The organism is Aquipseudomonas alcaligenes, from assembly GCF_003205495.1.
In the GTDB taxonomy this organism is placed as follows: Bacteria; Pseudomonadota; Gammaproteobacteria; order Pseudomonadales; family Pseudomonadaceae; genus Aquipseudomonas; species Aquipseudomonas alcaligenes_B.
The window spans coordinates 335215-389461 of sequence record NZ_QJRX01000001.1; the positions used below are offsets into that span (position 1 = coordinate 335215).

Below are 54247 nucleotides of genomic sequence, written 5' to 3' on the forward strand. Positions count from 1 at the left end.
TGCCGGACGTGCTCGACGCCGCCCATGCGGTGGCCCGCGAGGCCGGCATCGAAGCCCGGGTGAAGCCGGTGCTGAAGCTGGCCGAACAGTTCTTCCTCAGCCCGCCGAGCATCCTGGAGGGCCACCAGGGCCTGGATGCCCTGCTCGACGAGGCCTACCTGGCCCACCGCCTGGTCGAGGAAGTCAACGATCGCTATATCGCCCATCTGGGCCAGCCACTGATCCCGCTGGATACCACGGTGGCCAACGTGATCGCCCACCAGCTGATCGGCGAGCCCTTCGCCAACCAGCTGGACGAGGCCGTACACCATGCGGTGGAAGGGCTGCTCGACGAGCAGGTGTTCCAGCAGGATTCGGTGCAGGAGTACCGCGCCCGCCTGAGCAGCCCGCAGACGGTGGCGGCCTGGCAGAACTGGCCGTGCCTGTCGCGCCAGCTGGGTGTCGAGCTGGGCCTGCCGATCAGCGCCTGAACGCAACGAGGCCCGCATCTGCGGGCCTCGGCGTGTCACGGCTGCGGGTAGCGCGCCCTGGGTGTGGCCATCGGCACCACCTCGCCATCCAGGGGCAGGAAGGTGCCGCGCTCGGCGTCGTAGGCGCGGATCGCGCTGGTCTCGATGTCGTACACCCAGCCATGGATGAACAGCTGGCCGCTGGCCAGCTTGGCCGCCACCGAGGGGTGGGTCGACAGGTGGTTGAGCTGGGCCACCACGTTCTCCTCGGTGAGGATGCCCAGGGTGTCGTGGCCGTCGCAGCCGCAGTTCTCCTCGACCACGCGCAGCGCCACCTCACTGTGGCGCAACCAGGTCTTCACCGTGGGCATGCGTTCCAGGCCCTGCGGGTTGAGCACCGCCTTCATCGCGCCGCAGTCGGAGTGGCCGCAGACGATGATGTGCTGCACGCCCAGGGCCAGCACCGCGTACTCGATGGCGGTGGACACGCCACCCATCATCTGCCCGTAGGGCGGCACCACGTTGCCGACGTTGCGGGTGACGAACAGGTCGCCCGGTGCGCTCTGGGTGATCAGCTCGGGGACGATGCGCGAGTCGGCGCAGGTGATGAACATGGCCCGCGGGTTCTGCGCGCTGGCCAGCGCCTTGAACAGTTCCTCCTGCTGCGGAAACACCTCGGTACGGAAGCGCTTGAAGCCGCCGACGATGGCATTCAGCGCCTCGTCGGCGCTTTCCGGCGCGGTGCGCGCCTGCAGGGGAATGGCGTTGTGCTTGTAGGGCATTGCGTCTACCTCGTGCTGAACCGTTGCGCTGGCGCGGATTATCGACCTGGCATGCGGACAGCCGCCAGCAGCATCGAGTCACAATTCGCTCACAACAGGGCCAACTGACGACCGGGCGGGGCGAACTGGCTGCAATCCAGTTCGAAGTCGCGGCACTCCAGGCCCAGGCGCTTGCGCGCCAGGGCGAAACGCTGCGCCAGCAGGTCGGCGAAGGCGCCCTCGCCACGCATGCGGGTGCCGAAGCGGCTGTCGTAGTGCTTGCCGCCGCGCGACTGGCGGATCAGGCTCATGACGTGTTCGGCGCGCTCGGGAAAGTGCGCGCGCAGCCATTCCTCGAACAGCCCGGCGATCTCCAGCGGCAGACGCAACAGCACATAGCCGGCCGAACTGGCGCCCGCGTCGCGGGCCGCCTCGAGAATCCGCTCCAGTTCCATGTCATTGATCATCGGGATGATCGGCGCCACCAGCGCCGCGACCGGCACGCCGGCCTGGCGCAGCTCGCGCAGGGTGCGCAGGCGCGCGCCGGGCGAGGCGGTTCGCGGCTCCATGATGCGCTTCAGCTCGTCGTCCAGGGTGGTCAGACTCAGCGCCACGCTGACCAGGTTGCGCGCGGCCAGGTCCTGCAGCAGGTCGAGGTCGCGCAGGATCAGCGAACTCTTGGTGATCAGGTGCAGCGGGTGGCGGTAGCGCAGCAGGATCTCCAGGGCCTGGCGGGTCAGGCGCTGCTCGCGCTCGATCGGCTGGTAGGCGTCGGTGTTGATGCCCAGGGCGATGGGCTGCGGCACGTAGCCGGGCTTGCTCAGCTCCTGTTCCAGGCGTTCGGCCAGGTTGGTCTTGGCGATCAGCCGGGTCTCGAAGTCGATGCCCGGCGACAGGTCCCAGTAGGCATGGGTCGGCCGGGCGAAGCAGTAGATGCAGCCATGCTCGCAACCGCGATAGGGATTCACCGAACGGTCGAAGCCGACGTCCGGCGACTGGTTGCGGGTGATCACCGTCTTCGCCCGCTCGGCACGCACCTCGGTGGCGCGGCAGGGCGGGGTCTCGGCCTGGAACCAGCCATCGTCCTCGGCCTGGCTGCGGGTCGGGGCAAAACGATTATGCGGATTGCTGGCGGTGCCGCGGCCGCGCGGCGGGATAGGGACGGACATGGCGAGGACTCAAGAATACTGTATACATACACAGTATTATTTTTACCAAGGCCTCGCCAGCCTATTCCGTCGGACGCTTTACCTCGCCTGATTCGGCGAGCGCCGCGTCACTTCTTCAGCTTGGGATTAGGGAAGAACTGCACCGGCTGGCCCTTGCTGGCCGACGGTTTGGGCTCGGCCCGGTTGACCCGGGTGCCGAGCTCCTTGGGCACCGACTGGCCCTGGGCGTTGAGGGTGTCGGCGTAGCCGCAGGTCACGCACTCGCGGTGCGGGGTGCCGTCCTCGTCCCACATCTTGATGGTGTCCTGGGCGCTGCACGCCGGGCACACGGCGCCGGCGATAAAGCGCTTCTTCGGCTCGCTCATCACGCCGCCTCCTGGCTCAGGCCGAGGTGACGCAGCAGGGCGTCGATGCTCGGCTCGCGGCCGCGGAAGTCGACGAACAGCACCATCGGCTCCTGCGAGCCGCCACGGGCCAGGATCGCCTCGCGGAAGGCGCGGCCGGTAGCCGGGTTGAGCACGCCCTCTTCCTCGAACTTGGAGAAGGCATCGGCGGACAGCACTTCAGCCCACTTGTAGCTGTAGTAACCGGCCGCGTAACCGCCGGCGAAGATATGCGCGAAGCTGTTGGCGAAGCGGTTGAAGGCCGGCGGACGCACCACCGCCACCTCGTCGCGGATGCCTTCGAGCACCTGCAGCACGCTGCGGCCGTCGCCGTGGCTGGCGTGCAGCTCGAAGTCGAACAGCGAGAACTCCAGCTGGCGCACCATCATCAGGCCGGACTGGAAGTTCTTCGCCGCCAGCATCTTGTCCAGCAACGCCTGCGGCAGCGCCTCGCCGGTCTCGTAGTGGCCGGAGATCAGCGCCAGGCCCTCGGGCTCCCAGCACCAGTTCTCCATGAACTGGCTGGGCAGCTCCACCGCATCCCAGGCCACGCCGTTGATGCCGGAGGCACCGGCATGCTCGACGCGGGTCAGCAGATGGTGCAGGCCGTGACCGAACTCGTGGAACAGGGTGGTGACCTCGTCGTGGGTCAGCAGCGCCGGCTTGCCGCCAACCGCAGGGGTGAAGTTGCACACCAGGTTGGCCACCGGGCTGACCAGGCTGCCATCGGCGGCGCGGCGCTTGTCGCGGGCGCCGTCCATCCAGGCGCCGCCACGCTTGTTGGCGCGGGCGTAGAGGTCGAAGAAGAAGCGGCCGACGTGCTGACCGTTCTCGCGAATCTCGAACAGGCGCACGTCCGGGTGCCAGGTATCGAAGTCCTTGAGCTCGTTGATTTCGATGCCGTAGAGCTTCTGCACGATGGCGAACAGGCCGGTCAGCACCTTGTCGATCGGGAACCAGGCGCGCACTTCCTCCTGGGAGATGCTGTAGCGCTGCTGGCGCAGCTTCTCGCTGAAGTAGCCGACGTCCCAGCTCGCAAGGTCAGCCACGCCCTGCTCGGCGGCGAAGACCTTGAGCTCAGCCAGGTCCTGCTCGGCGAACGGCTTGCTGCGCACCGCCAGGTCACGCAGAAAGTGCAGAACTTGGTCCGTACTCTCGGCCATCTTGCTGGCCAGGGAGAGCTCGCTGTAGTGGGCGAAGCCGAGCAGGCGCGCCAGTTCCTGGCGCAGGTCGAGGATCTCGGCCATCACCGGGCCGTTGTCGTGCTGGCCGGCGTTCGGCCCCTGGTCGGAGGCGCGGGTGCAGTAGGCGGTGTACACCTCTTCGCGCAGGGCGCGGTCGTCGGCGTAGGTCATCACCGCGTAGTAGCTGGGGAATTCCAGGGTGATCAGCCAGCCGTCCAGTTCCTTGGCCTGCGCGGCCTGGGCCATCTGCGCCTTGGCCGAGTCGGTAAGGCCGGCCAGGGCCGCTTCATCGGTGATGTGCTTGGTCCAGGCCTGGGTGGCGTCGAGCAGCTGGTTGGAGAAGCGGCTGGCCAGCTCGGACAACTTCATCTGGATCTCGCCATAGCGCTTCTGCTGCTCGGCCGGCAGGTCGATGCCGCTCAGACGGAAGTCGCGCAGGGCGTGGTCGAGGATGGTCTTCTGCGCGACGTCGAAACCGGCGGCCGCCGGGCTCTTGGCCAGGGCGTCGTAGGCCTCGAACAGCGGCTTGTTCTGACCCATCTCGGTCCAGTATTCGGACAGCTTGGGCAGGCAGGCCTCGTAGGCGGCGCGCAGCTCGGCGTTGTTGCACACCGCGTTGAGGTGGCTGACCGGGCCCCAGGCGCGGCCCAGGCGCGCGTTCAGCTCGTCCAGCGCCAGCACCAGGCCGTCCCAGCTCGGGCTGGCCTGCTGGGTCTTGAGCAGCTCGGCGATGGCCACGCGGCTGTCGGCCAGGATGCTGTCGATAGCCGGCTCGACATGCTCGGGCTTGATCTGGGAGTAGGGCGGCAGGTCGAAGTCTTGCAGCAGGGGATTGGCAGCGGTCACGGCGAGGCACCTTTGGATACGCGAATGCAGAACAGGTTTATGGGGCCGCCAGCGGCCTTTCACAACCTTGATGGCCGGCATGTTAATTACAATCTGCGACAACCGCAGCCTGAAGGAGACTATCGTGGCGATTCGAACTTACCGGGGTACCACTCCACAGCTGGGCCCGCGCGCCTTCGTCGACGCCTCGGCCGTGGTACTCGGCGACGTGGTGCTGGGCGAGGACGCCTCGGTCTGGCCGATGGCCGTGGTGCGCGGCGACATGCACCGGATCAGGATCGGCAAGCGCACCAGCGTGCAGGACGGCAGCGTGCTGCACATCACCCACGCCGGGCCCTTCAACCCCGACGGCTACCCGCTGCTGATCGGCGACGAGGTGACCATCGGCCACAACGTCACCCTGCACGGCTGTACCCTGGGCAACCGCATCCTGGTCGGCATGGGCAGCATCGTGATGGACGGCGCGGTGGTCGAGGACGAGGTGGTGATCGGCGCAGGCTCCCTGGTGCCGCCGGGCAAGGTGCTGCAGAGCGGCTACCTGTACGTCGGCAGCCCGGTGAAGCAGGCCCGCGCCCTGACCGACCAGGAGCGCGCGTTCTTCGCCTACAGCGCGGCCAACTACGTGAAGCTCAAAGACCTGCACCTGGCCGAGGGCTACGACCAGGGCTAGCGCCTGACGGTGTGGCCAAGCTGCTGCAGCGCCCGCTCGCGCTGGCCAGGCTCCAGCTCGCCGAGCGCTTCGGCCCGCCGGTAGAACTCCGCCCAGTCGCCGCCGGCCTGCTCGAACAGCGCGGCGAAGGCCGGCACCCACTGGTCATAGAGACCGAAGGGCAGCAGCCGGGCGTTGTTCAGCGGGGCATTGATCCAGGCGTCGTAGCGCGCGTCGCCGCCCCACTGGGCGTCGCGCAGGGTGCGGTACTCCGCGCGCAGGCGCTCGAATTCGGCGGCCTTGGCGGCGCGCTTGCCGGCATCGTCCAGCGGCCCATCGTACAGCGCCTGCAGGCGCTCGCGGCTGGCCAGGATCAGCGCGGTGAACTGGCGGCGCATGCGCGCTTCCTGCGCATCGTCGTTGGCCAGACCACGGGCGGCGCGCCACTGGCGCAGACCCTGCTGCTCGACGAAGCTGGCGAAGGATTCGTTGAACGCCGTGTCGTCCTGCACGTAAAGCTGCTGGTGGGCCAGCTCGTGGAAGATCACCGCGGCCAGGCGCTGGTCGTCCCAGCGCAGCATGGTGTTGAGGATGGGGTCGGCGAACCAGCCCAGGGTCGAGTAGGCCTCGATGCCGGCCACATAGGTGTCGAGGCCTTCGGCCTGCAGCAGGGCGGCGGCGCCCCGCGCGCGGCCCTGCTGGTAGTAGCCGCGGTAGGCCACGCAGCCGGCAATCGGGAAGCAGTGGGTCAGCGGCTGCAGCGACAGCTCCGGGGTGGCGAACACATTCCACACCACATAGGGCCGCTGCAGGTCGGCATACAGGCGGTAGCTGCGGTTGTCCGGCAGGCCCAGCTCGGCGCTGGCGAAGGTCCGTGCCTGCTGGGCCAGGGCCAGGCGCCGCTTGAGTTCGGGGTCGGTGTGCGGCGCGGCGAGCAGCGCGGCCACCGGCTGGCGCGCGGCCAGCAGGTCGAGCTGGCCACGGCTGACCTGGGCGTAGTAGTCGAGGCTGGCACAACCGTTCAGCAGGACGCCGCACAGCACGGGAACCAGCCACCGCAAAGGGCGGTCGAGAAGGGCAATAGGCATTGCGCGAGCCTAGTGCATTGCCGCGCCCCCAAGGAAGCCCGCAATGCGCCTACTGCTGCTCAGCCCCCTGTCCCTGGTCCTCGGCGGCTGCGCCCTGTTGCCAGCCTGGCACGACCCCGCTCAGGCCTGGATCGACCTGGCGCCGGGCCTACAGGCGGTGCGGGTGGATGAGCGGATGCTGGAAGATTCGCGCTACTTCCAGGTGCCCCCGGGGCGTCATACATTGCAGATGCGCCTGCGCTTCGAGGTAGCGCCCGCCGACACCGGCGGAGCGCAGGCGCTGCCGCGCACCTGCCTGCTCGAACTGGACTACGCCGAGTTCAGCGCCGGCCAGCGCTACCGACTGGATGCTGGCCACCGCGGCTTTCGCCCCTGGGCGCAACTGCGCGACGCGCAGGACCGTCCGTTGGCGCGGGCACGCGAGGGGCGCTGCGGCGAGGTCTGAACGGCGTTATGCTCAACCATCACCCCGAGGATTGCACCATGCGTACTCCCCTGCTGCTGTCCCTGCTCACCCTCGGCGCCTGCGCCAGCCCGCTGCCACAGCCCGATGCGGGCAAGGCCTGGGTCGATCTCTACGCCACGGCGGGCTACACCCTGATGGCGCATCGCCTGGACGACCAGCGCTGGCCCGACGGCCGCTACTTCCAGGTCGCCCCCGGTGCGCATCAGCTGGATGTGCGCTTCCAGTTCGAGGTGGCCGGCGGTGGCGGCGGCGACGAGTTCAACGGCGAACCGCTGCAGATGACCTGCCACCTGCGCTTCGCTTACGACGGCTTCGCCGCCGGCCAGCGCTACCGCATCGAGGCGCGGCCGCTGCAGTACAAGGCCCAGGGCTGGCTGTACGGCGCGGACCGCCAGGTGCTGGCGCGGGCCAAGGTGCTACGCTGCAACACCTTCGGCTGACGGCATGCTTCCCCCTCTCCCCCCGGGAGAGGGCCAAGGGCCTCTCACCGCCTGATTCTTACCCCAGCCGCTGCTCGCCTAGCGCAGCCCGGCGGCTATCTCGAAGCTACGCAGGCGGTGCTCGGGCTGGTACAGGTCGCAGGTGAAGATCAGCTCGTCGGCGCCGGTCTGCTCCAGCAGCACCTCCAGGCGCGCACGCACCTTCTGCGGCCCCCCGATCACCGCCAGGCCGAGGAAATCGCCCACCGCCGCCTGCTCGTGCGGCTGCCAGCGGCCGGCCATGCTTTCCACCGGCGGGCGCAGCACCAGGCTCTCGCCACGCATCAGCGCCAGTACGCGCTGGTAGGCGCTGGTGGCGAGGAACTCGGCTTCCTCGTCGCTGGGCGCGGCGATCAGCGGTACGCCGATCATGGCGTAGGGCTTGTCGAGCACGGCCGAAGGCCGGAAGTTCTCCCGGTAGATGCGCAGCGCCTGGTGCAGGTAGCGCGGCGCGAAGTGCGAAGCGAAGGCGTAGGGCAGGCCACGCTCGGCGGCGAGCTGGGCACTGAACAGGCTGGAGCCGAGCAGCCAGATAGGGATGCCGCTGTCCATGCCGGGCAGGGCGATCACTCGCTGCCCGGGCTGACGCGGGCCGAGCAGGGCCTGCAGTTCGGCGACGTCCTCGGGAAAGTCGTCCGGGCTGCCCAGGCGGTCACGGCGCAGGGCGCGGGCGGTGGCCTGGTCGGCACCCGGCGCGCGCCCCAGACCCAACTCGATGCGCCCGGGGTAGAGCGCGGCAAGGGTGCCGAACTGCTCGGCCACCACCAGCGGCGCATGGTTGGGCAGCATCACCCCGCCGGAACCCAGGCGCAGGGTGGAGGTATTGGCCGCCAGGTAGCCAAGCAACACGGCGGTCGCGGAGCTGGCGATACCCTCCATGTTGTGGTGCTCGGCCACCCACAGGCGCGAGAAGCCGAGCCGCTCCACATGCCGCGCCAGGTCCAGCGAGCGGCGCAGGGCAGGGCCCGGGCCAACGTCGTCGTCGCGCATGGGCGCCAGGTCGAGTACGGCGAAGGGAGTGTGGGACAGCTGGCTCATGGGCGCCTCCTCGGGTCGAACCTCGTATATGGGGGCACGACCGGCGAAGGCAAGCCGCCGCTCAGCAGTCGCCGCTGCCGTCGACCGCGCAGAACGCCTGGGCAGTCGCCGACTGCGCCTCGACCAGGCCACGCAGCAGGAACTCGCGCCAGGCCTCGGGGCGCCCCAGGTAGGCACCGATATCGAGCACCTGCAGCTGCCCATCGCGCTCCAGCGCCAGGGTCGGGAAGCCGCCACCGCCCAGCTGCGCCAGCGCGCGGCGGCTGGCGACCAGGTGTTCGGCCAGCACCGGGCCGCTGTGGCGCTGCAATTCGACGCGGAACGCCTGCGCCGCCAGGCCCAACTCCTGTGCCAGCTCGGCCAGCACGGCCGGCTCGGCAATGCGCCGCCCCTGCTGGTAATGCGCCCGCTGCAGGGCATGCAGCATGGCCAGGCCCTGGCCGGCCAGAGCCTCGGCGGCCAGCACGGCGGCGGTTGGTGGGTCGGAATCCAGCCAGGTCTCGGCATCCTGCAGCAGACCGTCGCGGTAGGCGCCGCCGAACGGCTGGCCGCTCAGCGCGGCGATGCGCTGGTCATGCGCCAGGATGTGCTGGCGCAGCGGTGCGTTCAGACGCTGGCGCTGCGCGCCGCTGAACAGCCCGCCACCATGCAGGGCAATGCGCAGGCCGGGGATCGCGCCGGCCACCTGCAGCAACGGGGCGGCGCCATAGCACCAGCCGCACAGCGGGTCGTACCAGTAGTGGATCACGGCCACTGCATTTCTCCCTTGAGCACCTTGGCGCTCAGTTCCAGGCTGGATTCGCCCGGCAGGCCCGGGTAGCGGCGCTGCATGGCGGCGATCAGCGCGGCGGCGTCCGGCGCCTGGCCCAGCTCCTGCTCCAGTGCCTTGAGGTAGCCGCGAGTGAAGCGCAAGGCCGCCAGGGTGTGCGGCACGTCGCCCAGGTAGTGACCGGGCACGATCACCGCCGGCTGCAGCGCCTCGATACGCTCGAGCATCGCCAGCCAGTCGCGGCGCGCCTGCACGGTCTGGGTATCGGCGGTCCACACATGCTCGCCGGCGTCCACCAGCACGCCGCCGACCACGGCCTTGAGCGACGGAATCCACAGGGTGGTGCGCTCGGGGTCGAGGCCGATCACCTGCAGCTTCTCGCCTTCGAGGACCAGGCTGTCGCCGGCCAGCACCTCGGGCAGGATCACCCGGCTCGGCGCCGTATCCTTGAGGATCGGCCCCCAGTAGGCCAGCTTGCCGGCCTGGGTGGCGCGGATGTGTTCGACGGTAGCGGCGGTGGCCAGCACCCGGGCCTCGGGGAAAGCCTCCTTGAGGCTCTGCAGGCCGAAGTAGAAGTCCGGGTCGCCGTGGCTGATGTAGATGGTGGTCAGGCGCTTGCCGCTGGCCTCGACCAGGCGCACCAGCTCGGCGGCCTCGCGGCTGGAAAACTGCGCATCGACCAGGATGGCCTCGCGCTCGCCGCTGATCAGGGTCGAGCTGACCGGGAACACCGCGGCCTCGCCGGGGTTGTACACCTGCAGCTGCAGGGGCGCGGCCTGGGCCAGGCCGGTGAAGGCGAGCAGGGCAGCGCCGAGAAGGGAACGAAGAGACATGCGGACCTCGGGAATGGGGTGGGACGAGGCGCATCTTAGTTGCTCGAAAGCGCGCAAAAAGCCGGCTAACCTGGCCATCTCTATTGCATGAATCGAGCGAATCATGGACCGACTCACCGCCGCCCGGGTCTTCGTCGAAGTGGTCGAGCGCGGCAGCCAGACGGCCGCCGCCGAGCACCTGGACATGTCACGGGCGATGATCTCGCGCTACCTGGGCGAACTGGAAAGCTGGGTCGGCGCACGCCTGCTGCACCGCACCACGCGCCGCCTGAGCCTGACCGGCATGGGCGCGGAGCTGCTGCCGCGCTGCCGCGACATGCTGGCCCTGGCCGACGAACTGCAGAGCGCCGGCCAGCGCGCCAGCAGCCAGCTGGGCGGCACCCTGCGCATCGCCAGCAGCCAGTCCTTCGCCCAGGCCTGGCTGGCGCGAGCGGTGGCCGCCTTCGTCGAGCGGCATCCGGCGGTGGCCGTCGACCTGCAGGTGAGCAGCCAGGCAGTCAACCTGGTGGAGGAGCGCATCGACCTGGCCCTGCGCATCACCAACCAGCTCGACCCCAACCTGATCGCCCGGCGCCTGGCCACCTGCCACTCGGTGCTGTGCGCCGCGCCGGCCTACCTGGCGCGCCACGGCACGCCGCAGACGCCGGCGGAACTGGCCCGGCACAACTGCCTGACCTACGCCTACTTCGGCCGCAGCCTGTGGCAGTTCGAGCGCGACAGCGAACCGAGCGGCGTGCCGGTCAGCGGCAACATCAGCGCCAACGAATCCACCGTGCTGCTGGAAGCCAGCGTGGCCGGCGCCGGCATCAGCCTGCAGCCGCTCTATGCGGCGGCACCGCTGCTGCGCGCCGGGCGCCTGGTGCAGCTACTGCCGCAGTACCGTGCCGAAGCCCTGGGCATCCACGCCCTGTACGGTTCGCGGCGGCAGATGCTGCCGGCCCTGCGTGCGCTGCTGGACTTCCTCGCCGCGCGGCTGCAGGCCGACCCGCACTGGGAAGAACAGCTCGTCCCCTGAACGAAAAGGCCGGAGCCCCTCGCGGAGCTCCGGCCCGATGCCTGCCGCGCCGCGATCAGCCGCGCTGGTAGACGATCTCCTTGCTGCCGGCCTCGCAGCTGCCAACCACCTGCTTGTCGCCGGCGCTGCCCTTGTCGACCACTTCCAGGCTGTAGGCGGCCACGCCCTTGGCCTTGAGCTTGGCGTCGATCTCCGCCTTGAGCTCCTCGCAGGGCTTGCCGGCGGCCAGTACGGAACCGGCCAGGGGGAGCAAGGCCAGGCCCAGCATCAGTCGTTTCATGTTCAACACTCCTTCGTCGATGAGCGCGCGGGGCACTCCGCCCCGCACCGCTGCAGGCTAACCGGGAACGCCGGGAAAATCCGTGCGCCGCTCAGCTGTTGCTGATACGGAAGCCGACCTTGAGGTCGACCTGGTAGTGCGCCACCTTGCCGTCGACGATATGGCCGCGGGTCTCGACCACCTCGAACCAGTCCATGTTGCGCACGCTCTTGGCGCATTCGGCCAGGGCGTTGGCGATGGCATCCTCGATGCTGACCTTGGAGGTACCGACGACTTCGATCTTCTTGTAGGTGCGGTGATCGGACATGAGCTGTTCCTCAGGCAAATGGACTCCTGTCTGAGGCTAGTCGAGATTCAGCCGCCCAGCTCCCGCCCCAGCCACTGCGCCAGGCGCTCGGCGCGGCTGTCGCGGCTGCGCCCCGGCACCCACAACGCCAGGCGCGCCGGGCTCTCGACGAAGCCCCAGGGCGCGACCAGCCGGCCGCCGGCCAGGTCGTCGGCCACCAGCGGCTGCGGCGCGATGGCCACGCCGAGGCCGGCGGCGGCGGCCTCCAGCAGGTAATACAGATGCTCGAAGCCCTGGCCCTGGCGCAGCGCCGCCGGGTCCAGGCCCTGGGCCCGCGCCCACTGCGGCCAGGCCTGCGGGCGCGAGGCGGTGTGCAGCAGCGGCTCGCCGAGCAGGGCGGCGGCGGGGCGCTCGGCCAGCTCGGCGAAGCGGGCATAGCGCGGGCTCAGCACCGGACCGATGCGCTCGGCGGCCAGCTCGAACACCTGCATGTCCGCCGGCCAGGGCGGCGTGGCGAAGCACAGGGTGGCGTCCACTCCGGGGCGACGCGGGTCCAGCTCGCCCTCGCTGGCCGACAGCTGCAGGCGCAGCTCCGGCAGCTCGCGGTTGAGGCGATCCAGACGCGGGATAAACCAGCGCGCCAGCAGGCTGCCGGGGCAGCCGAGCACGAAGGGCGCGTCGTCCTGGCGCTGGCGCAGCTCGGCGCAGGCGCCGCGCAGGCGCTCGAAGGCATCGGAGGCGGCATCGCGCAGGCGCACACCGGCATCGGTGAGTTTTACGCCGCGCCCATCCTTGACGAACAGAGCCAGGCCGAGCTGTTCCTCCAGCGCACGAATCTGCCGACTCACCGCGCCGTGGGTGACACTCAGCTCTTCCGCGGCCTGACTGACACTCTGCAAGCGGGCAGCGGCCTCGAAGGCGCGCAGGGCATTCAGCGGGGGCAGTTCTCGGCTCATGGCATTGGTGAGTTTTTCTGACAGGTTAGCGCAATCTAATCGCTTTTCAGACCCGCAGCCAGGGGTAGAATGGCGCCATCACCCGCTTAGCCACTCCCGCCAGGAGCCTGACATGACTTCATTCCGCAGCGGTCCCGACGCCAAGGGCCTGTTCGGCCGCTTCGGCGGCCAGTTCGTCGCCGAAACCCTGATGCCGCTGATCAACCAGCTGGCCGCCGAATATGAAAAGGCCAAGACCGACCCGGCCTTTCTCGAGGAGCTGGCCTACTTCCAGCGCGACTACATCGGTCGGGCCAGCCCGCTGTACTTCGCCGAGCGCCTGACCGAGCACTTCGGCGGGGCGAAGATCTACCTCAAGCGCGAAGACCTGAACCACACCGGCGCGCACAAGATCAACAACTGCATCGGCCAGATCCTGCTGGCCAAGCGCATGGGCAAAAAACGCATCATCGCCGAGACCGGCGCCGGCATGCACGGCGTGGCCACCGCCACCGTGGCCGCGCGCTTCGGCATGCAATGCGTGGTCTACATGGGCACCACCGACATCGACCGCCAGCAGGCCAACGTGTTCCGCATGAAGCTCCTGGGCGCCGAGGTGATTCCAGTCACCGCCGGCACCGGCACGCTCAAGGATGCGATGAACGAAGCCCTGCGCGACTGGGTGACCAACGTCCATAACACCTTCTACCTGATCGGCACCGCCGCCGGCCCGCACCCGTATCCGGCCATGGTCCGCGACTTCCAGTCGGTGATCGGCAATGAAGTGCGTGAGCAGATCCTGGCGAAGGAAGGCCGCCTGCCCGATTCGCTGGTTGCCTGCATCGGCGGCGGCTCCAACGCCATCGGCCTCTTCCACCCCTTCCTCGATGACGAAGGCGTGCAGATCGTCGGCGTCGAGGCGGCCGGTCACGGCATCGACACCGGCAAGCATGCCGCCAGCATGGCCGGCGGCGCGCCGGGCGTGCTGCACGGTAACCGCACCTTCCTGCTGCAGGACGCGGATGGCCAGATCACCGATGCCCACTCGATCTCCGCCGGCCTCGACTACCCGGGCGTCGGCCCCGAACACGCCTGGTTGCACGAGATCAAGCGCGTCGAGTACGTGCCCTGCACCGATGACGAAGCGCTGCAGGCCTTCCACCAGTGCTGCCGCCTGGAAGGCATCATCCCCGCCCTGGAGTCGGCCCACGCCCTGGCCGAAGTCTTCAAGCGCGCGGCCAAGCTGCCCAAGGAGCACCTGATGGTGGTCAACCTGTCCGGCCGCGGCGACAAGGACATGCAGACCGTGATGCATCACATGAGCCCCCAAGTTGAACAAGAGCAGGAGAAGCACGCATGAGCCGCCTGCAGAGCCGCTTTGCCGAGCTGAAACAACAGAACCGTGCCGCGCTGGTGACCTTCGTCACCGCCGGTGACCCGGACTACGCCAGCAGCCTGGAAATCCTCAAGGGTCTGCCGGCCGCCGGTGCCGACGTGATCGAGCTGGGCATGCCCTTCACCGACCCGATGGCCGATGGCCCGGCGATCCAGCTGGCCAACATCCGCGCCCTGGCGGCGAAGCAGAACCTGCCGAAGACCCTGCAGATGGTCCGCGAATTCCGCGCCACCGACAGCCGCACGCCGCTGGTGCTGATGGGCTACTACAACCCGATCTTCGCCTACGGTGTCGAGCGCTTCATCGCCGACGCGAAGGAAGCCGGAGTCGACGGTCTGATCATCGTCGACCTGCCGCCGGAGCATAACGACGAACTGTGCGAACCGGCCCAGGCCGCCGGTCTGGACTTCATCCGCCTGACCACCCCGACCACCGACGACCAGCGCCTGCCCACCGTGCTCAACGGCAGCTCGGGCTTCGTCTACTACGTCTCGGTGGCCGGCGTGACCGGTGCCGGCGCGGCCACCATGGACCACGTCGAGCAGGCCGTCGCCCGCCTGCGCCGGCATACCGACCTGCCGCTGTGCATCGGCTTCGGCATCCGCACCCCCGAGCACGCCGCCGACGTGGCGCGCCGCGCCGATGGCGTGGTGGTGGGTTCGGCACTGGTCGACCAGATCGCCAAGGCCGAATCGCCGCCCCAGGCCATCGACGGCGTACTGAGCCTGTGCGCCCAGCTGGCCGAAGGGGTACGCGGCGCGCGCCGCTGAGCGGGGGCAAGACGAACGACCTGGCGGGCCGGCGCCGCACTGACTAGGGTGAAGGGGGATGGCCGCCGTCCGCATCCCCGCGTGCGGGAGCCTGGCACAGGAGTCCCGTCATGGCCGACGACCTTCCCCCGCTGGAGTTTTCCCTGGAGCCGCAGGAGCCCGCCAAGGCGCCGCGGCCCAAGGCCCATTTCCAGATCGATACCCGCGACAAGAGCAAGGGCGAGCGCCGCAAGAACGGCGAGCGCCGGCAGACCATCCGCTTCGAGCAGGACCGTCGCAGTGGTGAGGATCGCCGCCCGCGCGACAGCGGCTGGGAACCCGGCAACGACCTCTGAACGCTGCCGGCGGCCCCCGTCGCTGTCTCAGCGCAGCTTGCCAACCAGCCCCGCCAGCACCCGCAGCACCGCCCGGGCCAGGCCCTTGGAGCGCGCGCCGTTCCAGCCGGTGCGCGGCTGCGGATGGTCGTCGTGGTCCTTGAACGGCATCTCGATGGTGAAGGCCAGGCAGTCGTAGGTCTGCCCCACCCAGTTGCAGGCCAGCGCCAGGTTGGCCTGGCCCGGTTCGTCGCGCGGGTAGCCGTGCAGAGTCTGGAACTCGCCGGCGTCGCTCAGGCGCTCGCGGAACTCCTGCTCCAGCGCATCCAGGCGCGGGCTGAAGCCGGGGTTGCCCTCGCAGCCGGCGGCGAACACGTGGGGGATTTCCTCGTCGCCGTGGATATCCAGGAAGGCGTCCACGCCGATACGCGCCATCTGCTGCTGGACGAACAGCACCTCGGGGCTGCGCTCGGCCGAAGGCGCCTGCCAGGCACGGTTGAGGTCCTGGCCGGCGGCGTTGGTGCGCAGATTGCCGAGGAAGGAACCATCCGGGTTCATGTGCGGCACCAGGTACAGGTCGGCCTCGGCCAGCAGGGTGCGCAGCGCGTCGTCCGGCTGCTCCAGGCGCTCGATCAGGCCCTCCATGAACCACTCGGCCATGTGCTCGCCGGGGTGCTGCTGGGCGATCAGCCAGATCTTGCGTGGCGCCGCCGCCGTGCCGCGCACCTGCAGCAGCGGCAGCTCGCGGCCCTGCAGGCTGCTGCCGCAGGCGACCAGGGCGACGTTGGGCAGCGCCAGCGCACGCACCAGCAGCCGGGCATGGCGCGCGCGGCTGTAGGGCTCGAAGTAGGCGAAGCGGGCGCTGGGCTGCTCGGCCGTTAGCTGGAAGTGCAGGCCGCCCTCGTCATAGGTGGTCGGCACGCGGAACCAGTCCTCGCCGTCATAGCTGGCCACCGCCTGGTAGCCGGCCCAGGCGTTCTTGTAGCTGGACTGCGGCGCGTTCTCCAGGCTGAAGCGGTGCGTCTGCCCCGGCGTCAGGCCCTCGGCAAGGAAGTGGAACCACTGGAAATGCTCGCTGGCGAAGTCCTTGCGGATGGCCAGGCGCACCCGGCTCGGGTCGCTGGCGTCCAGCACCTGGATATTGCCGCTGTCGAAGTCGCTGCGAATCTGCATGGCCTGCCCCTGACGATGAAAACCGCGAGAATAGCCGTCGGCAGGCCCCGGCGCATGCCCGGCCGGCGCGCATGTCGCATCCACGCAACTCGGCTACGCATCGATTGCCGCGCCACGGCTGGCGCGCCAGACTCAGGCAATGACCCCGCTATTCTTGCCCGAGCAGCAACAATGAAAACGACCCTGGACGAACTGCAGGCCTTCACCCACGTGGTGGACGCCGGCTCCATCAGCGCCGCCGCCGAGCAGCTGGGGCAGACTGCCTCGGGCATCAGCCGCGCCCTCGGGCGCCTGGAGGACAAGCTCGGCGTCACCCTGCTGCGCCGCACCACCCGGCGTCTGGAGTTGACCGAAGAGGGTTCGGCCTTTCTCGCCCAGGCGCGGCGCATCCTCGCCGCCGTGGAACAGGCCGAGGAACAGATGAGCCTGCGCCGCCAGGCGCCGGCCGGGCGCCTGCGCGTGGATGCCGCCACGCCCTTCCTGCTGCATGTGCTGATTCCGCTGGTGGCCGGCTTCCGCCAGCGCTACCCGCAGATCGAGCTGGAACTGACCAGCAACGAGCAGAACATCGACCTGCTGGAGCAGCGCACCGACCTGGCCATCCGCATCGGCGCGCTGCGTGACTCCAGCCTGCACGCCCGGCCACTGGGCTGCAGCCCCGTGCGCGTGCTGGCCAGCCCCGCCTACCTGGCCGCGCGCGGCATGCCGCAGACCCCGGCCGAGCTGGAAGGCCACGACCTGCTCGGCTTCACCCAGCTGGAGCACCTCAACAGCTGGCCGTTGCGCCACGCCCAGGGCGACAGCCTGGCGATCCGCCCCACACTCAGGGCTTCCAGCGGCGAAACCCTGCGTCAGCTGGCCCTGGCCGGCGCCGGCCTGGTCAGCCTGTCCGACTTCATGACCGAGCAGGACCGCGCCAGCGGTGCGCTGGTGGAAGTGCTGGCCGACTGGCGCGTCGACCGGCGCCAGCCGATCAATGCCGTGTACTACCGCAACACGGCCCTGGCGGCGCGCATCACCTGCTTCCTCGACTACCTCGGCGAATGCCTGGGCGGACGCGACTGGGCGAAATACTGACCGGCCGGTCTTGGCCTTGTGAACTTTATTGTGTATTTTTTCATGAAATACAGAACAATAAATTTCACGAGGCTCCCATGTTCAAGCAGTCCGCGCAGCACATCGGCACCTACTACGCCGCCACCTATGGCCAGATCCCCCTGCGCCCGCACCTGCAGGAAGCGCTCGACTGCGACGTGGTCATCGTCGGCGGCGGCTTCAGCGGCCTGCACACCGGCCTGCGCCTGGCCCTGGCCGGCAAGAAGGTGGTGCTGCTGGAGGCCAGCCGCATCGCCTGGGCCGCTTCCGGGCGCAACGGCGGCCAGGCCCTGCCGGGCTGGTCCTGCGACATGCCGCCGCTGGAAAAGGCTCTGGGCCTGGAACGCGCCAGGCGCCTGTGGGACAGCATGGTCTGGGCCGCCGAGGAGATGCGCGAGCTGCCCGGCCGCCACGGTTTCGACATCGACTACCGCACCGGCGCGCTGTACACCGCGGTGCTGCCGCGCCGCGTGCGCCAGCTGCAGGAGAGCCTGGAGGAAGCCGAGCAGAAGTACGGCTATGCGCAGCTGAGCTTCATCGCCAAAGAGGAGCTGCCGCAGTGGATCGCCAGCCCGCGCTACCTGGCCGCGCTGTTCGATGCCGGCGCCGCCCACCTCAACCCGCTGAAGCTGGCACAGGGCCTGGCAGGCGCCATCGAGGCGGCCGGCGGACGGATCTTCGAGCAGAGCCAGGCGCTGGACTGGCAGCAGACCGCCGACGGCTACCGCGTGCGCACTGAGCACGGCGAGGTGCGCGGCGACATTCTGGTGCTGGCCTGCAATGCCTATGTCGACGGCCTCGACCGCGAGCTGTCGAAGCGCCTGCTGCCGGTCGGCTCCTACCAGGTGGCCACCGCGCCGCTCGACCCGGAGCTGGCGCGCTCGCTGTTCCCGCGCGGCACCTGCGCCATCGACAACCAGTTCGTCCCCGACTACTTCCGCGTCACTCCGGATAATCGCCTGCTGTTCGGCGGCGGCTGCACCTACCTGGGCGGCATCCCCAAGGACGTGCCGGCAGCCACCCGGCCCTACCTGGAGCGCGTGTTCCCGCAGCTGCGCGGGGTGCAGATCGACTACGGCTGGGGCGGCCATATCGACTGCACCATGCACCGCACTCCGGATGTCGGCCGCCAGGGCCAGAAGTACTGGCTGCAGGGCTTCTCCGGCCACGGCATCCTGCCGACCCTGGCCGCCGCCCGCGCGGTCAGCGATGCCATCCTCGGCCAGGACGAGCTGCTCGGCCTGTACCAGGGCCTGGACAACCCGCGCTTCCCCGGCGGCGACCTACTGGCCGCGCCCATCGAGGCGGTGGGCAAGGCCTGGTACCGCCTGCGCGATGTGATCTGATCCCCTGGCCCGGACTGCATCCGGGCCATCCAAGGACTCCCTATGGATAAGCAAGACGAAATCGAAGGCCTGGCGATCCTGGTGCGCGACCTGCGCAAGCACAAGAACGTCACCCTGGGCGAGCTGGCCGAGCGCATCGGCCGCTCGGTGGGCTTCCTGTCCCAGGTCGAGCGCGGCCTGTCGCGCCCGACCGTGGCCGACCTCACCGCCATCAGCGAGGCGCTGGGCGTGCCGACCACCTACTTCTACAACCCCGGCAAGCCACGCGCGGTGCGCTGGGTGACCCGCCCGGACGAGCGCCGCACCCTCTACTACGCCGGCGGCATCACCGACGTGCTGGCCTCGCCGGGCATGTCCGGCGGCTTCGCCATGCTCGAGAGCTTCCTCGAACCGGGCGCCAGCAGCGGCGAGGGCCACCTCGACGACAGCTCCGAGCAGGGCGGTTTCGTCCTCGAAGGCGAGCTGACCGTCTGGTACGGCGACGACGCCGAACCGGTCACCCTCGGCCCGCGCGACAGCTTCCAGCTGCCGCCGCACGCCCAGTTCCGCTACGCCAACCTCACCGATTCCCCCACCCGAGTGCTCTGGGTCTTCACCTGACCCGCCGCAGATATCGCCATGACAACAACAAGATTCCCCGACCTGCTCAGCGAAGTGCGCGCCTTCCGCGCCGCCCACCCCGACGTGCGCTACGTCGAACTGATCTGCCTGGACATCCCCGGGCACTTCTACGGCAAGCGCTACCCCCTCGACATGCTGGAGAAGGTCGCCGCCGGCGGCCCGCTCAAGGTGCCGCAGAACTGCGTGCTGCTCGGTGCCCAGGGCGGCCTGCACCCGATCGGCGACTACTGCTTCAACGACGGCGACCCGGACGCGCCGCGCCGCCTGATCCCCGGCACCCTCAAGCCGGTGCGCTGGGAGAAGCAGCCGCTGGGGCAGATGCTGATCAGCTCCGACGGCACCGAAGCGCCGATCGAGTTCGAACCGCGCGAGGTGCTGGCCCGCGTGCTGAAACGCCTGCAGGCCAAGGGTATCCGCCCGGTGGTGGCCTTCGAGCTGGAGTTCTATCTGTTCGACAAGAAGCTCGAGAGCGGCCTGCCGCGCTTCCCGCGCGACCCGCTGACCGATGACGAGGACGACCAGCCGAACATGCATATCGAGCGCCTGTCGCGCTTCTCCGAGGTGCTGCACGAGATGGTCGAGGCGGCCCAGGAGCAGGGCGTGGACGCCAACGTGATCACCGCCGAGCTGGGTCCGGGCCAGTTCGAGATCAACTTCGCCCACTGCGACGACGGCCTGCACGCCGCCGACCAGGCCGCCCTGTTCTGCCGCAGCACCCGCGGCGTGGCGATGAAACATGGCTACCGGGCCAGCTTCATGAGCAAGCCCTACCTGGACGCACCGGGCAGCGGCATGCACGTGCACGTCAGCCTGTACGACGAGGGCGGCAACAACCTGCTCGACCTTGATGAGCAGCGCCCGCTGCGCCACGCCGTGGCCGGCTGCCTGGAGCTGCTGCCGCACTGCATGCCGATCTTCGCCGCCAACCACAACGCCTTCCGCCGTTACGGCGCCATGGTCAACTCGGCGAGCAAGGCCAGCTGGGGCTTCGAAGACCGCGACGCGTGCATCCGCATCCCCGAGTCGGACGGCCGCAACCTGCGCATCGAACACCGCCTGGCCGGCGCCGACGCCAACCCCTACCTGGTGCTGGCGGCCATCCTCAGCGGCATGGAACACGGCCTGGAGCAGGGCCGCGAGCCGATCCCCTCGCTCAACCAGGACCGCAGCAGCGGCATCGGCTTCCCCAAGGACATGCTGACCGCGGTGGCGGCCATGGCCAGCCACGAAGTGGTGAAGGACAAGCTGGGCAGCGAGTTCGTCTTCGTCTACTGCGAGAACAAGCGCCAGGATCACCTGCAGTTCATGCACGACATCAGCGCGCGGGAGTATCGCTGGTTCCTCTGAGTCGCCCGGCGCACGGGGCTCGCGGCTTCAGCCGCGGGCCGCGCGCGCCAGCCGCCAGTCGCGCCAGATCACCCAGGCCATCAGGCCGACGGCCAGCACCCGCAGCCACGCGGCCAGGGTGGTGTCGGCGGACAGCAGCCCCCAGCTGCCCAGGATGAAGGTCCAGTCGTGGTCGCCGCCGCCCACCAGGGGCAGCTCCTGGCGACGTGCATCGGCCATGTAGCGGGCCACGTTGAGCAGGTTCTCGGCGAACCAGATCAGGCACAGGTGGCTGCCGCCGACCTGGTGCTGGCGGTGCAGCTGCCAGGCCGCCGCCAGTGGCAGCAACAGCTGCATGAGGGTGCCGCCGTAGACCATCAGCCGCGACGAGACCAGGCCGAACAGCGGGTGGCCCGCCTCGTGGAAGGCCAGGTTGGCCGAGTCGAGGATGGGTACCCAGCCCCAGCGGGCATGGATGAACAGCAGCAGACCGGCACAGGCGGCCAGGGCGAGGGTACGCATGGCGGACGTGGTTCCTTGTCGCGGTGAGGCCGGCAGTTTCCATCGAAGCCGGCCGGGCACCAAGTCCCGCGCAGAAAAAACCCGGCCGTGGCCGGGTTCTGCGAACGACTGCGGCCTTACTGCGCCGCCTGCATGCTGCGGGCGCGCTCGGCCTGCTTGTGCTGCTTGTAGGCCAGCGCCGCCGGCGCCACCTTGGTCACCTGGCCGGTCTCCAGCCAGCGCTTGAGGCGGTTGGCGTCGGCCATGTGGGTGTACTTGCCGAAGGCGTCGAGCACCACGAAGGCCACCGGCTTGCCGGCCATCTGGGTGCGCATCACCAGGCAGTGGCCGGCGGCATTGGTGAAGCCGGTCTTGGTCAGCTGGATGCTCCAGTTCGGCTTGTGCACCAGGCTGTTGGTGTTGCGAAAGCCGAGGCTGTAGCGCGGCTTGGCGAACTGCTGGACGTGCTCGCGGGTGCTGCTGAACTGGCCGATCAGCGGGAACTGGCCGGCGGCCTTGATCAGCTTGACCAGGTCGTTGGCGGTGGAGACGTTCTTCTCCGACAGGCCGGTCGGCTCGCGATAGCGGGTGTGGTTCATGCCCAGGGCGCGGGCCTTGGCATTCATCGCCGCGACGAAGGCCGGCACGCCGCCCGGGTAGTGGTGGGCCAGGCTGGCGGCGGCGCGGTTCTCCGAGCTCATCAGGGTCAGCAGCAGCATGTCGCGGCGGCTCAGCTGGCTGCCGAGGCGCACGCGCGAATAGACGCCGCGCATCTCGGGCACGTCCTTGATCACGATGCTGAGCTGCTGGTCCAGCGGCTGCTTGGCATCCAGCACCACCATGGCGGTCATCAGCTTGGTCACCGAAGCGATCGGTACCTGCAGGTCGGGGTTGCTGGAGTAGAGCACCTGGTTGGTCTTGAGGTCGACCAGCAGGGCGCTGCCGGAGGCGAGTTCCTGGGTCTGCGGCGCCGCCTGGGCGACGCTCATGAAACAGGCCAGCAGCAGGCCGGCAAAGGAGAGGGCTTTTTTCACTGATCGGGTCCGCATGGTTGCAATGAGCCTGGCGGTCCCTGCCGGCGAATGGCAAAAGTATAAGTGTGCTGCGCGTCTCAGGCGAGCGCGCCGGCTCTGGGCCGGCCCATACGCAGCAGGGCCATGGCCAGGAGGATGACGACGGCGCCGGCGGCCAGGCGCGGCAGGTCGAAGTCGCGGTTCCAGATCAGCAGGTTGACCAGCAGGCCAGCCGGCACGTGCAGCTCGTTCATGATCGCCAGGGTTCCGGCGTCCACCCGCGTACTGCCCTTGACCCACCAGTACAGGCCCAGGGCCGTGGCGAACAGCCCCATCCACACCAGCACGCCCCATTGCACGGCCGTCTGCGGCAGCTTCTGCGCATCGCCGAACAGCAGGAAGGAGGGCAGCACCAGCAGCAGCGCGCCGAGGAAGAAATGGCCGAAGAAGCGGTGCAGCGGCTGCGCCGGCTGGTAGTGCAGGAGCAGGCGGCGGCACAGCACCTGGCCGGCGGCGAAGGTGGCGTTGGCGATCTGCAGCAGGACGAAGCCGAGCAGGTAGTCGCCCTCCAGGCGGTCGAAGCGGATGATCACCCCGCCGCCCACGGCCACCAGCGCGGCGAGCAGTGCCCAGGGGCTGAAGCGGCGGGCCAGGGCGTCGTCGAGCAGGGTCACGTAGATCGGCGTGAGCACGGTGAACAGCAGCACCTCGGGCACCGTGAGCACCTGGAAGCTGCGGTACAGGCACAGGTAGGTAATGCCGAACTGCAGCGCCCCGGCCAGCCAGAAGCCGGCCAGCATCCGCCGCGGCAGGCCGCGCCAGAGGGTGAAGGGGAGGAACACCAGGGCGGCGATCAGCACCCGCACCAGCACGGCGAAGTCGCTGTCGACGCGGCCGGCCAGGTACTCGCCGATCAGGCTGAAGGAAAAGGCCCAGAGGGCCGTGACGATCAGCAGGTAGGGCATGTCAGCTCAGCTGGCGACGCAGCTCGGCCAGCACCGGCGCGCTGTCCGGGCGCACCCCGCGCCAGACGCAGAAGGCCTCGGCGGCCTGCTCCACCAGCATGCCCAGGCCGTCGATGCAGCGCGCCGCGCCATGCTCGGCCGCCCAGCGATTGAACGCGGTCTGCTCCTTGCCGTACATCATGTCGTAGCACACCGTGTGGCCGGGCTGGATCAGGCTCGGGTCGATCGGTGGCAGCTCTCCGGCCAGCGAGGCCGAGGTGCCGTTGATGATCAGGTCGACCGGCTCGCTGAGCCAGTCGAAACCGGCCGCCGCCACCGGGCCCAGGTCGGCGAACTCGTGGGCCAGCTGTTCGGCCTTGGCCACCGTGCGATTGGCGATGGTCAGGCTCTGCGGCCGCTCGGCCAGCAGCGGCGCCAGCACGCCACGCACGGCGCCGCCGGCGCCGAGCAGGAGGATGCGCTGGCCCGCCAGGTCGAGGCCGGCGTTCACCGTCAGGTCACGGACCAGGCCGGCGCCGTCGGTGTTGTCACCGAGCAGGCGGCCGTCGTCGAGTTTCTTCAGGGTATTCACCGCACCGGCGCGGCGGGCGCGCTCGCTCAGCTCATCGGCCAGGCGATAGGCCTCTTCCTTGAATGGCACGGTAACATTGCCACCACGGCCCTCGACGAAGAAGGCGCGGGCATAGCCGGCAAAATCGTCCAGCGGCGCCAGCAGGGCCTCGTAGGTCAGGTCCTGGCCGGTCTGCGCGGCGAACAGGCGGTGGATCAGCGGCGACTTGCTGTGGCCGATGGGGTTGCCGAAGACGCCGTAGCGATCCATGGAAAATCCTTGTGAAGTTGAGCTTCTTCTCCCCTCGCCCATTGATGGGAGAGGGGTCGGGGGAGAGGGAAAAGACAGCCTCGCCCTCTCCCCAACCCTCTCCCGCAAGCGGGAGAGGGAGCAGTCCTACACGCCGGCCAGCCAGTCGCGATCCTGCAGGAAGTACTCGGTCAGGCGCGCCTCCGGGGTGCCCGGTGCGGGTTTCCAGTCGTAGCCCCAGCGCACCTGCGGCGGCAGCGACATAAGAATGGACTCGGTGCGCCCGCCGGACTGCAGGCCGAACAGGGTGCCGCGGTCGAACACCAGGTTGAACTCGACGTAGCGGCCACGGCGGAAGGCCTGGAACTCGCGCTGCGCCTCGGTAAAGGGCGTGGCCTTGCGTCGCTGCACGATCGGCAGGTAGGCCTGGATATAGGCGTCACCGATGGCGCGCAGGAAGGCGAAGCTGGTGTCGAAGTCCCACTCATTCAGGTCGTCGAAGAACAGCCCGCCGATGCCGCGCGGCTCGCCGCGGTGCTTGAGGTGGAAGTAGCGGTCGCACCAGGCCTTGAACTTGGGATAGACCTCGGCACCGAAGGGGGCGCAGGCGTCGCGGGCGACCCGGTGCCAGTGCACGCAGTCTTCCTCGACGGCGTAGTAGGGGGTCAGGTCGAAGCCGCCGCCGAACCACCAGACCGGCTCTTCGCCGGCCTTCTCGGCACTGAAGAAGCGCACGTTGGCGTGGGAGGTGGGCACGTGCGGGTTCTCCGGGTGGATCACCAGGGACACGCCCATGGCCTCGAAGCCGCGCCCGGCCAGTTCCGGACGGTGGGCGCTGGCCGACGGCGGCAGGCTGTCGCCGAACACATGGGAGAAGTTCACCCCGCCCTTCTCGATCAGCGCGCCGTTCTCCATCACCCGGGTGCGGCCGCCACCGCCGGCGGGGCGCTCCCAGCTGTCCTCGAAGAAGCGGGCACCACCGTCCTCGGCTTCGAGGGCGGCGCAGATGCGGTCCTGCAGGTCGAGCAGGTAGGCCTTCACGGCCTGGGTACGTTCACTCACGGCAATGGGTCCGGGCAGTTCGGAAGAGGGCGCCAGCATACCATCGTCGCCTCCGCCGGGCTTGACGGGGGTCAGGCGCGGCGCTTGGATGGAACCCCTTGCAGAGGAGTGCAGCAGATGGCCAAAGGCATCCAGTTTTCCCGCCACGGCGGCAGCGAGGTGCTCGAGCTGGTCGAGCAGCCGAGCCGCGAGCCCGGCCCGCACGAGGTGCGCGTGCGCAACCGCGCCATCGGCCTGAACTTCATCGACACCTACTACCGCAGCGGCCTCTACGCTCCGCCGAGCCTGCCCTCGGGCCTGGGCACCGAGGCGGCCGGCGAGGTGGAGGCGGTCGGCAGCGCGGTGAGCCACCTGCGGGTCGGCGACCGCGTGGCCTATGCCACCGGCCCGCTGGGCGCCTGCGCCGAGCTGCATGTGCTACCGGCGCAGCACCTGGTGCGGCTGCCGGAGTCGATCTCCTTCGAGCAGGCCGCCGCGCTGATGCTCAAGGGCCTCACCGTGCAGTACCTGCTGCGCCAGACCTATCGGGTCGAGGCCGGGCAGACCATCCTCTGGCACGCCGCGGCCGGCGGCGTCGGGCTGATCGCCTGCCAGTGGGCGCGGGCCCTGGGGGTGAAGCTGATCGGCAGCGTATCGTCGCCAGAGAAGGCAGCGCTGGCCCGGGCCAACGGCGCCTGGGCGACCATCGACTACAGCCGCGAGGACGTAGTGCAGCGCGTACTGGAGCTGACCGACGGGGCCAAGTGCCCGGTGGTGTACGACTCGGTGGGCAAGGACACCTGGGAACGCTCGCTGGACTGCGTGGCGCCGCGCGGCCTGCTGGTCAGCTTCGGCAACGCCTCGGGCGCGGTGACCGGGGTCAACCTCGGCGTGCTGGCGCAGAAGGGCTCGCTCTACGTCACCCGGCCGACCCTCGGCCACTACGCCAACACCGCGGAAAACCTGCAGGCCATGGCCGACGAGCTGTTCGCCCTGGTCGCCAGCGGCGCGATCCAGGTCGAGATCGGCCGCCGCTACCCGCTGGCCGAGGTGGCCAAGGCCCACGACGCGCTGAGCGGCCGGCAGACCACAGGCTCGACCATTCTGCTGCCCTGACCCGCCTCAGGACGGGCGGATCACATCGCCCGTACGCAGGTCGCGGATCAGGCTGGGGTTCCTGCGCCCGCCCAGGGCGCCGCCGAGCAAGGCGTCCAGCTGGCCATGGAAGTACTGCTCGACGCGCAGGCGCGAGCGCGCCGAGGGACGGCCGGCGGGGTTGGCCGAGGTCGACACCAGCGGCCCGGTGAGGGCGCAGAGGTCGCGCACCAGGGGGTGGGCGCTGACGCGCAGGGCAACGCTGTCATGCTGGCCGGTGATCCACACGGGCAGGCGCTCCTGGTGCGGCACCAGCCAGGTATTGGGTCCCGGCCAGGTGCTGGCCAGACGGTCGATCCAGCGCTCGGGCAGGTCAGCGAGAAGGAAGTCGAACTGCTGGATGCTGTCCGCCACCAGGATCAGGCCCTTGTGCACCGGGCGATCCTTGAGCGCCAGCAGGCGCTCGACGGCGAGCTCGTTCCAGGGATCGCAACCTAGGCCCCAGACCGCCTCCGTGGGATAGGCGACCACCCCGCCCTGGCGCACCACCCGCGCTACCCACTGTACCTGCCAACTGCTGTGCATGTTCGCCGCCTCGTCTGTCTGGCCGCGAGTTTACCCAGCTCAGCGGGCGCGATGCACCCAGCGCCCGGCCTCGCAGGCCACCAGACCCTGCAGCTCCAGCTCGGTGAGCATGGCCAGCACTTCGCCGATGGGCAGGTCGCAGGCCTGGGCCAGGCCCTCGCTGGTCTGCGGCGCTGCGCGCAACTCCAGCAGCAGCGGATGCGCATCATCGACCTCGGCTGCGGCAGGCGGCGTCACGCGCTGCCAGCCACGCAGGGCCTGGAGAATGTCCTCGACGCTCTCGACCAGGGTCGCGCCCTCGCGGATCAGCTGGTGGCAGCCGCGGGCGCCGGGATGGTGGATAGAGCCGGGAATCGCATAGACCTCGCGGCCCTGCTCGGCGGCCAGGCGCGCGGTGATCAGCGAGCCGCTGGAAGGACTGGCCTCGACCACCAGCACGCCGAGCGCCAGGCCGCTGATGATGCGGTTACGCCGGGGAAAGTTGCTGGCCTGCGGCGGGCAGTCCAGCGGCAGTTCGGAAACCAGCGCGCCACCCTGCTCGGCAATGCGCCCGGCCAGTCCGACGTGGCGCTGCGGGTAGAGCCGCTGCAGGCCGGTACCGAGCACCGCGACCGTTGCACCGCCAGCTTCCAGCGCGCCCTGGTGGGCGGCACCGTCGATACCCAGGGCCAGGCCGCTGGTGATCACGAAGCCGCCACCGGCCAGGCTGCGGGCAAAGGCCTGGGCGGTATCCAGCCCCGACCGCGAGGCGCGCCGACTGCCGACCATGGCCAGCTGCGGACGCTCCAACAACCCCGGATCACCGGCGACGAACAGCAGCGGCGGGGCATCGCTCAGCTCGGCCAGCAGGGCGGGGTAGGCGGGATCGTCCCACATCAGCAGGGTCTGGCCCGGCTGCTCCAGCCAGCGCAGGGCGGCCGTGGCCTGCTCGCGGATGTCTGCGCTGCGCCTGGGCTCGGCACAGCTGCCGGGCAGGCCCAGCGCGCGCCAGGCGGTGGCGGGCGCGCTGAGGGCGGCGGAGGCGCTGCCGAAGGCTTCCAGCAGGCGACGGAAGCGCCGCGGGCCGAGCTCCGGCAGGCCGTGCAGGCGCAGGCGCGCCTCCAGTTCGGCGGGGGAAAGGTTGTGCATGGCGATCGTCCCTGATCGTGGTGCATAAAGCAGAACCCCCGCACTGGGCGGGGGTTCGGGGTGTTACGGGTTCTTCACCTTGTCCATCAGGGCCAGGTCGCGGGTGGCGTACAGGACCAGGCCGTAGCTGAGCTTCTCGTAGGTGCGGAACACCATCAGCAGGCCCGAGCGCTCGTCCGGGATCTTCACCGACTCGCCGGTGACGCGGTCGCGCACGGTCTCGCCGGTCTTGTACACGGCCAGCACGTTGCCTTCGTTGAGGCCGTCGATCTTGCCCTTGTTGATGGTCACCACATCGAACTGGCCGACACGGTTGACCCCGCGCGGCACGTCGAGGATCACGCCGTCGACCTCGGTGGCCGGCTCGCTGGGCATGAAGGTGGAGTTGACCGCGCGCTCCTCGGTGGGGAACAGGCGATCGCCCAGGCGCACTTCCTGGGTCGAGCGGCTCAGGCTGAGGGTGGCGATGTCACCCTCCTCGGCCACCACCTCGCCGGTGCCGATGTCGTCGGCGTTGATGCCGAGAAACTCATCGGTCTCCGGGTCGGTGTAGATCTTGCCCTGGCGGAAGATGCCGTAGACCGCCTGGCCATCCTCGAAACTGCCGCGGGCGTAGATGCGATCACCGGCGCCGCTGACCACGCGCTCGGCGTTGCCGGCCACCACGTAGGGGCGGGCATTGAAGTCCTCTGCGGTGTCGACGATGCGGTTGCTCAGCAGGAAGCTGTTGATCGCCTCCAGCGGGATGGTCGGAATGGCCTGGGCCATCGGCGTGCTGCGCACCTGCGGCGACAGCTTGATGGTGCCGCGCGATTCGCCGCGGTTGAGCATCAGGCGCGGCTGGCCGTCGATATACACCAGGCTCAGGGTGTCACCCGGGTAGATCAGGTGGGGGTTCTCGATCTGCGGGTTGGCGTGCCACAGCTCGGGCCACTTCCAGGGTTGGCTGAGGAACTTGCCGGAGATATCCCACAGGGTGTCGCCCTTAACCACGGTGTAGCGGTCGGGATGACCTTCCTTGAGCTGGACGGCTGCCTGGACCAGGCCGGTCTGCGCCAGACCGCCCGCGGCGACCAGCAACAGGGCGAGTAGTGATTTCCTCATGCGGTGAATCCCTTTATTATGTGGCTGGCGCCTGTAAGCCGCAGAAGTCGCGGCTTCCGAGCCGTTTTTCAAAGCTGTTCATCATCTTAGCAGCGGTTTTTTACTTTATTCCACAAGTGCATCACAAACAGCCATGGCGATTCTCAACATCCTCGAATTCCCCGATCCGCGCCTGCGCACCATCGCCAAGCCGGTGACCGTGTTCGACGCGGCCCTCTCCAAGCTGGTCGACGACATGTTCGAGACCATGTATGCCGCCCCCGGTATCGGCCTGGCCGCCACCCAGGTCAACGTGCACAAGCGCGTGGTGGTGATGGACCTGTCCGAGGACCAGTCCGAGCCGCGGGTGTTCATCAACCCCGAGTTCGAGGCGCTGACCGAGCAGATGGACCAGTACCAGGAAGGCTGCCTGTCGGTGCCCGGCTTCTACGAAAATGTAGACCGTCCGCAGAAGGTGCGGATCAGGGCCCAGGAGCGCGACGGCACGCCCTACGAGCTGATCGCCGAGGGCCTGCTCGCCGTGTGCATCCAGCACGAGTGCGACCACCTCAACGGCAAGCTGTTCGTCGACTACCTGTCCAGCCTCAAGCGTGACCGGATCAAGAAGAAGCTGGAAAAACAGCACCGCCAGCAGGCTTGATCCCGACCACCCCAAAGGCTTGCTGCGGCAAGCCTTTTTCTTATCATGCAGTGAGTGATCCATGCGCATCGTCTTCGCCGGCACCCCGGAATTCGCCGCCCAGCACCTGCAGGCCCTGCTCGATGCGGGCCGGCAGATCGTCGCCGTCTATACCCAGCCGGATCGCCCCGCCGGCCGCGGGCAGAAGCTTGCGCCCAGCCCGGTCAAGCAGCTGGCCCTGCAGCACGGCATCGCCGTGTACCAACCACAGACCCTGCGCGATCCGGCGGCCCAGGCCGAACTGGCCGCGCTCGAGGCGGACCTGATGGTGGTGGTGGCCTACGGCCTGATCCTGCCGCAGGTGGTGCTGGATACCCCGCGCCTGGGCTGCATCAACAGCCATGCCTCGCTGCTGCCGCGCTGGCGCGGCGCCGCACCGATCCAGCGCGCGATCGAGGCTGGCGACGCCAGCAGCGGCGTCACCGTGATGCAGATGGAGGCGGGCCTAGACACCGGCCCCATGCTGCTCAAGGTCAGCACCACCATCACCGCCGAGGACACCGGCGGCAGCCTGCACGACCGCCTGGCCCAGCTGGGCTCGGCCGCCGTGGTCGAGGCCGTGGCCAAGCTGGCCGCCGGCGAACTGCACGGCGAAGTACAGGACGACAGCCTGGCCACCTACGCGCACAAGCTGAACAAGGACGAGGCGCGCCTCGACTGGAGCCGCCCGGCCGTCGAGCTGGAGCGCCTGGTGCGCGCCTTCAACCCCTGGCCGCTCTGCCACAGCACGCTGAATGGCGAACCGCTGAAAATCCACGCCGCGCAACTGGGTGAGGGCAGCGGCCAACCCGGCAGCATCCTCGCCGCCGACAAGAGCGGCCTGACCGTGGCTTGCGGCGAGGGCGCCCTGCGCCTGACCCGCCTGCAGCTGCCCGGCGGCAAGCCGCTGGCCTTCGCCGACCTGTACAACAGCCGCCGCGAGCAGTTTGCCGCCGGCCTGGTGCTGGGACAATGAACCCACGCCTGGCCGCCGCCCGCGCCCTGGCCGCCGTGCTCAACGGCAAGGCCTCGCTGGGCAGCAGCCTGCCGCCGCTGCTGGACAGGGTCGAGCAGCGCGACCGCGGCCTGGCCCAGGACCTGGCCTTCGGTACCGCGCGCTGGCAGCCACGCCTGCAGCTGCTCGCCGACAAGCTGCTGCAGAAGCCGTTCAAGGCCGCCGACCGCGATGTCGAAGCGCTGCTGCTGGTCGGCCTGTACCAGCTGCTGTACACCCGCATCCCCGCCCATGCCGCCATCGGCGAGACGGTGGCCTGCGTCGACAAGCTGAAGAAATCCTCGCTCAAGGGCCTGCTCAACGCCGTGCTGCGCAACGCCCAGCGCGACCATGAGGTGCTGTTCGCCGAACTGGAGCGCGACCCGGTGCTGCACACGGCGCACCCGCGCTGGCTGCAGAAGCGCCTGAAGGCCGACTGGCCCGAGCACTGGCAGGCCATCTGCGCCGCCAACAACCAGCACCCGCCGCTGATCCTGCGGATCAATCGCCGCCATGGCAGCCGCGACGCCTATCTGGCCGAGCTGCGTTGCGCCGGCATCGAAGCCGAGCCCTGCACCTTCAGCCGCGACGGTATCCGTCTGCTGCAGCCCTGCGACGTGAAGGGCCTGCCGGGCTTCCTAGAGGGCCGCGTCAGCGTACAGGACGAGGCCGCCCAGCTGGCCGCCGAGCTGCTCGACCTGGTGTCCGGCCAGCGCGTGCTGGACGCCTGCGCCGCCCCCGGCGGCAAGACCTGTCACCTGCTCGAAGCCGAGCCGGGCCTGCAGGAAGTCATCGCCCTGGACCTGGAACCGGCGCGCCTGGCGCGGGTGCAGGAAAACCTCGAGCGCCTGCGGCTCAAGGCCACCCTGATCGCCGCCGACGGCCGTGCGACCAAGGTCTGGTGGGACGGCCAGCCGTTCCAGCGCATCCTGCTCGACGCCCCCTGCTCGGCCACCGGGGTGATCCGCCGCCACCCGGACATCAAGCTGACCCGCAAGGAAGAGGACATCGCCGCCCTGGCCCAGCTGCAGGGCGAGCTGCTCGACGCCCTGTGGCCGACCCTGGCAGTCGGCGGCGTGCTGCTCTACGCCACCTGTTCGGTGCTGCCGCAGGAGAACAGCGACAACATCGCCGCCTTCCTGCAACGCACGCCGGGCGCGCGCGAACTGGACATCCCTGGCACCTTCGGCCTCAAGCAGGCCCACGGGCGCCAGCTGCTGCCGCAGGCCGACGGCCACGACGGCTTCTACTATGCCAAGCTGATCAAGATCGCCGCCGCACCGCGCGGCTGAGGAAGGAACCCCGATGAAAATCATCATTCTCGGCGCCGGCCAGGTCGGCGGAACCCTGGCGGAGCACCTGGCCGGCGAGGCCAACGACATCACCGTGGTCGACACCGATGCCGACCGCCTGCGCGACCTCGGCGACCGCCTGGACATCCGCACCGTGGTCGGCCGCGGCTCCTTTCCCACCGTGCTGCGCCAGGCCGGCGCCGACGACGCCGACATGCTGGTGGCGGTGACCAACAGCGACGAGGTCAACATGGTCGCCTGCCAGGTGGCCTACACCCTGTTCCACACCCCGACCAAGATCGCCCGGGTGCGCGAGTCGGCCTACCTGACCCGCGAGGCGCTGTTCGACAACGAGGCCATCCCGGTCGACGTGCTGATCAGCCCGGAACAGGTGGTGACCAACTACATCAAGCGCCTGATCGAGTACCCCGGCGCCCTGCAGGTCATCGACTTCGCCGAGGGCAAGGCCCAGCTGGTGGCGGTCAAGGCCTACTACGGCGGCCCGCTGGTCGGCCAGCAGCTGCGCCAGTTGCGCGAGCACATGCCCAACGTCGACACCCGCGTGGCCGCCATCTTCAGGCGCAACCGGCCGATCATGCCGCAGGGCGACACGGTGATCGAAGCCGACGACGAGGTGTTCTTCATCGCCGCCAAGGCCCATATCCGCGCGGTAATGAGCGAACTGCGGCGCCTCGAGGACAGCTACAAGCGCATCGTCATCGCCGGTGGCGGGCATATCGGCGAGCGCCTGGCCGAGGCCATCGAGAGCCGCTACCAGGTGAAGATCATCGAGATGAACCCGGCGCGCTGCCGCTACCTCTCGGAGAACCTGGAAAGCACCGTGGTGCTGCAGGGCAGCGCCTCGGACCGCGACCTGCTGGTGGAAGAGAACATCAACGACGCCGACATCTTCCTCGCCCTGACCAACGACGACGAGGCCAACATCATGTCCTCGCTGCTGGCCAAGCGCCTGGGCGCGCGCAAGGTGATGACCATCATCAACAACCCGGCCTACGTCGACCTGGTCCAGGGCGGCGAGATCGACATCGCCATCAGCCCGCAGCTGGCCACCATCGGCACCCTGCTGACCCACGTGCGCCGCGGCGATATCGAGAGCGTGCACAGCCTGCGCCGCGGTGCGGCGGAAGCCATCGAGGCGATCGCCCACGGCGACGCCAAGTCGAGCAAGGTGATCGGCCGCATGATCGAGGACATCGCCCTGCCGCCGGGCACCACCATCGGCGCGGTGATCCGCGACGAGGAAGTGCTGATCGCCCACGACGACACCATCATCGAGTCCGGCGACCACGTGATCCTGTTCCTGGTCGACAAGAAGTACATCCGCGACGTGGAGCGCCTGTTCCAGGTCGGCCTGACCTTCTTCTGATGCCGCCGCCGAGGTCCCGCGCATGACCACGCCCGACTCACTGGAAAGACTGCTGGCCCGCGGGGTGGACAACGCCCTGCTGCGCTTCGGCCTGGGCAAGGCCTACCTCGACGGCGGCGATGCCGAGCGGGCCGCCGAGCACCTGCAGAAGTGCCTGGGCTTCGACCCCAACTACTCGGCGGCGTGGAAACTGCTGGGCCAGGCCTGCCAGCGCCAGGGCATGCTGGAGGAGGCGCGCCAGGCCTGGCACAACGGCCTGGAGGTGGCGCGCAGGCGCGGCGACAAGCAGACGGAAAAGGAAATGACGGTGTTCCTGCGGCGCCTGGAGAAGGCCGCCGCCAGCCAGCAAGAGCAGGAAGACTGAGGCTCAGTCGCGCTGGAACACCAGCGCCACTCCGCTGGGCTCGAAGCGCACCACGCGCAGCTGCACCACCGGGGCCTCCATCGGCAGGCCCTGGACCTGGCCGTTGAACACCTCGCCGATCTGCAGCAGGCGCTGGGCATCATCGATCACCACGAACACGCCACTCTCGGAAATGTCGCGGGTGGTCACCAGCATCTGGCCGTGCAGCGGGTGGTCGATGCGCAGCTGGACCTTGAGCGGGGTACGCTTGTGCTCGCGCTTGTTGTCCATGCCAGTCCCGTTGATCTGCAGCGAATGGTTCAGACGGTAATAGCTATCGCCTGGCGCATCAATACCACTTCTTCTCGCCCTGTGGGCGCTTCTTGAAGCGCTTCATGCTCCACATGTACTGGCTGGGCGCTACGCGCACCTGCTTCTCGATACCGGCATTCAGTGCCGCCACGGCCGCCTCGATATCCTCGCCATACAGCGCCTCGGGGGCTTCCTCGATGACCACCCGGTAGCCGCTGCCATCGTCCAGGCGCAGGGCATGCATGAATACGGCCTCGGCCTTGCGCCCCAGCACCAGCGAAGGCACGAACTTGCTGGTCAGGGTCGGCACGCCGAAGAAGGGCACGAACACGCCGCTGGACAGGCTCGGCTCGGGATCGGCGGCGATGCCGATCACGCCGCCTTTGCGCAGGCGCTTGATCAGGCTGAGGATGCCTTCCTTGGTCGAGGGCGCCAGCTCGTTGCCCAGCTGGGTGCGCTGGCGGATCAGCAGCTCGTCGACCGCCTTGAGCTTGGGCGGGCGGTACAGGATGCTCGGCTGGCACAGCGAGCAGACGTACTGCAGCAGCAGTTCCCAGTTGCCCAGGTGGCTGCTGATCAGCACCACGCCTTTGCCGGATGCCAGCGCGCGCTGCAGCACCTCGCTGCCATCGACCTGGCGAATCAGCTGCAACGACTTGCGCGCCGGCCAGATCCAGGCGCAGGCGCTTTCGGTCAGGGTCCTGCCGATATCCCTGAGGCTCTGTCCTACCAGGCGCTCGCGCTCGGCCTCGTCCAGCTGCGGGAAGCACTTGGCCAGGTTGATGCGCACCACCTCGCGCGAGCGGTTGGGCAGCTTCCACATCAGCCAGCCGATGGCACTGCCGACCGCCTGCGCGGCACGCCAGGGCAGCAGCGCGAACACGCGAAGAAAACCCACTACCAGGGCGCCTTTGAGCTTCTCCACTGAGCACTCCCGAATCTGCGAAGGCCGGCATTGTAACGGCTGTGACCGCCGGGTTCAGCCTCGCAGTGCGTGATAGCGGTCGCAGTCGGTCGTATGGTCCATGACCATGCCGGCCGCCTGCATGTAGGCATAGCAGATGGTCGGCCCGACGAAGGTGAAGCCCAGCTTCTTCAGGGCCTTGCTCATCGCATCGGCCTCCGGCGTCACCGCCGGCACCTCGTGGCGGCCGCTGAAATGGTTGATCCTCGGCGCGCCGCCGACGAAGGACCAGAGCAGCGCCACCGGGTCGTCCAGCTGCAGCCAGGCCTGCGCATTCTGCCGCGCGGCCCTGAGCTTGAGGCGGTTGCGGATGATGCCGGGGTCCTGCATCAGCACCTCGATCTCCGCATCGCTCATCTGCGCCAGGCGCTGCACGTCGAAGTTCCACAGCACCTGGCGATAGCGCTCGCGCTTCTTCAGCACGGTGATCCACGCCAGCCCGGCCTGGAAGCCTTCCAGCAGCAGCAGCTCGAACAGGCGCTCGGCATCGCGCAGCGGCACGCCCCATTCCTGGTCGTGGTAGGCGATGTACAGCGGGTCGTCGTTGCACCAGAAACAGCGCGGCATGGCAGTGGCACCTGATAAGGAGGTCGAGCCGAACTATAGCCGAACAATACTGTATGCAAATACAGTTTAAAGCCTGGAAATGGCGCACGCCGCGCGGGGCTCATGGCCGCCGCCCTTGGGGTATACTGCGCGGCTTTACGCCAACGCCTCGATACCGGTGAAATTCGTGAGCCAGAACAAGCCCGACGTGAGCACCTTCCAAGGCCTGATCCTCGCCCTGCAGAGCTACTGGGCCGAGCAGGGCTGCGTGATCCTGCAGCCCTACGACATGGAAATGGGTGCCGGTACCTTCCACACCGCCACATTCCTGCGCGCCATCGGTCCGGAGACCTGGAACGCCGCCTATGTCCAGCCCTCGCGCCGCCCGGCCGACGGCCGCTACGGCGAGAACCCCAACCGCCTGCAGCACTACTACCAGTTCCAGGTGGTGCTGAAGCCGAACCCGGACAACATCCAGGACCTGTACCTGGAGTCGCTGCGCCGCATCGGCGTCGACACCCTGGTGCACGACATCCGCTTCGTCGAGGACAACTGGGAATCACCGACCCTCGGCGCCTGGGGCCTGGGCTGGGAAGTCTGGCTGAACGGCATGGAAGTCACCCAGTTCACCTACTTCCAGCAGGTCGGTGGCGTCGAGTGCTACCCGGTCACCGGCGAGATCACCTACGGTCTCGAGCGCCTGGCCATGTACCTGCAGGGTGTCGACTCGGTGTATGACCTGGTCTACTCCGACGGCCCGTTCGGCAAGGTCACCTACGGCGACGTGTTCCACCAGAACGAAGTGGAGCAGTCCACCTTCAACTTCGAGCACGCCAACGTCGACAAGCTGTTCGACCTGTTCGACTTCTACGAGTCCGAAGCCAACCGCCTGATGGAGCTGCAGCTGCCGCTGCCGGCCTACGAAATGGTGATCAAGGCCTCGCACAGCTTCAACCTGCTCGACGCCCGTCGCGCCATCTCGGTGACCGCACGCCAGCAGTACATCCTGCGCGTGCGCACCCTGGCACGGAATATCGCCCAGAGCTACCTGCTGGCCCGCGCCAAGCTCGGCTTCCCGATGGCCACCCCCGAACTGCGTGACGAAGTCCTGGCCAAGCTGGAGATTGCAGAATGAGTGCACATGATTTCCTGGTCGAACTGGGCACCGAAGAGCTGCCACCCAAGGCCCTGAAGAGCCTCGGCGAGGCCTTCCTGGCGGGCGTCGAGAAAGGCCTCAAGGCCGCCGGCCTGGGCTACCAGAGCGCCCGCTACTACGCCGCGCCGCGCCGCCTGGCCGTGCTGGTCGAGGCCCTGGCCAGCCAGCAGCCGGACCGTACCGTCAACCTCGATGGCCCGCCCGTGCAGGCCGCCTTCGACAAGGACGGCAACCCGACCCAGGCCGCCCTCGGCTTCGCCAAGAAGTGCGGCGTCGAGCTGAGCCAGATCGACCAGAGCGGCCCGAAGCTGAAGTTCAGCCAGAGCATCGCCGGGCAGAGCACCGTCAGCCTGCTGCCGGGCATAGTCGAAGCCTCCCTGAATGAGCTGCCGATCCCCAAGCGCATGCGCTGGGCCGCGCGCAAGGAAGAGTTCGTCCGTCCGACCCAGTGGCTGGTCATGCTGTTCGGCCAGCACGTGGTCGACTGCGAGATCCTCGCCCAGAAGGCCGGGCGCCTGTCCCGCGGCCACCGCTTCCACGCCAACTACGAGGTGGCGATCGAGAGCCCGGCCAGCTACTCCCACGACCTGCGCGGCGCCTTCGTGGTCGCCGACTTCGCCAAACGCCGCGAGCAGATCGCCAAGCGCGTCGAGGAACTGGCCAAGGCCGAGAACGGCAGCGCCATAGTGCCGCCGGCGCTGCTGGATGAGGTGACCGCCCTGGTCGAGTGGCCGGTGCCGCTGGTCTGCTCCTTCGAGGAACGCTTCCTCGAGGTGCCCCAGGAAGCCCTGATCGCCACCATGCAGGACAACCAGAAGTACTTCTGCCTGGTCGACGGCAACGGCAAGCTGCTGCCGCGCTTCATCACCGTGGCCAACATCGAGAGCAAGGACCCGGCGCAGATCGTCGCCGGCAACGAGAAGGTGGTGCGCCCGCGCCTGACCGACGCCGAGTTCTTCTTCAAGCAGGACAAGCGCCAGCCCCTGGAGCAACGCAACGAGCGCCTGGCCAACGTGGTGTTCCAGGCCCAGCTCGGCAGCGTGTTCGACAAGGCCGAGCGCGTGTCGAAACTCGCCGCCTTCATCGCCGAGCGTATCGGCGGTGACGCCAGCCGCGCCGCGCGCGCCGGCATCCTGTCCAAGTGCGACCTGGCCAGCGAGATGGTCGGCGAGTTCCCGGAAATGCAGGGCATCGCCGGCTACTACTACGCCAAGCATGACGGCGAGCCGGAAGACGTGGCCCAGGCGCTGAACGAGCAGTACATGCCGCGCGGCGCCGGCGCCGAACTGCCGCAGACCCTGACCGGCGCCGCCGTGGCCGTGGCCGACAAGCTCGACACCCTGGTCGGCATCTTCGGTATCGGCATGCTGCCGACCGGTTCCAAGGACCCCTACGCCCTGCGCCGCGCCGCACTGGGCGTGCTGCGCATCCTGATCGAGAAGCAGCTGGACCTCGACCTGGTCGAGGCCGTTGGCTTCGCCATCGGCCTGTATGGCGACAAGGTCAAGGCCGAGGGCCTGGCGCCGCAGGTGCTGGACTTCATCTTCGACCGCCTGCGTGCACGCTACGAGGACGAAGGCGTGGACGTGGCCGTATACCAGGCCGTGCGCGCCCTGAGCCCGGCCGCACCACTGGACTTCGACCAGCGCGTACAGGCCGTGCAGGCCTTCCGCCAGCTGCCGCAGGCCGCCGCCCTGGCCGCCGCCAACAAGCGCGTGTCGAACATCCTGGCCAAGGCCGAAGGCCAGCTGCCGGCTGTGGTGGACGCCAAGCTGCTGGAAGCCGGCGCCGAGCAGACCCTGGCCCAGGCCGTGGCTGCCGCCGCCCAGGCCGTGGCGCCGATGGCCGCCGCGCGCTGCTACCGCGAGGCCCTGGCCCAGCTGGCCAGCCTGCGCGAGCCGGTGGATGCCTACTTCGACGCGGTGATGGTCAATGCCGAGGACGCTGCCGTGCGGGCCAACCGCCTGGCGCTGCTGAACCAGCTGCGCGGCCTGTTCCTCGGCGTCGCCGATATCTCCCTGCTGGGCTGACGGGCATACCGGGCGGCCCTGCCGCCCGGTCACCCGGGACATTGCATGAAACTGCTGATTCTCGACCGCGACGGCGTCATCAACGAAGACTCCGACGCCTACATCAAGTCGCTCGACGAGTGGATTCCCATCCCCGGTTCGATCGATGCCATCGCCCGCCTCAGCCAGGCCGGCTGGACCGTGGCCGTGGCCACCAACCAGTCGGGCCTGGCCCGTGGCTATTACGACCTGGCCACGCTGGAGTCCATGCATGCGCGCCTGCGCCAGTTGGTAGCGGAGCAGGGTGGCGAAGTCGGCCTGATCGTGCATTGCCCGCACGGCCCGGACGACGGCTGCACCTGCCGCAAGCCCAAACCCGGCATGCTGCAGCAGATCGCCGCGCACTACGGCACGGAACTGGCAGGCGTCTGGTTCGTCGGCGACAGCAGCGGTGACCTGGAAGCGGCGCTGGCCGTCCATTGCCAACCCGTGCTGGTGAAGACCGGCAAGGGCCAGCGCACCCTGGCCAAGCCATTGCCAGCGGGAACCCTGATATTCGATGATCTGGCGGCGATAGCCGATCAGCTTCTTCTCTAGAGAACGCGAGCCCCCATGACGACAGTGCAGGCCATCAGAACCTTCTTCTTCTACCTGCTGCTGTCCTCCAGCTCCTTCTTCTGGTGCATCCTCTGCGTGTTCATCGCGCCTTTCCTACCGTTCCGCGCGCGCTACCGCCTAGTGATCCAGGCCTGGTGCCGCTGCGCCACCTGGCTGGCCAAGGTGGTGGCGGGCATCCACTACGAAGTCCGCGGCCTGGAAAACATCCCGCAGCAACCCTGCGTGATCCTGGCCAAGCACCAGAGCACCTGGGAAACCTTCTTCCTCTCCGCGCTGTTCGAACCGCTGTCGCAGGTGGTGAAGCGCGAACTGCTGTATGTGCCGTTCTTCGGCTGGGCCATGGCCATGCTCAAGCCCATCGCCATCGACCGCCGCAACCCCAAGGCCGCCCTCAAGCAGCTGGCCAAGCAGGGCGACGAACGCATCAAGCAGGGCGCCTGGGTGCTGATCTTCCCCGAGGGCACGCGCATTCCACCGGGGCAGATCGGCAAGTTCTCCCGCGGCGGCGCCGCCCTGGCGGTGAACGCCGGCCTGCCGGTACTGCCGATCGCCCACAACGCCGGCGAATTCTGGCCCAAGCACGGCTGGGCCAAGTACCCGGGCACCATCCAGGTGGTCATAGGCCCGATCATGCACGCCGAGGGCGAGGGCCCGCGCGCCATTGCCGAGCTCAATGAGCGCGCCTACGCCTGGGTGGCCCAGACCCAGCAACAGATCAGCGGCGTGGCGCCTCAAGTCGTCTCCGAAAGTGCGTCGGGCATCGCCTGACACGCCTGTGGATAAGCTGTGCAGGAAATACCGGCAGAGTGCCATCAATACTGCTAACTGATTGATTTAAAAGACTCTCTTGCTTGACCACGGACGGCATCCAGCGGGGTATAAGTTTTTCGCGCAGCACCGCACGTTCTGCGCGGAACGCCAGCCCGGCAAAGCGGTTAAGCTAGCCGGAACGCAACGGGAAAGGGATTTCGCTTCATGCCGTCGATCTACCAGCTCAAGCCCCGCTTCCAGAACCTACTGCGCCCCGGTGTGCAGCGCCTGTATGCGCGGGGCGTCACCGCCAACCAGGTGACCCTCGCCGCCGCCGCGGTGTCCGTGCTGCTCGGCGCGCTGCTGGCCTGGCTGCCACAGCACACCTGGCTGTTCGCCCTGATTCCGCTGTGGATGCTGCTGCGCATGGCGCTGAACGCCGTGGACGGCATGATCGCCCGCGAGTTCGGCCAGCAGTCCAAACTCGGCGCCTACCTCAACGAGCTGAGTGACGTGGTCGCCGACAGCGCCCTGTACCTGCCCTTCGCCCTGCTCGCCGGCGTTTCGCCGACCCTGGTGGTACTGGTGGTGGTACTGGCGGTGATCAGCGAGTACGCCGGCGTGCTCGGCCCGATGGTCGGTGCCTCGCGCCGCTACGACGGCCCCATGGGCAAGAGCGACCGCGCCTTCTGCTTCGGTGTGCTGGGCGCCGGTGTGGCGTCCGGCCTGTTGCCGTCGTCTTGGATAAACGGGCTGCTGGCCGTGATCCTGCTGTTGCTGCTGGCGACTCTGGTCAACCGCGTGCGCCAAGGCCTGGCCGAGGTGGCACAAACCTCTCAATCGGAATAAGGATATTTCGATGCGCGACTGCAAGACGGCTGTCTTCCTCACCCACGATGGCGTGGAGCTGCTCTACCGCCACTGGCCCGCCACTCAGCCCGGCGCCGGCCCGCGCAAGGCAGTGGTGATGTTCCACCGCGGCCACGAGCACGGCGGGCGCATGGCCCACCTGCCCGCCGAGCTGGATCTGCCCGACTACGACTTTTTCGCCTGGGATGCCCGCGGCCACGGCCTGTCGCCCGGCGCGCGCGGCGACAGCCCGAGCTTCGCCACCAGCGTGCGCGATGTGCAGACCTTCCTCGATCACCTCAGCGCGACGCATGCCATCGAGCAGTACGACATGGCCGTGCTGGCACAAAGCGTGGGTGCCGTGATCATCAGCACCTGGGCCCACGACTACGCGCCCAAGGTACGCTGCCTGGTGCTCGCCTCGCCGGCGTTCAAGGTCAAGCTCTACGTGCCCTTCGCCCGCCCGGGCCTGAAGCTGCTGCGCCAGTGGCGCGGCAACTTCTTCGTCAACAGCTACGTCAAGGCGCGCTTCCTCAGCCACGATCCCGAGCGCATCGCCTCGTTCGAGACCGACCCGCTGATCACCCGGCCGATCTCGGTGAATATGCTGCTGGGGCTCTATGATGCCGCCGAGCGCGTGGTCGCCGATGCCCAGGCGATCCAGGTACCGACCCAGCTGCTGATCTCCGGCGCCGACTTCGTCGTGCACCGCAAACCGCAGGAACAGTTCTTCGAGCGCCTGGGCAGCCTGCGCAAGGAGAAGCACATCCTCCCCGGCTTCTTCCACGACACCCTCGGCGAACGCGACCGCGGCCATGCCCTGACGCGTGCGCGACGCTTTATCCTGGAAAGTTTCGAGCAGCCGGCCGCGCGTCCCTCGCTGCTGGATGCCGACCGCTGCGGCTGGAGCTGCGCCGAGGCCGAGAGCCTGGCCGCGCCACTGCCACGCAACTCTCTGGGCGACCTGTACTGGCGCGCCACCCGCGCCGGCCTCAAGCTCGGCAGCGGGCTGTCCGATGGGGTGAAGCTAGGCTTCGAAACCGGCTTTGATTCCGGCAGTACCCTGGACTACGTCTACCGCAACCAGCCGTCCGGCAAGTCCGCACTGGGCCGCCTGATCGATGCCAACTACCTGAACTCCATCGGCTGGCGCGGCATCCGCCAACGCAAGCTGCATGCCGAAGAACTGCTGCGCCTGGCCATGGGCCGGCTGCGCGAGGCGGGCAAGGCGGTGCGCATCGTCGACATCGCCGCCGGCCATGGCCGCTACATCCTCGAATCCCTCGAAGGCCTGGAGCACAAGCCGGACGCAATCCTGCTGCGCGACTACAGCGACATCAACGTACGTGACGGCAGTGCGCTGATCGAGCAGAAGGGCCTCGGTGACATCGCCCGCTTCGTCAAAGGCGATGCCTTCGACCGAGCCGACCTGGCTGCCCTCGATCCCAAACCGACGCTGGCGGTGGTCTCCGGCCTGTACGAGCTGTTCGGCAGCAACCAGATGATCGGCGACTCGCTGGCCGGCCTGGCCGCAGCGGTCGAGGAGGGTGGCTACCTGGTCTACACCGGCCAGCCCTGGCACCCACAGCTGGAACTGATCGCCCGCGCCCTGACCAGCCACCGCCAGGGCCAGGCCTGGGTGATGCGCCGACGCAGCCAGGCGGAGATGGACCAGCTGGTGGAGGCCGCCGGCTTCCGCAAGCTGGAACAGCGCATCGACGAATGGGGCATCTTCAGCGTGTCCCTGGCCCAGCGGGTATCCTGATGCAGGCCGCCCGCGAAACCGGATTGTGGAAGCGCGGGGTTCTCTGGCTGTTGCTGCTCGGCCCGCTGTTCTTCGCCAGCTACGGCTTCGCCAACTGGCTGACCGCGCAGCGCGAGGATGTCGGCAGCCTGGTGTTCGCCTGGGAAAGCGCGATGCCGCTGTGGCCCTGGAGCATCGTGCCCTACTGGTCGATCGACCTGCTCTACGGCCTGTCCTTCCTGCTCCCGGCCACGCGCCGGGAAATGGACCGCCACGCCCTGCGCCTGCTTGCGGCACAGGTCATCTGCGTCGCCTGCTTCCTGCTCTGGCCGCTGCGCTTCACCTTCGAGCGTCCGGAGCTGGACGGCTTCTTCGGCTGGATGTTCGATGTGCTGATGGGCTTCGACAAGCCGTTCAACCAGGCGCCCTCGCTGCACATCGCGCTGCTGGTGGTGATCTGGGTGATGTTCGCCCGGCACACCCGCGGCCTGCTGCTACGTGGCCTGCTGCATGGCTGGATGGCGCTGATCGGCCTGTCGGTGCTAACCACCTGGCAGCACCACTTTATCGACCTCCCCACCGGCGCCCTGGCCGGCTGGCTGTGCGTCTGGCTCTGGCCACACGATGGTCGCAGCCCGCTGCACAACCTGCGCCTGGCACGCGAGCCACAGCGCTGGCGCCTGGCGCTGCGCTACGGACTCGGCAGCGCGATCTGTGCCGCCCTGGCGGTCAATCTCGGCGGCGCCTGGCTGTGGCTGCTGTGGCCCTGCGCATCGCTGCTGCTGGTGGCGCTGAATTACGCGCTGTTCGGCGCGGCCGGCTTCCAGAAGCACACCGATGGCTCGCTGAGTTCGGCCAGCAGCTGGCTACTGGCGCCTTACCTGCTCGGAGCCTGGATCAATTCGCGGCTGTGGACACGCCAGCACCCGCAAGCGGATCAGGTGGTCGAGGGCATCTGGCTCGGTCGTGTACCCACTGCTGCCGAGGCCATGTCCTTTAGTGCGGTACTGGACCTTAGCGCCGAGCTGCCGGTGCGCCTGCCCGGCAAGACCTATCACAACCTGCCGCTGCTCGACCTGGTCGCCCCCGATAGCGAAGCCTGCCGTCAGGGCGCCGAGCTGATCGAACAGTTGCGCCAGCAGGGTCCGCTGCTGGTCTGCTGCGCACTCGGCTATTCGCGTAGCGCCACCCTGGTCGCCGCCTGGCTGCTGCACAGCGGCCGCGCCGACAGCGTCGAGCAGGCCATCGCGATGATCCGCGCTGCACGGCCACGGATTGTCCTTGGCGACGCCCAGCGCAAAGCGCTGCAGGGCCTGCTGCAACCCTCGGCGAATCTGGAGATGGCCCATGGCCTCTGAGATGCAACTCACCCTGGTCGCCGGCCTGCTGCGCCGTGGCCGTGGCCTGGATCTGCTGTCCAACGCGCTGACCCTGCTGGCCCTGGCCTATGGCCTGGCGCCGCTGCTCGGTGCACCACCCAGCGCCGCCAGCGCTGTGGTCTGCGGCCTGCTGGTGATGCTCGGCCTGGCACAGAAATACTGGGCCATCCGCGTGGCACTGGACGCCGAGCTGTTCACTCGTCTGGCCGGCGATGCCGCTCGCCTCGCCATGCACACCACCGACCTCGACCAGGCACTGCACAGCCTTGGCCTGCAACCCACCGACGCTGCGCCTCGCGACTGGCTGCAACGTAGCCGCGCCGCGCTCCGTCTGCTGCGCCTGCAGGCGGCCTGGCTGGTGGCGCAGCTGTTGCTGGCCCTGGTCGTCATTCTTGCCACCCCCTGGCTTTCCCTGGCTGGATAAAGGAGTCATATCCATGCTCGCTTCGCTCACTGCCTTCGCCATCACCTCGGCAGCTCGCCTGCTGACCGGCGCCCGCGCCCTCTGGCTGGGCTGCACGGCCCAGCCAGTACAACGCCTGTACTACGCCAACCACAGCAGCCACGGCGACTTCGTGTTGCTCTGGGCCTCGCTGCCGCCGGAGCTGCGCCGCAGTACCCGGCCGGTGGCCGGCTCCGACTACTGGATGCAGGGCGACCTGCGCCGTTTCCTGATCCGCGACGTGTTCAACGGCGTGCTGGTCGACCGCGACCGCAGCGATCCCAACGCCAACCCGCTGCAGCCGATGCTCGATGCGCTGGAACAGGGCGACTCGCTGATCATCTTCCCCGAGGGCACCCGCAACCTCACCGAGGAACAGCTGCTGCCGTTCAAGAGCGGCCTGTACCACCTGGCGCAGGCCAAACCCGATGTGGAACTGGTGCCGGTGTGGATCGCCAATCTCAACCGGGTGATGCCCAAGGGCAGGGCGCTGCCACTGCCGCTGCTGTGTACCCTGAGCTTCGGCGCACCGCTCGAACGCCAGGAAGGGGAGGACAAGGCAGCGTTCCTCGAACGCGCCCGCAATGCCCTGCTGGATCTGGCCCCGGAGGTAGTCTGAGATGGATCGCAATACAATCCTGCTGTTCGCCGGAATCGGTGCCGTACTGCTGCTCGCCACCCTGATCGCCCGCGTCCTGCGCCGGCGCGCCGGCGAAGTACCCAACGCGGTGATCGAGAACCTCAACGCGCGGATCGACGCCTGGTGGGCCATGGTGCTGGTCATCGGCATCGCCTTCCTGTTCGGCAACAATGGCGTGATCCTGCTGTTCTACTTCGTGTCCTTCTACGCCCTGCGCGAGTTCCTCACCCTGACGCCGACCCGGCGCAGCGACTATCCGGCACTGGTGGCGGCCTTCTACTTCGCGCTGCCGATGCAGTACCTGCTGATCGCCCTGGACTGGTACGGCCTGTTCGCCATTTTCATCCCGGTCTACCTATTCCTCCTGCTGCCGATCCTCGCCTCGCTGGGCGGCGATACCACGCGCTTCCTCGAACGCGCCTCGGAAGTGCAGTGGGGGCTGATGATCGCGGTGTACTGCGTGTCCGCCGTGCCGGCGCTGTTGTCCCTGGATATTCCCGGTTACGAGGGACGCAACCTGCTGCTGATCGCCTGGCTGATCATCGTCGTGCAGCTCTCGGACGTGCTGCAGTACGTCTGTGGCAAGCTGGCCGGCAAGCGCAAGATCGCGCCCAAACTGTCGCCCTCGAAGACGGTGGAAGGCTTTGTCGGCGGCGTGGCCCTGGCCAGTCTGGTCGGTGCCTCGCTGTTCTGGATCACCCCGTTCAGCTTCTGGCAGGCGGCGCTGATGGCGCTGACCGTCAACCTGCTGGGCTTCGCCGGCGGCCTGGTGATGTCGGCGATCAAGCGCGACCGCGGGGTGAAGGACTGGGGGCACATGATCGAAGGTCATGGCGGCATGCTCGACCGCATGGACTCGGTGTGCTTCGCCGCACCGATCTTCTTCCACTTCGTGCGCTACTGGTGGGCCTGATCCGCTCCGGCTGTCGCCTCGCTCGAGGTGACAGCCGGCTCGCTGAATCTTGAGCCAGTGCTGACGCCGGGCCTGCATGGAATCACAGGCAACAAAAAACCCGCCGAGGCGGTTTTTTTATGACCTTCCGACATCCTATCGTCTGCCATCCTGGCGCGGTCTGTCTTCCTTGACCCGGGACATCCATTTCCCGGCAGCTGTGTGTAGATTAGCCGGGACCCGGCGGGGAGGGCAGAAGCCCGTTCCGCTTCGGCGTGTAAGCCTTTCGCCATAGCAGCAGAAATAAAAACCCCGGCGCTTGGGCCGGGGTTTCTTCTAGCGACTGGATCAGAAGTCCAGATTCGACACCGCCAGGGCGTTGGATTCGATGAAGTCGCGACGCGGCTCCACGGCATCGCCCATCAGGGTGTTGAAGATCTGGTCGGCGGCGATGGCATCCTCGATGGTCACCTTGAGCATGCGGCGCACGGTCGGGTCCATGGTGGTTTCCCACAGCTGCTCCGGGTTCATCTCGCCAAGACCCTTGTAGCGCTGGATGCTATGACGCTTGGTGCTCTCGGTCTTCAGCCACTCGAAGGCTTCCTTGAAGGTGCTGACCGCCTTCTTGCGCTCACCACGCTGCACGTAGGCACCGTCTTCCAGCAGGCTGTTGAGCTGGTCGCCCAGCGCGGTGACCGATTTGTAGTCGTTGCTGGCGAAGAAGTCGCGGTTGAAGGTGATGTAGCTGGACAGGCCGTGGGCCAGCACTTCCACCTCCGGCAGCCACAGGTGGCGCTCGCGATCCTCGCGCAGGCTGGCACTGTAGGTCTGGCCGGACTTCTCGGCGCCCTTCAGGCGCGCCTGGAAGGCTTCCAGCCAGGCTTGCATGGCAGCCTGGTCGGCCAGTTGCTCGACGCTCACGCGCGGCAGGTAGACCATGTGCTCGGTGATGTCCTGCGGGTAAACGCGCGACAGGCGGCCGAGGGTCTTGATCACCGCGCGGTAGTCGTTGACCAGCCGCTCCAGCGCCTCGCCAGACAGGCCCGGGGCATTCTCGTTGACGTGCAGGCTGGCCTCTTCCAGGGCCGACTGGGTCATGTACTCGTCCATGGCCTCGTCGTCCTTGATGTACTGCTCCTGCTTGCCTTTCTTCACCTTGTACAGCGGCGGCTGGGCGATGTAGATGTAACCGCGCTCGATCAGTTCCGGCAGCTGACGGAAGAAGAAGGTCAGCAGCAGGGTGCGGATGTGCGAACCGTCAACGTCGGCATCGGTCATGATGATGATGTTGTGGTAGCGCAGCTTGTCGATGTTGTACTCCTCGCGGCCGATGCCACAGCCGAGGGCGGTGATCAGGGTACCGACCTCCTGGGAGGAGAGCATCTTGTCGAAGCGCGCCTTCTCGACGTTGAGGATCTTGCCCTTGAGCGGCAGGATCGCCTGGGTCTTGCGGTTGCGGCCCTGCTTGGCAGAACCGCCCGCGGAGTCACCCTCCACGATGTAGAGTTCGGACAGCGCCGGATCTTTTTCCTGGCAGTCGGCCAGCTTGCCGGGCAGGCCGGCGATGTCCAGCGCGCCCTTGCGGCGGGTCATCTCGCGTGCCTTGCGCGCAGCCTCGCGGGCACGGGCGGCGTCGATCATCTTGCCGACCACGGCCTTGGCCTCGTTGGGGTTCTCCAGCAGGAAGTCGCCGAAGTACTTGCCCATTTCCTGCTCGACTGCGGTCTTCACCTCGGAGGAGACCAGCTTGTCCTTGGTCTGCGAGCTGAACTTCGGATCCGGCACCTTGACCGAGATGATCGCGGTCAGGCCTTCACGGGCATCGTCGCCGGTGGTGGCGATCTTGAACTTCTTCGCCAGGCCTTCCTGCTCGATGTAGTTGTTCAGGTGGCGGGTGAGGGCGGAGCGGAAGCCAGCCAGGTGGGTACCGCCGTCACGCTGGGGAATGTTGTTGGTGAAGCAGAGGATGTTCTCGTTGAAGCTGTCGTTCCACTGCAGGGCCACTTCCACGCCGACGCCGTCTTCCTCGCGCTGCACGTTGAAGTGGAACACCTGGTTGACGATGGTCTTGTTGGTGTTCAGGTACTCGACGAAGGCCTTGAGGCCGCCCTCGTACTTGAACAGCTCTTCCTTGCCGGTGCGTTCATCCTTGAGCAGGATGCCGACGCCGGAGTTGAGGAAGGACAGCTCGCGCAGGCGCTTGGCCAGGATGTCCCAGCTGAAGTGGATGTTCTTGAAGGTGTCTTCGGACGGCTTGAAGTGAATCTGCGTGCCGGTGCCCTCGCTGTCGCCGACCGGGGCCAGCGGTGCCTGCGGCACGCCGTGCACGTAGGTCTGCTCCCAGATCTTGCCGCTGCGGCGGATGGTCAGCACCAGTTCCTTGGACAGCGCGTTGACCACCGAGACGCCCACACCGTGCAGGCCGCCGGACACCTTGTAGCTGTTGTCGTCGAACTTACCGCCGGCGTGCAGCACGGTCATGATGACCTCGGCTGCGGAGACGCCTTCTTCCTTGTGCATGTCCACCGGGATGCCGCGACCGTTGTCGCGCACGCTGATGGACTCGTCGGGGTGGATGGTGATGCTGATCTCGGAGCAGTAGCCGGCCAGCGCCTCGTCGATGGAGTTGTCCACCACCTCGAACACCATGTGGTGCAGGCCGGTGCCGTCATCGGTGTCGCCGATGTACATGCCCGGGCGCTTGCGTACGGCATCCAGACCTTTGAGTACCTTGATACTCGAGGAGTCGTACGTGTTGTTCTCGTCGCTCATGCGTTCACTCCCGATGCGGTGATCACTCCATGTTCCACGTGGAACATGGCGACCGGCGTGTCCGTGCGCCAGCCATCCTTCAAATATTCGTGGTCGACACAGGTGATGAACACCTGGCACTGCAAATCATCCAGCAGGCGGCACAGGGCCTGTCGGTGTCGCTCATCCAGCTCCGACGGCAGGTCGTCCACCAGATAGATGCATTGGCCTTGTTTGGCCTGGTTCAGCAGATGCCCCTGGGCGATACGCAAGGCACACACCACCAGCTTCTGCTGACCGCGGGACAATATCTCCGCGGCATTATTCATTCCCAGCCGCAGGCGCAAGTCGGCACGCTGCGGACCGGCCTGGGTATGACCGAGCTGCTGATCGCGGGGCAGGGTAGCGGCCAGTACATCGGCCAGCGATTTGTCCTTGTCCCAGCCGCGGTAGTAGCTGAGGGTCAGCCCCTCGATCTCCACCAGCTCGCCCAGCACCTGTTCGAACACCGGTTTCAGGGCCTGGATATAGGCCCGCCGATAGCCATCCAGCTCGTCGCTGGCCAGGCACAGTTCTCGGTCCCAGGCCGCTTGCGACGCGGCGTCCAGTGTACCATGCCGCAGCCACGAGTTCCGCTGCCGCAGGGCCTTCTGCAGGCGCTGCCAGGCCGGCAGGAAGCGTGGTTCCACGTGGAACACTCCCCAGTCGAGGAACTGCCGACGGACCTTGGGTGCCCCTTCAAGCAGACGAAAGCTGTCCGGATTGATCACCTGTAACGGCAGGATCTCGGCCAGCTGCGCGGTACTCCGCGCGTTCTGCCCATCGATGCGGATCTGCAGTTCGCCCTGACGGTCACGGGAAATACCCAGGTTGCTGTGCAAGCCATCCTCACGTTGCACCTGACCGAACACGGTACAGGCCGGCTGCTCGTACTGGATCATCGGCTGCAATTTGTTGCTGCGGAAGGAGCGGGCGAGGCCAAGCAAATGGATGGCTTCCAGCAGGCTCGTCTTGCCGCTGCCGTTGGCGCCGTGAAGGATATTGATGCGGGGGGAGGGGGAGAGCGTCACCGGGTGCAGGTTTCGCACCGCGGTGACGGTGACGCGGGAAAGGGACATTCAGCGGATATTACAGACGCATCGGCATAACGACGTAAGAGGAGTCGTCGTTGCCGGCTTCCTGCACCAGGGCGCTGCTGTTGGCATCGGAAAGAATCAGGCGCACCTGTTCGGTGGTCATCACGCCCAGCACGTCGAGCAGATAGCTAACGTTGAAGCCGATCTCCAGGGAGCCGCCGTTGTAGTCGACCACCACTTCCTCTTCAGCTTCTTCCTGCTCCGGGTTGTTGGCCTGGATCTTCAGCAGGCCGCTGGCCAGCTGCAGGCGAATGCCGCGGTACTTCTCGTTGGACAGGATCGCGGTACGGCTGAAGGCTTCACGCAGGGCCTGGCGATCACCGATCACCAGCTTGTCGCCACCACGCGGCAGCACTCGCTCGTAGTCCGGGAACTTGCCGTCGACCAGCTTGGAGGTGAAGGTGAACTCACCGGTGGTAGCGCGGATATGGTTCGCACCGAGCACAATGGATACTTCGCCGTCCTGCTCGGTGAGCAGACGGGCCAGTTCGAGGATGCCCTTGCGCGGCACGATCACCTGGTGCTTCTCGGTGTGCTCGATGGCGGCCTCCATGGCGCACATGGCCAGGCGGTGACCGTCGGTGGCAACGGCGCGCAGCACACCGGTCTGCACCTCGATCAGCATGCCGTTGAGGTAGTAGCGCACGTCCTGCTGGGCCATGGCGAAGCTGGTGCGATCGATCAGGCGACGCAGCTTGCTCTGTACCAGGTTGAAGGTCAGCGAACCCGGGCCTTCTTCGACGGTGGGAAAGTCATTGGCCGGCAGGGTCGACAGGGTGAAGCGGCTGCGCCCGGCCTTGACCACCAGCTTCTGCTCGTCGACGCGGATGTCGATCAGCGCATCGCTCGGCAGGCTCTTGCAGATATCCATCAGCTTGCGCGCCGGTACGGTGATCTCACCCGGCTCGGCACTGTCTTCCAGGGTCACGCGACCAACCAGCTCGACTTCCAGGTCGGTACCGGTCAGCGACAGCTGCTGGCCTTCGACCACCAGCAGCACGTTCGACAGGACCGGCAGGGTCTGGCGGCGTTCGACGACGCCGGCGACCAGTTGCAGGGGTTTCAACAGGGCTTCGCGTTGAATGGTGAAATGCATGGTCTAGTCCCTTGCCTTGTGGGCTGCGATCAGGTGGTCAGGGTGCGCAGCAGGTTCTTGTAGTCCTCGCGGATATCCGCGTCGGCTTCGCGCAATTCCGCAATCTTACGACAGGCGTGCAGCACTGTGGTGTGGTCTCTTCCGCCAAAAGCATCGCCGATTTCCGGCAGGCTGTGGTTGGTCAGTTCCTTGGACAGGGCCATCGCCACCTGGCGCGGCCGCGCCACCGAACGAGAGCGACGCTTGGAAAGCAGATCGGCGATCTTGATCTTGTAGTACTCGGCCACCGTGCGCTGGATATTGTCGACGCTGACCAGCTTGTCCTGCAGGGCCAGCAGGTCCTTCAGCGACTCGCGGATCAGCTCGATGCTGATCGGCTGGTTGGTGAAGTGCGAGTGGGCGATCACCCGCTTCAGCGCGCCTTCCAGTTCACGCACGTTGGAGCGGATACGCTGGGCGATGAAGAAGGCTGCATCGTGCGGCAGGTCGACCTTGGTCTGCTCGGCCTTCTTCATCAGGATGGCCACGCGAGTCTCCAGCTCCGGCGGCTCCACCGCCACCGTCAAGCCCCAGCCGAAACGTGACTTCAGGCGCTCTTCCAGGCCCTCGATTTCCTTCGGATAGCGGTCGCTGGTGAGGATCACCTGCTGGCCGCCCTCGAGCAGCGCATTGAAGGTGTGGAAGAACTCTTCCTGGGAACGCTCCTTCTTGGCGAAGAACTGGATGTCGTCGATCAGCAGCGCATCCACCGAACGGTAGAAGCGCTTGAACTCGTTGATCGCGTTGAGCTGCAGCGCCTTGACCATGTCGGCGACGAAGCGCTCGGAATGCAGGTACACCACCTTGGCATTCGGGTTCTTCTTCAGCAGGTGGTTGCCCACCGCATGCATCAGGTGGGTCTTGCCCAGGCCGACGCCGCCATAGAGGAACAGCGGGTTGTAGCCATGCTTGAGGTTGTCCGCCACCTGCCAGGCCGCGGCGCGGGCCATCTGGTTGGACTTGCCCTCGACGAAGTTCTCGAAGGTGAAGGTGCGGTTCAGGTAGCTGGTGTGCTTGAGCGCACCTTCCACCTGCACGGTGCGCTCGGCCGGGCGACTGGCGGCGGTGGGTGGCGCGACCGTGGCCAGCGGATCGCTGGGCAGATCCTCGGCGACCGCCGCCGGAGCGACGGCTGCCGCTGGGGCACTATTAATAGAAGAAGGCGCCACGGGTGCAACCATGCGCGGTGCCGCGGGACGCTTGCTGCCGATCAGCAGCGACAGCGCCGGGGCCAGACCATTGGCGCGCTCGGCCAGCAGCTCGAGCAGGCGCACCATGTACTTCTCGTTGACCCAGTCGAGGACGAAACGGTTGGGCGCATAGACGCGCAACTCGTCGCCGGCGGACTCCACCTGCAGGGGGCGGATCCAGGTGTTGAATTGTTGGGCGGGCAACTCGTCGCGAAGCAGCTCCACACACTGCTGCCAAAGTTCTACGGACACTGAAATCCCCTGGGATCGCTACGGTTGGCGAAGCAAAAAACAGCCTGCATTGTAGCCTTGCCCCCCCGAGTTATCCACACGATTGATCGATTTCAACCAAGCAAAATCAAGGATTTATTTGTGTTTCCAAGCTTCTCGCCAGGTCACCGCAAAACTGTGGATAAAGGTAACCCAAGGGCGGTGGAAAAGCCTGGGGACGCCGCCGTGGAAAATGCCCCTGTGGGTAACAACGGCCTTTCTCCACACCTCGTGCACGGCTGCCGCACACCTGACGCACCGGTTGCAGACAACCTTTTCCCGGGCTGGAGCACCTGAAAACCAAGGGCTGCAGCGGGTTTTCCACAGCGCGGAGCCCCACTAGAAAGAGTTACTAGAACGATCTTTTAAATAATTTCTTTCCTTTTATCTTCTATCCCTTCTTCAGGCCTGGTTGGAAATTGACCTGAGGCCGCGGTTTCTCTAGAATCGCCGGTCTCTTTCAAACGGGGGCCATTCCGGCCCGTAGTGGACCACCCAGGTAAAGCATCATGAAACGTACTTTCCAACCCAGCACCCTCAAGCGCGCTCGCGTTCACGGTTTCCGCGCCCGCATGGCCACCAAGAACGGCCGTGCCGTCCTGTCGCGTCGTCGCGCCAAGGGCCGCAAGCGCCTGACCGTCTGATAAACGGAACGGGTGGTGAGTCGAGACTTCGGTCGGGAAAAGCGCCTGCTGACACCCCGGCACTTCAAGGCGGTCTTCGACTCACCAAGCGGCAAGGCTCCAGGCAAGAACGTCCTGCTCCTCGCTCGCGCCAATGATCTCGACCATCCCCGCTTGGGGCTGGTGATCGGCAAGAAAAGCGTCAAGCTCTCCGTCCAGCGTAATCGCCTGAAACGCGTGATCCGGGATTCCTTCCGGCTCAATCAGGAGTTGCTGGCCGGACTGGACATTGTCGTGGTGGCGCGCAAAGGCCTCGGCGATCTGGACAATCCGGAACTGCAACAGCAGTTCGGCAAACTCTGGAGACGCCTGGCCAAGCAACGCCCCTCAGCCGCTCCTCCCGGGGTAAGCGACAGCCCCCATGCGTAAACTGGCCATCCTTCCGATCCAGTTCTACCGCTACGCCATCAGCCCCTTGATGGCCAGTCACTGTCGCTTCTATCCCAGCTGCTCCTGTTACACCCAGCAAGCCATCGAGATCCATGGCGTGCTGCGTGGCGGCTGGCTCGGCCTGCGTCGCCTGGGCCGCTGCCATCCGTGGAATCCCGGTGGCTACGATCCGGTTCCACCTCCTTCTTCCCCTTCGATGACCGAGTAATCCATGGACATCCAACGCTCGATCCTGCTCGTCGCCCTGGCCATCGTCTCCTACCTGATGGTGCTGCAGTGGAACCAGGACTACGGCCAGGCCGCTCTCCCGGCCTCGGCCAGCGCCACCGTCGGCGGCAACCAGGCCGCCGCGCTGCCGGACAGCCCTAGCGCCAGCAACAGCGGCGATGACGTACCGACCGCCAACGGTGAAGCCAATCCGCAACTGGCCGCCCCGGCCGCCGTCAGCGACGAGCTGATCCGTGTGAAGACCGACGTCCTGGACCTGGCCATCGATCCCAAGGGCGGCGATATCGTCCAGCTGACCCTGCCGGCCTACCCGCGCCGCCAGGATCGTCCGGACGTGCCCTTCCAGCTGTTCGACAACGGCGGCGAGCGCACCTACCTGGCGCAGAGCGGCCTGATCGGCAGCAACGCCCCGGACAAGTCCAGCGGCCGCGCCCTGTGGAGCAGCGCCCAGCGCAGCTATGAACTGGCCGAGGGCCAGGACCAGCTGGTGGTCGAGCTGACTTACGCCGAGGCCGGGGTCAACTACGTCAAGCGCTTCAGCTTCGAGCGCGGCCAGTACGACCTGAAAGTCGACTACAAGATCGACA

59 protein-coding genes (2 of these 59 running past the window's edge) are annotated in these 54247 nt (G+C 67.6%); 32 read left to right on the forward strand and 27 right to left on the reverse strand.

Annotated elements, in window-relative coordinates; translation table 11 throughout:
• On the forward strand, positions 1–470 hold the 3' portion of the coding sequence (locus DMO17_RS01520) for a hypothetical protein (RefSeq protein ID WP_110680545.1). Its footprint begins 178 nt before the window's first position; the window shows 470 of its 648 coding nt (coding positions 179–648); the start codon falls outside the window, past its left edge; its stop codon occupies positions 468–470.
• Between the two features lie 35 nt (positions 471–505).
• Here the strand turns inward: DMO17_RS01520 and DMO17_RS01525 are convergent, their stop codons facing one another.
• From DMO17_RS01525 to prlC, 4 genes are all read right to left on the reverse strand, one after another.
• Positions 506–1231, reverse strand: coding sequence for a carbonic anhydrase (locus DMO17_RS01525; protein WP_110680546.1), 726 nt, complete (start codon positions 1229–1231; stop codon positions 506–508).
• A gap of 89 nt (positions 1232–1320) precedes the next feature.
• The gene (locus DMO17_RS01530) at positions 1321–2379 is read right to left on the reverse strand and encodes a PA0069 family radical SAM protein (RefSeq protein WP_110680547.1); all 1059 of its coding nucleotides are present in this window, start codon (positions 2377–2379) and stop codon (positions 1321–1323) included.
• Between the two features lie 107 nt (positions 2380–2486).
• Positions 2487–2744 (reverse strand): YheV family putative zinc ribbon protein, encoded by a 258-nt coding sequence (locus DMO17_RS01535; protein WP_110680548.1) that lies wholly within the window; start codon positions 2742–2744, stop codon positions 2487–2489.
• The gene (gene prlC, locus DMO17_RS01540) at positions 2744–4792 is read right to left on the reverse strand and encodes an oligopeptidase A (protein WP_110680549.1); all 2049 of its coding nucleotides are present in this window, start codon (positions 4790–4792) and stop codon (positions 2744–2746) included. Before prlC ends, DMO17_RS01535 begins: the two co-directional genes overlap by 1 nt.
• Positions 4793–4916: 124 nt before the next feature.
• On the opposite strand from prlC, the gene DMO17_RS01545 reads away from it, so the two are divergent.
• On the forward strand, positions 4917–5462 hold the full coding sequence (locus DMO17_RS01545; RefSeq protein ID WP_110680550.1) for a gamma carbonic anhydrase family protein: 546 nt from the start codon (positions 4917–4919) through the stop codon (positions 5460–5462).
• Here DMO17_RS01545 and DMO17_RS01550 read toward each other — a convergent pair.
• The gene (locus tag DMO17_RS01550; RefSeq protein WP_110680551.1) at positions 5459–6529 is read right to left on the reverse strand and encodes an aminopeptidase; all 1071 of its coding nucleotides are present in this window, start codon (positions 6527–6529) and stop codon (positions 5459–5461) included. The two genes, DMO17_RS01545 and DMO17_RS01550, sit on opposite strands and share 4 nt — an antisense overlap.
• A 43-nt stretch (positions 6530–6572) precedes the next feature.
• Between DMO17_RS01550 and DMO17_RS01555 the strand changes: the two genes are divergently transcribed.
• Entirely contained in the window at positions 6573–6974 is a 402-nt protein-coding gene (locus DMO17_RS01555) for a PA0061/PA0062 family lipoprotein (RefSeq protein ID WP_110680552.1), read from the forward strand.
• 38 nt (positions 6975–7012) lie between these two features.
• Positions 7013–7435 carry a PA0061/PA0062 family lipoprotein gene (locus DMO17_RS01560; RefSeq protein ID WP_110680553.1) on the forward strand — a complete coding sequence of 141 codons (423 nt, stop codon included), beginning with the start codon at positions 7013–7015 and terminating at the stop codon, positions 7433–7435.
• 78 nt (positions 7436–7513) lie between these two features.
• Here DMO17_RS01560 and DMO17_RS01565 read toward each other — a convergent pair whose 3' ends face one another.
• From DMO17_RS01565 to DMO17_RS01575, 3 genes are all read right to left on the reverse strand, one after another.
• On the reverse strand, positions 7514–8512 hold the full coding sequence (locus DMO17_RS01565; protein WP_110680554.1) for an LLM class flavin-dependent oxidoreductase: 999 nt from the start codon (positions 8510–8512) through the stop codon (positions 7514–7516).
• Positions 8513–8573: 61 nt separating this feature from the next.
• Positions 8574–9266: a DsbA family protein gene (locus DMO17_RS01570; protein WP_220034059.1), complete on the reverse strand. Its 693-nt coding sequence runs from the start codon at positions 9264–9266 to the stop codon at positions 8574–8576.
• The gene (locus tag DMO17_RS01575; protein WP_110680555.1) at positions 9257–10114 is read right to left on the reverse strand and encodes an MBL fold metallo-hydrolase; all 858 of its coding nucleotides are present in this window, start codon (positions 10112–10114) and stop codon (positions 9257–9259) included. Before DMO17_RS01575 ends, DMO17_RS01570 begins: the two co-directional genes overlap by 10 nt.
• A 103-nt stretch (positions 10115–10217) precedes the next feature.
• Between DMO17_RS01575 and DMO17_RS01580 the strand changes: the two genes are divergently transcribed.
• Complete coding sequence (locus DMO17_RS01580; protein ID WP_110680556.1) at positions 10218–11129, forward strand: LysR family transcriptional regulator; 912 nt, start codon at positions 10218–10220, stop codon at positions 11127–11129.
• Positions 11130–11184: 55 nt separating this feature from the next.
• Here DMO17_RS01580 and DMO17_RS01585 read toward each other — a convergent pair whose 3' ends face one another.
• The 3 genes from DMO17_RS01585 to DMO17_RS01595 all read right to left on the reverse strand — a co-directional run bounded on the left by DMO17_RS01585 (position 11185) and on the right by DMO17_RS01595 (position 12651).
• On the reverse strand, positions 11185–11409 hold the full coding sequence (locus DMO17_RS01585) for a DUF1161 domain-containing protein (RefSeq protein WP_076423464.1): 225 nt from the start codon (positions 11407–11409) through the stop codon (positions 11185–11187).
• A 91-nt stretch (positions 11410–11500) separates the two neighbouring features.
• The gene (locus DMO17_RS01590) at positions 11501–11716 is read right to left on the reverse strand and encodes a dodecin (RefSeq protein ID WP_110680557.1); all 216 of its coding nucleotides are present in this window, start codon (positions 11714–11716) and stop codon (positions 11501–11503) included.
• Between the two features lie 47 nt (positions 11717–11763).
• Positions 11764–12651, reverse strand: coding sequence for a LysR family transcriptional regulator (locus tag DMO17_RS01595; RefSeq protein ID WP_110680558.1), 888 nt, complete (start codon positions 12649–12651; stop codon positions 11764–11766).
• 112 nt (positions 12652–12763) lie between these two features.
• On the opposite strand from DMO17_RS01595, the gene trpB reads away from it, so the two are divergent.
• From trpB to DMO17_RS01610, 3 genes are all read left to right on the forward strand, one after another.
• On the forward strand, positions 12764–13990 hold the full coding sequence (trpB, locus tag DMO17_RS01600; RefSeq protein WP_110680559.1) for a tryptophan synthase subunit beta: 1227 nt from the start codon (positions 12764–12766) through the stop codon (positions 13988–13990).
• Positions 13987–14796 (forward strand): tryptophan synthase subunit alpha, encoded by an 810-nt coding sequence (gene trpA / locus DMO17_RS01605; protein WP_110680560.1) that lies wholly within the window; start codon positions 13987–13989, stop codon positions 14794–14796. The genes trpB and trpA overlap by 4 nt, the downstream gene beginning before the upstream one ends.
• 110 nt (positions 14797–14906) lie before the next feature.
• Positions 14907–15131 (forward strand): hypothetical protein, encoded by a 225-nt coding sequence (locus tag DMO17_RS01610; RefSeq protein ID WP_110680561.1) that lies wholly within the window; start codon positions 14907–14909, stop codon positions 15129–15131.
• 27 nt (positions 15132–15158) lie between these two features.
• Here the strand turns inward: DMO17_RS01610 and DMO17_RS01615 are convergent, their stop codons facing one another.
• Positions 15159–16283 carry a M14 family metallopeptidase gene (locus tag DMO17_RS01615; protein ID WP_110680562.1) on the reverse strand — a complete coding sequence of 375 codons (1125 nt, stop codon included), beginning with the start codon at positions 16281–16283 and terminating at the stop codon, positions 15159–15161.
• 171 nt (positions 16284–16454) lie between these two features.
• On the opposite strand from DMO17_RS01615, the gene DMO17_RS01620 reads away from it, so the two are divergent.
• The 4 genes from DMO17_RS01620 to DMO17_RS01635 all read left to right on the forward strand — a co-directional run bounded on the left by DMO17_RS01620 (position 16455) and on the right by DMO17_RS01635 (position 20692).
• The gene (locus DMO17_RS01620) at positions 16455–17360 is read left to right on the forward strand and encodes a LysR family transcriptional regulator (RefSeq protein WP_110680563.1); all 906 of its coding nucleotides are present in this window, start codon (positions 16455–16457) and stop codon (positions 17358–17360) included.
• A gap of 77 nt (positions 17361–17437) precedes the next feature.
• Positions 17438–18724 (forward strand): NAD(P)/FAD-dependent oxidoreductase, encoded by a 1287-nt coding sequence (locus tag DMO17_RS01625; protein WP_110680564.1) that lies wholly within the window; start codon positions 17438–17440, stop codon positions 18722–18724.
• A 42-nt stretch (positions 18725–18766) separates the two neighbouring features.
• Positions 18767–19324 (forward strand): helix-turn-helix domain-containing protein, encoded by a 558-nt coding sequence (locus DMO17_RS01630; protein ID WP_110680565.1) that lies wholly within the window; start codon positions 18767–18769, stop codon positions 19322–19324.
• A gap of 18 nt (positions 19325–19342) precedes the next feature.
• Positions 19343–20692, forward strand: a complete 1350-nt coding sequence (locus DMO17_RS01635) for a glutamine synthetase family protein (protein ID WP_110680566.1) — start codon at positions 19343–19345, stop codon at positions 20690–20692.
• A 27-nt stretch (positions 20693–20719) separates the two neighbouring features.
• Here the strand turns inward: DMO17_RS01635 and DMO17_RS01640 are convergent, their stop codons facing one another.
• The 5 genes from DMO17_RS01640 to hemF all read right to left on the reverse strand — a co-directional run bounded on the left by DMO17_RS01640 (position 20720) and on the right by hemF (position 25050).
• Complete coding sequence (locus DMO17_RS01640; RefSeq protein WP_110680567.1) at positions 20720–21193, reverse strand: hypothetical protein; 474 nt, start codon at positions 21191–21193, stop codon at positions 20720–20722.
• Between the two features lie 116 nt (positions 21194–21309).
• On the reverse strand, positions 21310–22161 hold the full coding sequence (pbpG, locus tag DMO17_RS01645; protein WP_110680771.1) for a D-alanyl-D-alanine endopeptidase: 852 nt from the start codon (positions 22159–22161) through the stop codon (positions 21310–21312).
• Between the two features lie 122 nt (positions 22162–22283).
• On the reverse strand, positions 22284–23150 hold the full coding sequence (locus DMO17_RS01650; RefSeq protein ID WP_110680568.1) for a carboxylate/amino acid/amine transporter: 867 nt from the start codon (positions 23148–23150) through the stop codon (positions 22284–22286).
• 1 nt (position 23151) lies between these two features.
• Positions 23152–23970 carry a shikimate dehydrogenase gene (gene aroE / locus DMO17_RS01655; protein ID WP_110680569.1) on the reverse strand — a complete coding sequence of 273 codons (819 nt, stop codon included), beginning with the start codon at positions 23968–23970 and terminating at the stop codon, positions 23152–23154.
• Between the two features lie 126 nt (positions 23971–24096).
• A complete protein-coding gene (gene hemF, locus DMO17_RS01660; RefSeq protein WP_375537998.1) occupies positions 24097–25050 on the reverse strand; it encodes an oxygen-dependent coproporphyrinogen oxidase in 954 nt (317 codons plus the stop codon).
• A 78-nt stretch (positions 25051–25128) separates the two neighbouring features.
• Between hemF and DMO17_RS01665 the strand changes: the two genes are divergently transcribed.
• On the forward strand, positions 25129–26106 hold the full coding sequence (locus DMO17_RS01665) for a quinone oxidoreductase family protein (protein ID WP_110680570.1): 978 nt from the start codon (positions 25129–25131) through the stop codon (positions 26104–26106).
• A 6-nt stretch (positions 26107–26112) separates the two neighbouring features.
• On the opposite strand, the gene tsaC is transcribed toward DMO17_RS01665, so the two are convergent.
• The 3 genes from tsaC to DMO17_RS01680 all read right to left on the reverse strand — a co-directional run bounded on the left by tsaC (position 26113) and on the right by DMO17_RS01680 (position 28902).
• Complete coding sequence (gene tsaC / locus DMO17_RS01670) at positions 26113–26670, reverse strand: L-threonylcarbamoyladenylate synthase type 1 TsaC (protein ID WP_110680571.1); 558 nt, start codon at positions 26668–26670, stop codon at positions 26113–26115.
• Between the two features lie 39 nt (positions 26671–26709).
• Positions 26710–27798 carry a DNA-processing protein DprA gene (gene dprA / locus DMO17_RS01675; protein ID WP_110680572.1) on the reverse strand — a complete coding sequence of 363 codons (1089 nt, stop codon included), beginning with the start codon at positions 27796–27798 and terminating at the stop codon, positions 26710–26712.
• A 63-nt stretch (positions 27799–27861) separates the two neighbouring features.
• On the reverse strand, positions 27862–28902 hold the full coding sequence (locus DMO17_RS01680; protein ID WP_110680573.1) for a LysM peptidoglycan-binding domain-containing protein: 1041 nt from the start codon (positions 28900–28902) through the stop codon (positions 27862–27864).
• A 133-nt stretch (positions 28903–29035) separates the two neighbouring features.
• Between DMO17_RS01680 and def the strand changes: the two genes are divergently transcribed.
• The 5 genes from def to DMO17_RS01705 all read left to right on the forward strand — a co-directional run bounded on the left by def (position 29036) and on the right by DMO17_RS01705 (position 33597).
• Positions 29036–29542: a peptide deformylase gene (def, locus tag DMO17_RS01685; RefSeq protein WP_110680574.1), complete on the forward strand. Its 507-nt coding sequence runs from the start codon at positions 29036–29038 to the stop codon at positions 29540–29542.
• A 61-nt stretch (positions 29543–29603) separates the two neighbouring features.
• Positions 29604–30536, forward strand: a complete 933-nt coding sequence (gene fmt, locus DMO17_RS01690; protein ID WP_110680575.1) for a methionyl-tRNA formyltransferase — start codon at positions 29604–29606, stop codon at positions 30534–30536.
• Positions 30533–31846 carry a 16S rRNA (cytosine(967)-C(5))-methyltransferase RsmB gene (gene rsmB, locus DMO17_RS01695; RefSeq protein ID WP_110680576.1) on the forward strand — a complete coding sequence of 438 codons (1314 nt, stop codon included), beginning with the start codon at positions 30533–30535 and terminating at the stop codon, positions 31844–31846. The genes fmt and rsmB overlap by 4 nt, the downstream gene beginning before the upstream one ends.
• Positions 31847–31859: 13 nt before the next feature.
• Positions 31860–33233 (forward strand): Trk system potassium transporter TrkA, encoded by a 1374-nt coding sequence (trkA, locus tag DMO17_RS01700; protein WP_110680577.1) that lies wholly within the window; start codon positions 31860–31862, stop codon positions 33231–33233.
• 22 nt (positions 33234–33255) lie between these two features.
• Entirely contained in the window at positions 33256–33597 is a 342-nt protein-coding gene (locus tag DMO17_RS01705) for a tetratricopeptide repeat protein (RefSeq protein ID WP_110680578.1), read from the forward strand.
• Between the two features lie 3 nt (positions 33598–33600).
• Here DMO17_RS01705 and DMO17_RS01710 read toward each other — a convergent pair whose 3' ends face one another.
• The 3 genes from DMO17_RS01710 to DMO17_RS01720 are packed head-to-tail and all read right to left on the reverse strand — an operon-like array spanning position 33601 to position 35419.
• The gene (locus tag DMO17_RS01710; protein ID WP_110680579.1) at positions 33601–33867 is read right to left on the reverse strand and encodes a PilZ domain-containing protein; all 267 of its coding nucleotides are present in this window, start codon (positions 33865–33867) and stop codon (positions 33601–33603) included.
• Positions 33868–33925: 58 nt separating this feature from the next.
• Entirely contained in the window at positions 33926–34813 is an 888-nt protein-coding gene (locus DMO17_RS01715) for a lysophospholipid acyltransferase (RefSeq protein ID WP_110680580.1), read from the reverse strand.
• A 54-nt stretch (positions 34814–34867) separates the two neighbouring features.
• Entirely contained in the window at positions 34868–35419 is a 552-nt protein-coding gene (locus tag DMO17_RS01720) for a DNA-3-methyladenine glycosylase I (RefSeq protein ID WP_110680581.1), read from the reverse strand.
• 166 nt (positions 35420–35585) lie between these two features.
• Here DMO17_RS01720 and glyQ point away from each other — a divergent pair, with 166 nt between their 5' ends.
• The 10 genes from glyQ to DMO17_RS01770 all read left to right on the forward strand — a co-directional run bounded on the left by glyQ (position 35586) and on the right by DMO17_RS01770 (position 45898).
• A complete protein-coding gene (gene glyQ, locus DMO17_RS01725; protein ID WP_110680582.1) occupies positions 35586–36533 on the forward strand; it encodes a glycine--tRNA ligase subunit alpha in 948 nt (315 codons plus the stop codon).
• On the forward strand, positions 36530–38584 hold the full coding sequence (gene glyS, locus DMO17_RS01730; protein WP_110680583.1) for a glycine--tRNA ligase subunit beta: 2055 nt from the start codon (positions 36530–36532) through the stop codon (positions 38582–38584). Before glyQ ends, glyS begins: the two co-directional genes overlap by 4 nt.
• Before the next feature lie 45 nt (positions 38585–38629).
• Positions 38630–39160 (forward strand): D-glycero-beta-D-manno-heptose 1,7-bisphosphate 7-phosphatase, encoded by a 531-nt coding sequence (gene gmhB, locus DMO17_RS01735; protein WP_110680584.1) that lies wholly within the window; start codon positions 38630–38632, stop codon positions 39158–39160.
• A gap of 15 nt (positions 39161–39175) precedes the next feature.
• Positions 39176–39949, forward strand: coding sequence for a lysophospholipid acyltransferase family protein (locus tag DMO17_RS01740; RefSeq protein ID WP_110680585.1), 774 nt, complete (start codon positions 39176–39178; stop codon positions 39947–39949).
• 207 nt (positions 39950–40156) lie between these two features.
• On the forward strand, positions 40157–40780 hold the full coding sequence (locus DMO17_RS01745) for a CDP-alcohol phosphatidyltransferase family protein (RefSeq protein ID WP_110680586.1): 624 nt from the start codon (positions 40157–40159) through the stop codon (positions 40778–40780).
• Between the two features lie 10 nt (positions 40781–40790).
• The gene (locus DMO17_RS01750) at positions 40791–42545 is read left to right on the forward strand and encodes a bifunctional alpha/beta hydrolase/class I SAM-dependent methyltransferase (RefSeq protein WP_110680587.1); all 1755 of its coding nucleotides are present in this window, start codon (positions 40791–40793) and stop codon (positions 42543–42545) included.
• Positions 42545–43882, forward strand: a complete 1338-nt coding sequence (locus DMO17_RS01755) for a phosphatase PAP2/dual specificity phosphatase family protein (protein ID WP_181418712.1) — start codon at positions 42545–42547, stop codon at positions 43880–43882. Before DMO17_RS01750 ends, DMO17_RS01755 begins: the two co-directional genes overlap by 1 nt.
• Complete coding sequence (locus DMO17_RS01760; protein WP_110680588.1) at positions 43872–44327, forward strand: hypothetical protein; 456 nt, start codon at positions 43872–43874, stop codon at positions 44325–44327. Before DMO17_RS01755 ends, DMO17_RS01760 begins: the two co-directional genes overlap by 11 nt.
• 13 nt (positions 44328–44340) lie before the next feature.
• On the forward strand, positions 44341–44964 hold the full coding sequence (locus DMO17_RS01765) for a lysophospholipid acyltransferase family protein (protein WP_110680589.1): 624 nt from the start codon (positions 44341–44343) through the stop codon (positions 44962–44964).
• Between the two features lies 1 nt (position 44965).
• Positions 44966–45898, forward strand: a complete 933-nt coding sequence (locus tag DMO17_RS01770; RefSeq protein WP_110680590.1) for a phosphatidate cytidylyltransferase — start codon at positions 44966–44968, stop codon at positions 45896–45898.
• 327 nt (positions 45899–46225) lie between these two features.
• Here the strand turns inward: DMO17_RS01770 and gyrB are convergent, their stop codons facing one another.
• From gyrB to dnaA, 4 genes are read right to left on the reverse strand one after another with little or no spacing between them, the layout of a single operon-like run.
• Entirely contained in the window at positions 46226–48649 is a 2424-nt protein-coding gene (gyrB, locus tag DMO17_RS01775; RefSeq protein WP_110680591.1) for a DNA topoisomerase (ATP-hydrolyzing) subunit B, read from the reverse strand.
• Entirely contained in the window at positions 48646–49746 is a 1101-nt protein-coding gene (recF, locus tag DMO17_RS01780) for a DNA replication/repair protein RecF (RefSeq protein ID WP_110680592.1), read from the reverse strand. Before recF ends, gyrB begins: the two co-directional genes overlap by 4 nt.
• Positions 49747–49756: 10 nt before the next feature.
• The gene (gene dnaN / locus DMO17_RS01785) at positions 49757–50860 is read right to left on the reverse strand and encodes a DNA polymerase III subunit beta (RefSeq protein WP_021702521.1); all 1104 of its coding nucleotides are present in this window, start codon (positions 50858–50860) and stop codon (positions 49757–49759) included.
• A gap of 29 nt (positions 50861–50889) precedes the next feature.
• The gene (gene dnaA / locus DMO17_RS01790) at positions 50890–52341 is read right to left on the reverse strand and encodes a chromosomal replication initiator protein DnaA (RefSeq protein WP_110680593.1); all 1452 of its coding nucleotides are present in this window, start codon (positions 52339–52341) and stop codon (positions 50890–50892) included.
• Between the two features lie 527 nt (positions 52342–52868).
• Between dnaA and rpmH the strand changes: the two genes are divergently transcribed.
• The 4 genes in view from rpmH to yidC are tightly spaced (at most 12 nt apart) and all read left to right on the forward strand, a layout consistent with a single transcriptional unit that may run on beyond the window.
• Positions 52869–53003, forward strand: coding sequence for a 50S ribosomal protein L34 (gene rpmH, locus DMO17_RS01795; protein WP_021702523.1), 135 nt, complete (start codon positions 52869–52871; stop codon positions 53001–53003).
• Between the two features lie 12 nt (positions 53004–53015).
• Positions 53016–53411: a ribonuclease P protein component gene (rnpA, locus tag DMO17_RS01800; protein ID WP_110680594.1), complete on the forward strand. Its 396-nt coding sequence runs from the start codon at positions 53016–53018 to the stop codon at positions 53409–53411.
• Entirely contained in the window at positions 53404–53640 is a 237-nt protein-coding gene (gene yidD / locus DMO17_RS01805) for a membrane protein insertion efficiency factor YidD (RefSeq protein ID WP_110680595.1), read from the forward strand. Before rnpA ends, yidD begins: the two co-directional genes overlap by 8 nt.
• Before the next feature lie 3 nt (positions 53641–53643).
• Positions 53644–54247, forward strand: partial view of a membrane protein insertase YidC gene (gene yidC, locus DMO17_RS01810; protein WP_110680596.1) — the 5' portion only. Its footprint extends 1070 nt past the window's final position; 604 of the gene's 1674 nt are visible here — the first part of the coding sequence; its start codon is at positions 53644–53646; its stop codon lies off the right edge, out of view.

What these genes read in the sequence shown, in the direction of transcription:
- DMO17_RS01525 (WP_110680546.1), bottom strand. Translation starts at nt 1,231, where the DNA reads ATGCCCTACAAGCACAACGCCATTCCCCTGCAGGCGCGCACCGCGCCG.
- DMO17_RS01530 (WP_110680547.1), bottom strand. Translation starts at nt 2,379, where the DNA reads ATGTCCGTCCCTATCCCGCCGCGCGGCCGCGGCACCGCCAGCAATCCG.
- DMO17_RS01535 (WP_110680548.1), bottom strand. Translation starts at nt 2,744, where the DNA reads ATGAGCGAGCCGAAGAAGCGCTTTATCGCCGGCGCCGTGTGCCCGGCG.
- DMO17_RS01550 (WP_110680551.1), bottom strand. Translation starts at nt 6,529, where the DNA reads ATGCCTATTGCCCTTCTCGACCGCCCTTTGCGGTGGCTGGTTCCCGTG.
- DMO17_RS01555 (WP_110680552.1), top strand. Translation starts at nt 6,573, where the DNA reads ATGCGCCTACTGCTGCTCAGCCCCCTGTCCCTGGTCCTCGGCGGCTGC.
- DMO17_RS01560 (WP_110680553.1), top strand. Translation starts at nt 7,013, where the DNA reads ATGCGTACTCCCCTGCTGCTGTCCCTGCTCACCCTCGGCGCCTGCGCC.
- DMO17_RS01565 (WP_110680554.1), bottom strand. Translation starts at nt 8,512, where the DNA reads ATGAGCCAGCTGTCCCACACTCCCTTCGCCGTACTCGACCTGGCGCCC.
- DMO17_RS01575 (WP_110680555.1), bottom strand. Translation starts at nt 10,114, where the DNA reads ATGTCTCTTCGTTCCCTTCTCGGCGCTGCCCTGCTCGCCTTCACCGGC.
- DMO17_RS01580 (WP_110680556.1), top strand. Translation starts at nt 10,218, where the DNA reads ATGGACCGACTCACCGCCGCCCGGGTCTTCGTCGAAGTGGTCGAGCGC.
- DMO17_RS01585 (WP_076423464.1), bottom strand. Translation starts at nt 11,409, where the DNA reads ATGAAACGACTGATGCTGGGCCTGGCCTTGCTCCCCCTGGCCGGTTCC.
- DMO17_RS01590 (WP_110680557.1), bottom strand. Translation starts at nt 11,716, where the DNA reads ATGTCCGATCACCGCACCTACAAGAAGATCGAAGTCGTCGGTACCTCC.
- DMO17_RS01595 (WP_110680558.1), bottom strand. Translation starts at nt 12,651, where the DNA reads ATGAGCCGAGAACTGCCCCCGCTGAATGCCCTGCGCGCCTTCGAGGCC.
- trpB (WP_110680559.1), top strand. Translation starts at nt 12,764, where the DNA reads ATGACTTCATTCCGCAGCGGTCCCGACGCCAAGGGCCTGTTCGGCCGC.
- trpA (WP_110680560.1), top strand. Translation starts at nt 13,987, where the DNA reads ATGAGCCGCCTGCAGAGCCGCTTTGCCGAGCTGAAACAACAGAACCGT.
- DMO17_RS01610 (WP_110680561.1), top strand. Translation starts at nt 14,907, where the DNA reads ATGGCCGACGACCTTCCCCCGCTGGAGTTTTCCCTGGAGCCGCAGGAG.
- DMO17_RS01615 (WP_110680562.1), bottom strand. Translation starts at nt 16,283, where the DNA reads ATGCAGATTCGCAGCGACTTCGACAGCGGCAATATCCAGGTGCTGGAC.
- DMO17_RS01620 (WP_110680563.1), top strand. Translation starts at nt 16,455, where the DNA reads ATGAAAACGACCCTGGACGAACTGCAGGCCTTCACCCACGTGGTGGAC.
- DMO17_RS01625 (WP_110680564.1), top strand. Translation starts at nt 17,438, where the DNA reads ATGTTCAAGCAGTCCGCGCAGCACATCGGCACCTACTACGCCGCCACC.
- DMO17_RS01630 (WP_110680565.1), top strand. Translation starts at nt 18,767, where the DNA reads ATGGATAAGCAAGACGAAATCGAAGGCCTGGCGATCCTGGTGCGCGAC.
- DMO17_RS01635 (WP_110680566.1), top strand. Translation starts at nt 19,343, where the DNA reads ATGACAACAACAAGATTCCCCGACCTGCTCAGCGAAGTGCGCGCCTTC.
- DMO17_RS01640 (WP_110680567.1), bottom strand. Translation starts at nt 21,193, where the DNA reads ATGCGTACCCTCGCCCTGGCCGCCTGTGCCGGTCTGCTGCTGTTCATC.
- pbpG (WP_110680771.1), bottom strand. Translation starts at nt 22,161, where the DNA reads ATGAGCGTCGCCCAGGCGGCGCCGCAGACCCAGGAACTCGCCTCCGGC.
- DMO17_RS01650 (WP_110680568.1), bottom strand. Translation starts at nt 23,150, where the DNA reads ATGCCCTACCTGCTGATCGTCACGGCCCTCTGGGCCTTTTCCTTCAGC.
- aroE (WP_110680569.1), bottom strand. Translation starts at nt 23,970, where the DNA reads ATGGATCGCTACGGCGTCTTCGGCAACCCCATCGGCCACAGCAAGTCG.
- hemF (WP_375537998.1), bottom strand. Translation starts at nt 25,050, where the DNA reads ATGCTGGCGCCCTCTTCCGAACTGCCCGGACCCATTGCCGTGAGTGAA.
- DMO17_RS01665 (WP_110680570.1), top strand. Translation starts at nt 25,129, where the DNA reads ATGGCCAAAGGCATCCAGTTTTCCCGCCACGGCGGCAGCGAGGTGCTC.
- tsaC (WP_110680571.1), bottom strand. Translation starts at nt 26,670, where the DNA reads ATGCACAGCAGTTGGCAGGTACAGTGGGTAGCGCGGGTGGTGCGCCAG.
- dprA (WP_110680572.1), bottom strand. Translation starts at nt 27,798, where the DNA reads ATGCACAACCTTTCCCCCGCCGAACTGGAGGCGCGCCTGCGCCTGCAC.
- DMO17_RS01680 (WP_110680573.1), bottom strand. Translation starts at nt 28,902, where the DNA reads ATGAGGAAATCACTACTCGCCCTGTTGCTGGTCGCCGCGGGCGGTCTG.
- def (WP_110680574.1), top strand. Translation starts at nt 29,036, where the DNA reads ATGGCGATTCTCAACATCCTCGAATTCCCCGATCCGCGCCTGCGCACC.
- fmt (WP_110680575.1), top strand. Translation starts at nt 29,604, where the DNA reads ATGCGCATCGTCTTCGCCGGCACCCCGGAATTCGCCGCCCAGCACCTG.
- rsmB (WP_110680576.1), top strand. Translation starts at nt 30,533, where the DNA reads ATGAACCCACGCCTGGCCGCCGCCCGCGCCCTGGCCGCCGTGCTCAAC.
- trkA (WP_110680577.1), top strand. Translation starts at nt 31,860, where the DNA reads ATGAAAATCATCATTCTCGGCGCCGGCCAGGTCGGCGGAACCCTGGCG.
- DMO17_RS01705 (WP_110680578.1), top strand. Translation starts at nt 33,256, where the DNA reads ATGACCACGCCCGACTCACTGGAAAGACTGCTGGCCCGCGGGGTGGAC.
- DMO17_RS01710 (WP_110680579.1), bottom strand. Translation starts at nt 33,867, where the DNA reads ATGGACAACAAGCGCGAGCACAAGCGTACCCCGCTCAAGGTCCAGCTG.
- DMO17_RS01720 (WP_110680581.1), bottom strand. Translation starts at nt 35,419, where the DNA reads ATGCCGCGCTGTTTCTGGTGCAACGACGACCCGCTGTACATCGCCTAC.
- glyS (WP_110680583.1), top strand. Translation starts at nt 36,530, where the DNA reads ATGAGTGCACATGATTTCCTGGTCGAACTGGGCACCGAAGAGCTGCCA.
- gmhB (WP_110680584.1), top strand. Translation starts at nt 38,630, where the DNA reads ATGAAACTGCTGATTCTCGACCGCGACGGCGTCATCAACGAAGACTCC.
- DMO17_RS01740 (WP_110680585.1), top strand. Translation starts at nt 39,176, where the DNA reads ATGACGACAGTGCAGGCCATCAGAACCTTCTTCTTCTACCTGCTGCTG.
- DMO17_RS01745 (WP_110680586.1), top strand. Translation starts at nt 40,157, where the DNA reads ATGCCGTCGATCTACCAGCTCAAGCCCCGCTTCCAGAACCTACTGCGC.
- DMO17_RS01750 (WP_110680587.1), top strand. Translation starts at nt 40,791, where the DNA reads ATGCGCGACTGCAAGACGGCTGTCTTCCTCACCCACGATGGCGTGGAG.
- DMO17_RS01755 (WP_181418712.1), top strand. Translation starts at nt 42,545, where the DNA reads ATGCAGGCCGCCCGCGAAACCGGATTGTGGAAGCGCGGGGTTCTCTGG.
- DMO17_RS01760 (WP_110680588.1), top strand. Translation starts at nt 43,872, where the DNA reads ATGGCCTCTGAGATGCAACTCACCCTGGTCGCCGGCCTGCTGCGCCGT.
- DMO17_RS01765 (WP_110680589.1), top strand. Translation starts at nt 44,341, where the DNA reads ATGCTCGCTTCGCTCACTGCCTTCGCCATCACCTCGGCAGCTCGCCTG.
- DMO17_RS01770 (WP_110680590.1), top strand. Translation starts at nt 44,966, where the DNA reads ATGGATCGCAATACAATCCTGCTGTTCGCCGGAATCGGTGCCGTACTG.
- gyrB (WP_110680591.1), bottom strand. Translation starts at nt 48,649, where the DNA reads ATGAGCGACGAGAACAACACGTACGACTCCTCGAGTATCAAGGTACTC.
- recF (WP_110680592.1), bottom strand. Translation starts at nt 49,746, where the DNA reads ATGTCCCTTTCCCGCGTCACCGTCACCGCGGTGCGAAACCTGCACCCG.
- dnaN (WP_021702521.1), bottom strand. Translation starts at nt 50,860, where the DNA reads ATGCATTTCACCATTCAACGCGAAGCCCTGTTGAAACCCCTGCAACTG.
- rpmH (WP_021702523.1), top strand. Translation starts at nt 52,869, where the DNA reads ATGAAACGTACTTTCCAACCCAGCACCCTCAAGCGCGCTCGCGTTCAC.
- yidD (WP_110680595.1), top strand. Translation starts at nt 53,404, where the DNA reads ATGCGTAAACTGGCCATCCTTCCGATCCAGTTCTACCGCTACGCCATC.